This window comes from Luteimonas galliterrae, assembly GCF_023374055.1.
Classification (GTDB): Bacteria; Pseudomonadota; Gammaproteobacteria; order Xanthomonadales; family Xanthomonadaceae; genus Luteimonas_C; species Luteimonas_C galliterrae.
This window is the reverse complement of sequence record NZ_JAMBEP010000001.1, coordinates 1,983,640-2,039,666: the sequence shown is the minus strand read 5'-3', so window position 1 is coordinate 2,039,666 and position 56,027 is coordinate 1,983,640. Positions and strand designations below refer to the sequence as shown.

General features: G+C 66.2%; 53 protein-coding genes (2 of these 53 only partly in view). 27 read left to right on the top strand and 26 right to left on the bottom strand.

The window, feature by feature from the left end; translation table 11 throughout:
- The 3 genes from M2650_RS09460 to M2650_RS09450 form a co-directional block, all read left to right on the top strand.
- Positions 1–607: the 3' portion of a septal ring lytic transglycosylase RlpA family protein gene (locus M2650_RS09460; RefSeq protein ID WP_249473638.1), read on the top strand. 686 nt of this gene lie to the left of the window's left edge; only the last 607 of its 1,293 coding nucleotides appear in the window; the start codon falls outside the window, past its left edge; its stop codon occupies positions 605–607.
- A 343-nt stretch (positions 608–950) separates the two neighbouring features.
- Complete coding sequence (locus tag M2650_RS09455) at positions 951–2,168, top strand: D-alanyl-D-alanine carboxypeptidase family protein (RefSeq protein WP_249473635.1); 1,218 nt, start codon at positions 951–953, stop codon at positions 2,166–2,168.
- Between the two features lie 69 nt (positions 2,169–2,237).
- Complete coding sequence (locus M2650_RS09450; protein WP_249473632.1) at positions 2,238–2,624, top strand: VOC family protein; 387 nt, start codon at positions 2,238–2,240, stop codon at positions 2,622–2,624.
- Positions 2,625–2,704: 80 nt separating this feature from the next.
- Here M2650_RS09450 and M2650_RS09445 read toward each other — a convergent pair whose 3' ends face one another.
- Both M2650_RS09445 and M2650_RS09440 read right to left on the bottom strand, forming a co-directional pair.
- On the bottom strand, positions 2,705–3,337 hold the full coding sequence (locus tag M2650_RS09445; protein WP_249473630.1) for a hypothetical protein: 633 nt from the start codon (positions 3,335–3,337) through the stop codon (positions 2,705–2,707).
- Between the two features lie 254 nt (positions 3,338–3,591).
- Positions 3,592–4,128, bottom strand: coding sequence for a hypothetical protein (locus tag M2650_RS09440; RefSeq protein WP_249473628.1), 537 nt, complete (start codon positions 4,126–4,128; stop codon positions 3,592–3,594).
- A 165-nt stretch (positions 4,129–4,293) separates the two neighbouring features.
- On the opposite strand from M2650_RS09440, the gene M2650_RS09435 reads away from it, so the two are divergent.
- The 5 genes from M2650_RS09435 to M2650_RS09415 all read left to right on the top strand — a co-directional run bounded on the left by M2650_RS09435 (position 4,294) and on the right by M2650_RS09415 (position 9,806).
- Positions 4,294–4,572 (top strand): DUF493 family protein, encoded by a 279-nt coding sequence (locus tag M2650_RS09435; RefSeq protein WP_249473626.1) that lies wholly within the window; start codon positions 4,294–4,296, stop codon positions 4,570–4,572.
- Positions 4,573–4,640: 68 nt separating this feature from the next.
- Entirely contained in the window at positions 4,641–5,285 is a 645-nt protein-coding gene (lipB, locus tag M2650_RS09430; protein WP_249474357.1) for a lipoyl(octanoyl) transferase LipB, read from the top strand.
- 73 nt (positions 5,286–5,358) lie between these two features.
- Positions 5,359–6,363: a lipoyl synthase gene (lipA, locus tag M2650_RS09425; RefSeq protein WP_249473623.1), complete on the top strand. Its 1,005-nt coding sequence runs from the start codon at positions 5,359–5,361 to the stop codon at positions 6,361–6,363.
- A gap of 198 nt (positions 6,364–6,561) precedes the next feature.
- Complete coding sequence (locus tag M2650_RS09420; protein ID WP_249473620.1) at positions 6,562–8,739, top strand: carboxy terminal-processing peptidase; 2,178 nt, start codon at positions 6,562–6,564, stop codon at positions 8,737–8,739.
- A 242-nt stretch (positions 8,740–8,981) separates the two neighbouring features.
- The gene (locus M2650_RS09415; protein ID WP_249473618.1) at positions 8,982–9,806 is read left to right on the top strand and encodes a methylated-DNA--[protein]-cysteine S-methyltransferase; all 825 of its coding nucleotides are present in this window, start codon (positions 8,982–8,984) and stop codon (positions 9,804–9,806) included.
- 129 nt (positions 9,807–9,935) lie between these two features.
- Here M2650_RS09415 and M2650_RS09410 read toward each other — a convergent pair whose 3' ends face one another.
- Positions 9,936–10,430 (bottom strand): Lrp/AsnC family transcriptional regulator, encoded by a 495-nt coding sequence (locus M2650_RS09410; protein WP_249473613.1) that lies wholly within the window; start codon positions 10,428–10,430, stop codon positions 9,936–9,938.
- 114 nt (positions 10,431–10,544) lie between these two features.
- Between M2650_RS09410 and yedA the strand changes: the two genes are divergently transcribed.
- Positions 10,545–11,480: a drug/metabolite exporter YedA gene (yedA, locus tag M2650_RS09405; RefSeq protein ID WP_249473611.1), complete on the top strand. Its 936-nt coding sequence runs from the start codon at positions 10,545–10,547 to the stop codon at positions 11,478–11,480.
- Complete coding sequence (gene rarD, locus M2650_RS09400; protein WP_249473608.1) at positions 11,477–12,388, top strand: EamA family transporter RarD; 912 nt, start codon at positions 11,477–11,479, stop codon at positions 12,386–12,388. The genes yedA and rarD overlap by 4 nt, the downstream gene beginning before the upstream one ends.
- 130 nt (positions 12,389–12,518) lie before the next feature.
- On the opposite strand, the gene M2650_RS09395 is transcribed toward rarD, so the two are convergent.
- The 3 genes from M2650_RS09395 to M2650_RS09385 all read right to left on the bottom strand — a co-directional run bounded on the left by M2650_RS09395 (position 12,519) and on the right by M2650_RS09385 (position 15,924).
- Positions 12,519–13,088 (bottom strand): hypothetical protein, encoded by a 570-nt coding sequence (locus M2650_RS09395; RefSeq protein ID WP_249473606.1) that lies wholly within the window; start codon positions 13,086–13,088, stop codon positions 12,519–12,521.
- A 10-nt stretch (positions 13,089–13,098) separates the two neighbouring features.
- A complete protein-coding gene (locus M2650_RS09390; RefSeq protein WP_249473603.1) occupies positions 13,099–15,279 on the bottom strand; it encodes a xanthine dehydrogenase family protein molybdopterin-binding subunit in 2,181 nt (726 codons plus the stop codon).
- A 189-nt stretch (positions 15,280–15,468) separates the two neighbouring features.
- Positions 15,469–15,924, bottom strand: coding sequence for a (2Fe-2S)-binding protein (locus tag M2650_RS09385; RefSeq protein ID WP_249473600.1), 456 nt, complete (start codon positions 15,922–15,924; stop codon positions 15,469–15,471).
- Positions 15,925–16,024: 100 nt separating this feature from the next.
- Between M2650_RS09385 and M2650_RS09380 the strand changes: the two genes are divergently transcribed.
- Both M2650_RS09380 and M2650_RS09375 read left to right on the top strand, forming a co-directional pair.
- Positions 16,025–17,032, top strand: a complete 1,008-nt coding sequence (locus tag M2650_RS09380) for an XdhC family protein (RefSeq protein ID WP_249473597.1) — start codon at positions 16,025–16,027, stop codon at positions 17,030–17,032.
- Positions 17,029–17,640 (top strand): nucleotidyltransferase family protein, encoded by a 612-nt coding sequence (locus M2650_RS09375; RefSeq protein ID WP_249473593.1) that lies wholly within the window; start codon positions 17,029–17,031, stop codon positions 17,638–17,640. The genes M2650_RS09380 and M2650_RS09375 overlap by 4 nt, the downstream gene beginning before the upstream one ends.
- Positions 17,641–18,422: 782 nt before the next feature.
- Here the strand turns inward: M2650_RS09375 and M2650_RS09370 are convergent.
- From M2650_RS09370 to M2650_RS09350, 5 genes are all read right to left on the bottom strand, one after another.
- Positions 18,423–18,701 carry a hypothetical protein gene (locus M2650_RS09370; RefSeq protein ID WP_249473590.1) on the bottom strand — a complete coding sequence of 93 codons (279 nt, stop codon included), beginning with the start codon at positions 18,699–18,701 and terminating at the stop codon, positions 18,423–18,425.
- Complete coding sequence (locus M2650_RS09365) at positions 18,701–20,017, bottom strand: ABC transporter permease (RefSeq protein ID WP_425602539.1); 1,317 nt, start codon at positions 20,015–20,017, stop codon at positions 18,701–18,703. Before M2650_RS09365 ends, M2650_RS09370 begins: the two co-directional genes overlap by 1 nt.
- Before the next feature lie 19 nt (positions 20,018–20,036).
- Positions 20,037–21,203 carry an ABC transporter permease gene (locus M2650_RS09360; protein ID WP_249473581.1) on the bottom strand — a complete coding sequence of 389 codons (1,167 nt, stop codon included), beginning with the start codon at positions 21,201–21,203 and terminating at the stop codon, positions 20,037–20,039.
- Positions 21,204–21,351: 148 nt separating this feature from the next.
- Entirely contained in the window at positions 21,352–22,044 is a 693-nt protein-coding gene (locus M2650_RS09355) for an ABC transporter ATP-binding protein (RefSeq protein WP_249473578.1), read from the bottom strand.
- A gap of 185 nt (positions 22,045–22,229) precedes the next feature.
- Positions 22,230–23,489, bottom strand: a complete 1,260-nt coding sequence (locus tag M2650_RS09350) for an efflux RND transporter periplasmic adaptor subunit (protein WP_249473574.1) — start codon at positions 23,487–23,489, stop codon at positions 22,230–22,232.
- Positions 23,490–23,737: 248 nt separating this feature from the next.
- On the opposite strand from M2650_RS09350, the gene M2650_RS09345 reads away from it, so the two are divergent.
- The 5 genes from M2650_RS09345 to M2650_RS09325 all read left to right on the top strand — a co-directional run bounded on the left by M2650_RS09345 (position 23,738) and on the right by M2650_RS09325 (position 29,129).
- The gene (locus M2650_RS09345; RefSeq protein WP_249473571.1) at positions 23,738–24,664 is read left to right on the top strand and encodes an ABC transporter ATP-binding protein; all 927 of its coding nucleotides are present in this window, start codon (positions 23,738–23,740) and stop codon (positions 24,662–24,664) included.
- Positions 24,664–25,455 (top strand): ABC transporter permease, encoded by a 792-nt coding sequence (locus M2650_RS09340; protein ID WP_249473568.1) that lies wholly within the window; start codon positions 24,664–24,666, stop codon positions 25,453–25,455. Before M2650_RS09345 ends, M2650_RS09340 begins: the two co-directional genes overlap by 1 nt.
- 53 nt (positions 25,456–25,508) lie before the next feature.
- Positions 25,509–26,711: a sensor histidine kinase gene (locus M2650_RS09335; protein WP_425602538.1), complete on the top strand. Its 1,203-nt coding sequence runs from the start codon at positions 25,509–25,511 to the stop codon at positions 26,709–26,711.
- Entirely contained in the window at positions 26,708–27,310 is a 603-nt protein-coding gene (locus M2650_RS09330) for a response regulator transcription factor (RefSeq protein WP_249473564.1), read from the top strand. Before M2650_RS09335 ends, M2650_RS09330 begins: the two co-directional genes overlap by 4 nt.
- A gap of 139 nt (positions 27,311–27,449) precedes the next feature.
- Entirely contained in the window at positions 27,450–29,129 is a 1,680-nt protein-coding gene (locus M2650_RS09325; RefSeq protein WP_249473562.1) for a sensor domain-containing diguanylate cyclase, read from the top strand.
- A 103-nt stretch (positions 29,130–29,232) separates the two neighbouring features.
- Here M2650_RS09325 and M2650_RS09320 read toward each other — a convergent pair whose 3' ends face one another.
- The 9 genes from M2650_RS09320 to M2650_RS09280 form a co-directional block, all read right to left on the bottom strand.
- Positions 29,233–30,603 (bottom strand): leucyl aminopeptidase family protein, encoded by a 1,371-nt coding sequence (locus tag M2650_RS09320; RefSeq protein ID WP_249473555.1) that lies wholly within the window; start codon positions 30,601–30,603, stop codon positions 29,233–29,235.
- The gene (locus tag M2650_RS09315) at positions 30,600–31,322 is read right to left on the bottom strand and encodes an HAD family hydrolase (protein ID WP_249473553.1); all 723 of its coding nucleotides are present in this window, start codon (positions 31,320–31,322) and stop codon (positions 30,600–30,602) included. The genes M2650_RS09320 and M2650_RS09315 overlap by 4 nt, the downstream gene beginning before the upstream one ends.
- Before the next feature lie 865 nt (positions 31,323–32,187).
- Positions 32,188–33,306 carry an AI-2E family transporter gene (locus tag M2650_RS09310; RefSeq protein ID WP_249473550.1) on the bottom strand — a complete coding sequence of 373 codons (1,119 nt, stop codon included), beginning with the start codon at positions 33,304–33,306 and terminating at the stop codon, positions 32,188–32,190.
- Positions 33,307–33,558: 252 nt separating this feature from the next.
- Entirely contained in the window at positions 33,559–34,002 is a 444-nt protein-coding gene (locus tag M2650_RS09305; RefSeq protein ID WP_249473546.1) for a hypothetical protein, read from the bottom strand.
- A complete protein-coding gene (locus M2650_RS09300) occupies positions 33,999–34,502 on the bottom strand; it encodes a phage holin family protein (RefSeq protein WP_425602516.1) in 504 nt (167 codons plus the stop codon). The genes M2650_RS09305 and M2650_RS09300 overlap by 4 nt, the downstream gene beginning before the upstream one ends.
- Before the next feature lie 9 nt (positions 34,503–34,511).
- Positions 34,512–34,874, bottom strand: coding sequence for a hypothetical protein (locus M2650_RS09295; protein ID WP_249474350.1), 363 nt, complete (start codon positions 34,872–34,874; stop codon positions 34,512–34,514).
- Between the two features lie 85 nt (positions 34,875–34,959).
- Positions 34,960–36,393 (bottom strand): Do family serine endopeptidase, encoded by a 1,434-nt coding sequence (locus M2650_RS09290; protein WP_249473543.1) that lies wholly within the window; start codon positions 36,391–36,393, stop codon positions 34,960–34,962.
- 189 nt (positions 36,394–36,582) lie between these two features.
- The gene (locus tag M2650_RS09285) at positions 36,583–39,192 is read right to left on the bottom strand and encodes a serine/threonine-protein kinase (RefSeq protein ID WP_249473535.1); all 2,610 of its coding nucleotides are present in this window, start codon (positions 39,190–39,192) and stop codon (positions 36,583–36,585) included.
- Positions 39,189–39,755 (bottom strand): ECF-type sigma factor, encoded by a 567-nt coding sequence (locus M2650_RS09280; RefSeq protein WP_249473532.1) that lies wholly within the window; start codon positions 39,753–39,755, stop codon positions 39,189–39,191. Before M2650_RS09280 ends, M2650_RS09285 begins: the two co-directional genes overlap by 4 nt.
- Positions 39,756–40,116: 361 nt before the next feature.
- On the opposite strand from M2650_RS09280, the gene M2650_RS09275 reads away from it, so the two are divergent.
- The 5 genes from M2650_RS09275 to M2650_RS09255 all read left to right on the top strand — a co-directional run bounded on the left by M2650_RS09275 (position 40,117) and on the right by M2650_RS09255 (position 47,462).
- A complete protein-coding gene (locus M2650_RS09275; protein ID WP_249473528.1) occupies positions 40,117–41,883 on the top strand; it encodes a YadA-like family protein in 1,767 nt (588 codons plus the stop codon).
- A gap of 623 nt (positions 41,884–42,506) precedes the next feature.
- On the top strand, positions 42,507–44,660 hold the full coding sequence (locus M2650_RS09270; protein WP_249473525.1) for an adenosylcobalamin-dependent ribonucleoside-diphosphate reductase: 2,154 nt from the start codon (positions 42,507–42,509) through the stop codon (positions 44,658–44,660).
- 175 nt (positions 44,661–44,835) lie between these two features.
- Positions 44,836–45,357, top strand: coding sequence for a hypothetical protein (locus M2650_RS09265; protein WP_249473522.1), 522 nt, complete (start codon positions 44,836–44,838; stop codon positions 45,355–45,357).
- 176 nt (positions 45,358–45,533) lie between these two features.
- Positions 45,534–46,328: a TSCPD domain-containing protein gene (locus M2650_RS09260; protein WP_249473520.1), complete on the top strand. Its 795-nt coding sequence runs from the start codon at positions 45,534–45,536 to the stop codon at positions 46,326–46,328.
- A 654-nt stretch (positions 46,329–46,982) separates the two neighbouring features.
- Positions 46,983–47,462 (top strand): REP-associated tyrosine transposase, encoded by a 480-nt coding sequence (locus tag M2650_RS09255; RefSeq protein WP_249473517.1) that lies wholly within the window; start codon positions 46,983–46,985, stop codon positions 47,460–47,462.
- Between the two features lie 227 nt (positions 47,463–47,689).
- On the opposite strand, the gene M2650_RS09250 is transcribed toward M2650_RS09255, so the two are convergent.
- Positions 47,690–48,445 (bottom strand): hypothetical protein, encoded by a 756-nt coding sequence (locus M2650_RS09250; RefSeq protein ID WP_249473514.1) that lies wholly within the window; start codon positions 48,443–48,445, stop codon positions 47,690–47,692.
- 221 nt (positions 48,446–48,666) lie between these two features.
- Here M2650_RS09250 and M2650_RS09245 point away from each other — a divergent pair, with 221 nt between their 5' ends.
- Both M2650_RS09245 and M2650_RS09240 read left to right on the top strand, forming a co-directional pair.
- Positions 48,667–49,356, top strand: coding sequence for a DUF1579 domain-containing protein (locus tag M2650_RS09245; protein WP_249473511.1), 690 nt, complete (start codon positions 48,667–48,669; stop codon positions 49,354–49,356).
- Positions 49,357–49,549: 193 nt separating this feature from the next.
- Positions 49,550–50,203 carry a glutathione S-transferase family protein gene (locus M2650_RS09240; RefSeq protein ID WP_249473510.1) on the top strand — a complete coding sequence of 218 codons (654 nt, stop codon included), beginning with the start codon at positions 49,550–49,552 and terminating at the stop codon, positions 50,201–50,203.
- Positions 50,204–50,358: 155 nt separating this feature from the next.
- Here the strand turns inward: M2650_RS09240 and M2650_RS09235 are convergent, their stop codons facing one another.
- Positions 50,359–50,763 (bottom strand): hypothetical protein, encoded by a 405-nt coding sequence (locus M2650_RS09235; protein WP_249473507.1) that lies wholly within the window; start codon positions 50,761–50,763, stop codon positions 50,359–50,361.
- A 69-nt stretch (positions 50,764–50,832) separates the two neighbouring features.
- Positions 50,833–51,687 (bottom strand): sigma-70 family RNA polymerase sigma factor, encoded by an 855-nt coding sequence (locus M2650_RS09230; RefSeq protein ID WP_249473505.1) that lies wholly within the window; start codon positions 51,685–51,687, stop codon positions 50,833–50,835.
- 191 nt (positions 51,688–51,878) lie between these two features.
- Here M2650_RS09230 and M2650_RS09225 point away from each other — a divergent pair, with 191 nt between their 5' ends.
- Complete coding sequence (locus tag M2650_RS09225; RefSeq protein WP_249473502.1) at positions 51,879–52,271, top strand: VOC family protein; 393 nt, start codon at positions 51,879–51,881, stop codon at positions 52,269–52,271.
- Positions 52,272–52,485: 214 nt separating this feature from the next.
- Here M2650_RS09225 and M2650_RS09220 read toward each other — a convergent pair whose 3' ends face one another.
- A complete protein-coding gene (locus M2650_RS09220; RefSeq protein WP_249473499.1) occupies positions 52,486–52,692 on the bottom strand; it encodes a helix-turn-helix domain-containing protein in 207 nt (68 codons plus the stop codon).
- A gap of 314 nt (positions 52,693–53,006) precedes the next feature.
- Between M2650_RS09220 and M2650_RS09215 the strand changes: the two genes are divergently transcribed.
- Entirely contained in the window at positions 53,007–53,984 is a 978-nt protein-coding gene (locus M2650_RS09215; protein WP_249473497.1) for an alpha/beta fold hydrolase, read from the top strand.
- Between the two features lie 83 nt (positions 53,985–54,067).
- Here the strand turns inward: M2650_RS09215 and M2650_RS09210 are convergent, their stop codons facing one another.
- Both M2650_RS09210 and M2650_RS09205 read right to left on the bottom strand, forming a co-directional pair.
- Complete coding sequence (locus M2650_RS09210; RefSeq protein ID WP_249473494.1) at positions 54,068–54,862, bottom strand: class I SAM-dependent methyltransferase; 795 nt, start codon at positions 54,860–54,862, stop codon at positions 54,068–54,070.
- Positions 54,863–54,882: 20 nt separating this feature from the next.
- A complete protein-coding gene (locus M2650_RS09205; protein WP_249473491.1) occupies positions 54,883–55,539 on the bottom strand; it encodes a DUF2306 domain-containing protein in 657 nt (218 codons plus the stop codon).
- Between the two features lie 121 nt (positions 55,540–55,660).
- On the opposite strand from M2650_RS09205, the gene M2650_RS09200 reads away from it, so the two are divergent.
- Positions 55,661–56,027, top strand: partial view of an alpha/beta hydrolase family protein gene (locus tag M2650_RS09200; protein WP_249473489.1) — the beginning only. It continues 761 nt past the right edge of the window; only the first 367 of its 1,128 coding nucleotides appear in the window; the start codon lies at positions 55,661–55,663; its stop codon lies off the right edge, out of view.

The window sequence follows — 56,027 nt, the reverse complement described above, 5'->3', positions numbered from 1 at the left end:
CGCCCCGGCCATGCCGGCTGCCGCGCTCGCTTCGGCGCCGGACACCGCCATCGACAAACTGGTCGCCGCGTTGCCGGTTGGCGCCGCGGCCGCGGCCGAACGCAAGCCCGAAGCGTCCGCCACGCCCGCCGCGCCCCTGGCCAATACCGATTACCGCTTCGACATGCGCCAGGACGGCAAGCCGATGACGGTGAAGGAGTTCGACGCCTGGATGAAGGCGCGCCGCGTCAGCGTGGCCACCGGCAAGCCGGGCAAGCTGGCCAAGGTCGATGCCCAGGTCAAGCCGGTGGCGCCCGAACCGGTCGCGCCGAAGGCCGCCGAAGCCAGCGTGGCCAGCAAGGTCGCCGAGCAGGCGCCGACGTCTTCGGGCGGCGGCGAAGAGGTCACACTCCAGGTCGCCAGTTTCGCCAGCCAGCAGAACGCCAGCCGCGCGCTGACCATGCTCAAAGGCGCCGGGATCGGCGACGCGCGGCTGCAAGATGCGCAGGTGAACGGGCAGAAGTTGTGGCGGTTGCGGGTGGGGCCGATGCGCGGAAACGCTGCGACGGAACTCGCCGGGCGGATTGCGGGTCTGGGATTCGGACAGCCGCGGGTGGTGAAGGACTAGTTTTTCGCCTCAGCTGCTGCTTTTTCCTCTCCCCTTGTGGGTGAAGGGGCATCGCTTGCGAAGCACCGCTTCGCATGCCCCTGAACGCCCCTTGCGAATAGCAAGGGCCGGGGCGCGGAGCGGGATGCCCGCAGGGCAGGAGAGGGGGCGGAGCGTAGCGACGCGTGCTTTGTTCTTGTTGTTAGATGGCACGAAAAGCCGAACCCTCTCCCTGGCCCTTCGGGCCTGTCCCTCTCCCGCAGGCGGGAGAGGGGAACGCGGGCTTCGGCCGGCAGGTGCTTTAAAATTCGGAGCTTCGCTTGGGCCGCGGCATTGCGGGCCTGCTTTTAGGAGTACTTGATCGATGAAATTGCGTTCCGCCGGCGGCCGTATCGCCTTCGCAGCCCTGGCCACCGCCGTCTTCGGCCTGGCCATCGCACAGAACAAGCCGCAGCCCGCACCGCCGGCCGCGGTCGCCTCCGGCGAACTGCCCGTGCCTCCGGCGCCGGCGCCCAAAGTAGCCTCGGCCTGGCTGATCATGGATTACGCCACCGGCCAGGTGCTGGCGGGGCAGAACGTCGACGCGCGCGTCGAGCCGGCCAGCATCACCAAGGTGATGACGTCCTACGTGATCGCCGCGGAGATGAAGAATGGCAAGGTGAAGGCCGAAGACCCGGTGATGATGAGCGAGAACGCTTGGCGCAGCGGCGGTGCCGGCACCGACGGAAGCTACAGCGGTTTCGAGGTCAACAAGACCGCGCCGCTGGAGCAGATGGAAAAAGGCATGGTGGTGCAGTCCGGCAACGACGCTGCGATCGCGCTGGCCGAGCACGTCGCCGGTAGCGAGGAAGCGTTCGCGTCGCTGATGAACCAGTACGCGCAGCGGATCGGCATGAAGGGCTCGCACTTCGTCAATCCGCATGGCTTGTCCGCACCCGAGCATTACTCCACCGCGCGCGATTTGGCGCTGCTCGGCCGCGCGCTGATCCACGACTATCCGGTCGCCTACTCGTACAACAAGATCAAGGAATTCACGGTCGGCCCCATCACCCAGCCCAACCGCAATCTGCTGCTGTGGCGCGACCCGAGCGTGGACGGCATCAAGACCGGCCACCATTCCGGCGCCGGCTATTGCCTGATGGCCTCGGCCAAGCGCGGCGACCAGCGCCTGATCACGGTGGTGATGGGCGACAGCAGCGAGAACCAGCGCGCGGTGGATTCGCAGGCGCTGCTCAACTGGGGTTTCCGCTTCTTCGAAACGCACACGCTGTACGCCGCCGGCAAGCAGGTCGCCAAGCAGAAGGTATGGAAAGGCCAAGCCGACGAAGTGCGGCTGGGCGTGGCCGAACCGATGCTGGTCAGCGTCCCGCGCGGCCGTTACGCGCAGCTCAAACCGTCGATGGACGTGCCCAAGACCCTGGTCGCGCCGATCAAGAAGGGCCAGAAGATCGGCACCGCGAAAGTCTCGCTGGACGGCAAGGTGATCGCACAGGCGCCGCTGGTGGCGATCGACGGCGTGGAAGAGGGCGGCTTCTTCAAGCGCCTGTGGGACGAGTTCTGGATGTGGTGGGAATCGACCTGATCGACGGTCCGTTCGCCGTCGACTTCGGCGTTGGCCTGCAGAAGCGCACCCCATGACTTCGGAGGTCCTATGAAGCGAGTCACGGGCATTGGCGGCATCTTCTTCAAAGCCAAAGACGCTCCGGCACTGCACGCCTGGTATAAGCGGCACCTCGGAATCGATGTCCAAGCGTGGGGCGGCACGGCTTTCGCCTGGACCGACGGCGAAGGCAAGCCGGTGGCCGGAACGACCATCTGGTCCATCGGTTCGGCGCAAGGCGACCAGTTCGCGCCCAGTACCGCGGCTTTCATGGTCAATTACCGGGTGGAGGATCTCCACGCTCTGGTCGAAGTCCTGCGTGAAGAAGGCTGCAACGTTCTCGAGAAGATCGACGATTCCGAGTACGGCAAGTTTGCCTGGGTCATCGATCCGGAAGGAAACAAGGTAGAGCTTTGGCAGCCGCCCGCGGGCCAATGATCGGGGCGTAAAAAGGCCGGCGAATGCCGGTTTTTTTCTTGGCCGGCGAACCGGTCGCAGAATGTCGCTTGAGGCCGCGGTCAGCGTGAGTGGCCGCGCATCGCATAGATGAAGTAGTCGACGCCGCCGTCGGTCCGTGCCTGACTCAACACCTGGGTATAAGGCATGCGATCCGCGATCGCCACATTCAGCATCATCCCGGCATCGCTGGCGCTGCCGTTGTCGCCGTAAACCAGATGGATGCGGCACATGCTGCTGCGGCAGTCGATACGCGATGCCGAAGGCGGTTGCGCGCCGATTTCCTTCAGGCCATCCGCGGAGAGCGAACGTTCGATCCGGCGCGTGGATTCCAACGACCAGTTCGCATCGACCGGTTGCGTTTCGAATCGCTTGTCCAGGTCGGCTTTGATCTGCGCTTGCCGCGCTTGGGCTTGCTGCGGTGTCATGTGTTCTGGCGCCGTGGCGTGCGCTCGCGTACCCGCCCTGTTCGACGTCCGCTCGCCGCTCGGCACCGACTGCATGAGATAGGTTAGGCGGTCGACCTTTTCTTCGAGTGCGGCATAGTCCGTCTGCCGATCCCGTTCGAGCGCATTGTTTCGCCCGCTGTTCACGGATGAATCGGCCCCGCCGCGCGCAAGCGTAACAACCCCCAGCCCGGCGAGTACCACCAACAAAACGATAAACAAGGGCATTGCGCTATGGTGGTTCTTCATATCTGTCTTCGTGGTATGCAGGCGCAGCGATGGGCGGCCGGATGCGGCTAGGTGACCCCGGTTACCGTAAGCAAGGCGACGATCGCCAGCAGCGCCAGCAAAGCGTATTCGACGATGGGCTTCGTTGAACGGTTCATGGCGGTGGTTCCGGACTGAAGGAACGCCGACGACGTTCGTCGGCGCTCTTCAAGACGGAAAGTTCTCCGCGGAATGGCCATACCCGGATGACGCGCGCAGCCCGTGATGGCGCTCGTTCAGGGAATGGCTTCTGGACCTGTGCTGTTGTTCTCGGAGATGCGTACGCGGGTCAACTGCGCTTTGGGGGGCAGTCGGCAGGTGACGGTAAGCGTGGCCGAGCCGCTTGAGTAAAGGTCGGCCGTGGCAAAGCTCACGCTCCAAATCCCCGTCCAGTACGGGGTGGAGCGGACAAGCGTGGTCATCGGCGGCATGTAGGCATCGCCTTTGGTCAGCATGCAATCGATGCTGCCCGCCGCAGCGCGGGTGCCGCTGATCTCGATCGACGCCGAACCTTGCGGTCCCATCGCATCTTCCGAATCCCGCGTTAAAGCGCAGACCACCCAACGGTCATGGCCGGCATTGATATTTTGAATGCCGTCGCCGCGAACGGAATAGTCCGCATGCGGCGTATTGCCGTAGGGCACGCAAAGGGCGCCGCCCCAATACTTGCTATCCCAGCCATTGACGGCATGGGCAGAATCCGGTGCGGACAGCAGGATGCCGAACACGAATGTCGAGAAGATCAGCTTAAGGGTGAGCTTTGAGCGATTCATAAAATTCGTTCTTGGTTAAGCGCGGGACGTTCCGCACCCGTTCAAGACGGAGCAAACGGGCTGAAGTGGCCTCACCCCAAAAAATCGGTGCTTGTCGGGTCCGCGAAACGACTTTGCGGTCACCGCTGGCTTGGGTTAGGCCCTGAACGGACCCATAATCGGCCCATGGAAATCAAATCCGACAACCCCGAGCACGGCTTCCAGTTTCCCGGCGAATTCGAGATCACCGCCATGGGGCCGGCCAGCGCCGGCCTGGAGGTCGAGATTCCGCGCCTGCTGGCCGCAGCGGGCATCGTGGTGATGCACGAAACGGTCTCCAGCCGCGAATCCAGCGGCGGCAAGTTCGTATCGGTGAAGCTCAGCTTCCGCGCCGAATCGCGCGAGCAGTACGAAACGGCGCACGAAGCGCTGCGCTCGCATCCGGAAGTGAAGTGGACGCTGTGAACGAAACGGCAAAAGCCGGGCCCCCACCCCAGCCCTCTCCCGCTGAGCGGGAGAGGGGGCAAAGCGGTATCGTCCGCGACTTGGGGCGCCAGCCTTACGAACCGGTGTGGCGCGCGATGCAGCGTTTCACCGATGCGCGCGACGACGCCACGCCCGACGAGGTCTGGCTGGTGGAACACGATCCGGTGTTCACCCTGGGCCAGGCCGGCAAACCCGAACACGTGCTGATGCCCGGCGAGATTCCCGTGCTGCACGTCGACCGCGGCGGCCAGGTGACCTATCACGGGCCGGGCCAGATCGTGGCCTACCCGCTGCTGGACCTGAAGCGGCTGAAGATCGGCGTGCGCGAGTACGTGCACCGCATCGAGCAGGCGCTGATCGACACGATGGCCGAATGGAACCTCCATGCCGAACGCCGCGACGGTGCGCCCGGCGTGTACGTGGCCGGCGCCAAGGTCGCCGCGCTCGGCATCCGCGTGCGCCGCGGCTGCACCTTCCACGGCCTGGCCTTCAACGTGGCCATGGATCTGGAGCCGTTCCGGCGCATCAATCCCTGCGGCTACGAAGGCCTGCAGGTGACCTCGGTGCTAGACTTGGGCGGCCCTTCCCGCCTGGATGCGGTCAAGCCGGTGCTGCTGGAACAGCTCGCTGCGCAGTTCGGCCTGAACCTGGAACGGCGCGAAGCGCTTCCGGACTTGTCGTTGGCGGCATGAAGCGAAGTCCAGAGCCGACCCTCACCCCAGCCCTTTCCCACAAGCGGGGAGAGGGCGCAAAAAGCCCGAAGCCATGACCGATACCGTCGCCAAATCCATTCCGCTGCAAGTCGTCGCTTCGACGCCTGCGCCGCTGGAACCGGGCGCGAAACAGGTCGCCGGCGACAAGATTTCGCGCAGCCCGGTCAAGTTCGACGACGCGCCGGTGCTGCGCAAGCCGTCCTGGATCCGCGTACGCATCCCCAGCAACGGTGCGGTCGCCGCGCTCAAGGCCAAGCTGCGCGAGAACCGCCTGGTCACGGTGTGCGAGGAAGCCAGCTGCCCGAACATCCACGAATGCTTCGGCCACGGCACCGCCACTTTCATGATCCTCGGCGAGGTCTGCACCCGTCGCTGCAGCTTCTGCGATGTGGCCCACGGCCGGCCCAAGCCGCCCGATCCGCTGGAGCCGTTCAACCTGGCCAACACCATCGCCGACATGGGCCTGAAGTACGTGGTGGTGACCAGCGTCGACCGCGACGACCTGCGCGACGGCGGTGCCCAGCACTTCGTCGACTGCATCGCTGCGGTGCGCGCCAAGTCGCCCAACACCAAGATCGAGATCCTCACGCCCGATTTCCGCGGCAAGGGCCGCATGGAACGCGCGCTGGAGATCCTGGCCACGAATCCGCCGGATGTGTTCAACCACAACGTCGAAACCGTGCCGGACTTGTACACCAACGTCCGCCCCGGCGCCGACTACCAGTGGTCGCTGACCCTGTTGCAGAAATTCAAGCAGCAGCATCCGCAGCTGCCGACCAAATCCGGGATCATGCTCGGCCTGGGCGAGACCATGGAGCAGGTGCAGGGCACGCTGCGCGACCTGCGCGCGCACGACGTGGACATGGTCACCATCGGCCAGTACCTGCAGCCGAGCGCGCACCACCATCCGGTGCTGCGTTACTGGACGCCGGACGAGTTCAAGGCGCTCGAGGTCTACGGCATGTCGCTGGGCTTCACCCACGTCGCCTCGGGTCCGCTGGTGCGCTCCTCGTACCATGCCGATCGACAGGCTGCCGAAGCCGGCGTCGCCGCCTGAGGCTGCGCATCCGCCTGTTCAGTTCCACCGCAGGCTGACGAATCATTCACATCGGGCCCGTTCGGCGCGGTTAAAGTGGCTTGGAACGGCTTGCGGCCGCAACTTCCGGCACTATCTCGTTGTCTGAAGCGACTGCAACCTGACTTCCCGAACCGTCCATTGTTCTTCGACCCGGCCAAGACGGCCCCGAGCGTATCGATGAAATTGAGCCACACCCTGCTTGCCGCCCTCGTCCTCACCGCGCCGCTGGCGTTGCTGGCCCGCGCCGATAGCGACGGCCTGCCGGCCGGCCCCACGCCCGACCAGGCGACGACTTCCAAGCTGGTCTACGGCCTGCTGTCCGACAGCCGTTACGCCTATCGCCCGCGCGCGCTGGACGATGCGCTTTCGCAGGACGTGTTCAAGCGTTACCTGGAAGCGATCGACCCCGGCAAGATGTTCCTCACCGCCCAGGACGTGGCCCAGTTCGCGACCCAGAAGACCAAGCTCGACGATGCCATCAAGGCCGGCGAGCTGACTCCCGCCTACGCGATCTTCGCGGTGTACAAGCAGCGCGTCGAACAGCGCGTGGCCTACGCGCGCGGCTTGTTGAAGCAGAACATCTTCGACTTCAGCGGCACCGATCGCTGGGAATACGACCGCGAAGACCTGCCCTGGGCCAAGGACAGCGCCGAGCTCGACGCCGTCTGGAAGCAGTCGGTGCGCAACGACTGGTTGCGCCTGAAGCTGGCCGGCAAGAAGCCCGACGAGATCCGCAAGACGCTGGACAAGCGCTACGCCAACCTCGGCAAGACTTACGCCGAATTCAACGGCGAGGACGCGTTCCAGACCTTCCTCAACGCTTACGCCAGTTCGATCGACCCGCACACCAACTATCTGGATCCGCGCGGCGCCGAACGCTTCAACCAGAGCATGTCGCTGTCGCTGGAAGGCATCGGTGCGGTGCTGCAGAAGCAGGACGACGTGGTCGTGATCCGCGAGATCGTGCCCGGCGGTCCGGCCGACCTCAGCGACAAGCTCAAGCCGGGCGACCGCATCGTCGGCGTCGGCCAGGGCAACAGCGGCGTGATGGAGGACGTGATCGGCTGGCGCATCGACGATGTCGTCGAAAAGATCAAAGGCGCCAAAGGCACCCAGGTGCGCCTGGATATCGTGCCGCCGGAAGCGGGCCTGGACAGCAAGCCCAACCGGCTCGTGCTGACCCGCGACAAGGTGCGCCTGGCGGAAGAAGCCGCCAAGGGCGAAACGCTCAACGTACCGGCCAACGGCAATACGCCGGCCAAGCGGATCGGCGTGATCAAGCTCAAGGGCTTCTATCAGGACTTCGAAGGCCGCCGCAAGAACAACGGCGACTACGCTTCGGCCACGCGCGACGTCGCCAAGCTGTTGGCGCAGTTCCGCGCCGACAAGGTCGACGGCGTGGTGCTCGATCTGCGCGGCAACGGCGGCGGTTCGTTGAACGAAGCGATCGAGCTCACCGGGTTGTTCATCGATAAAGGACCGGTGGTGCAGGTGCGCGAATCCGGCGGCCGCGTCAGCGTCGAGAGCGACCGCAATCCGGGCGTGGCCTGGGACGGTCCGCTGGCGGTGCTGATCAATCGCGGCTCGGCATCGGCGTCCGAGATCTTCGCCGGCGCTATCCAGGATTACGGCCGCGGTCTGGTGATCGGCGAAACCACCTTCGGCAAGGGCACGGTGCAGAACCTGGTCGATCTGGACCGCTGGCCGGCCAACGAGAAGGCGCGCTTCGGCCAGGTCAAGCTGACCATCGCGCAGTTCTTCCGCGTCGCCGGCGGCTCCACCCAGAACAAGGGCGTGGTGCCGGACATCGCCTTCCCGGTCACGGTCGACGCCAGCGATTACGGCGAGAGCACCTACGACAACGCGCTGCCCTGGACCCGCATCGCTTCGGTGCCGCACACCCAGTACGGCAATTTCGCGCCGTTGCTGCCCAAGCTGGAAACCCTGCATTCGGCGCGCATCGCCAAGGACGTGGAATTCCAGTGGCAGGCCGAGGACGTGGCGCGCTTCAAGGCCGAGCGCGACAAGAAATACCTGTCGCTCAACGAGACCGAGCGCCGCGCGGAGAAGAACAAGCTCGACGCGATCCGCAAGAACCGGCAGGAAGAGCGCAAGCGCCTGAACATCGCGCTGGATCCGCTGCTGGAAGACAACGGCGACGACGGCCTGCAGACCAGCGAACGCGACATCGCCAAGGAAGCCGCGCGCGAAAAAGCCGCCGAGAATCTGCCCGATCCGCTGCTGCGCGAATCGGCTTCGATCCTGGCCGATGCGGTATATCTGCTTAACGGCGATCGCGCGCTGGCCGGGCAGGTGTTGCCTGAAGCCAAGACGCCGGGGCATTGGGCGGAATAAGCGTTTGCCCCCTCTCCCGCCTGCGGGAGAGGGCTGGGGGGAGGGTGCGCGAAGCTTCAGATCGCGTCAAACCGATCATTTCCGATGGTTTCGAACTCGAATCCCACTTTCGCCGCGATCTGCCATCGCGCGCGCCCTCTCCCAACCCTCTCCCGCAAGCGGGAGAGGGCTAAAGCGGGCTAAAGCGGGCTAAAGCAAGATCCGGATAGCGGGCGCCCAGGGCGCCCGTTACCCTTTCAGCCATGGACAAATCCGACAAAAAACTAGAACGCGTGCGCGAACTGCTCGACGGCGGCGAACCTTCGCTGGCCGAGCTCGCCGCCGCGGTCGGCATCAGCGCATCGCACCTGCAGCGCCGCTTCAGCGCGCGCTACGGCCTGAGCCCGGCCGAGTATCTGGCGCAACGCAAACTCGGCACGCTGAAATCGGCATTGCGGCGCGGCGGCCACGACGTCAGCGCGGCGCTGTACGACGCCGGCTACGGTTCGCCCTCGCGCGTGTACGAGGCGGGCGCGGCGCGGCTGGGCATGACGCCTGCGCGCTACCGCGCGGGCGGCGCGGGCGAAGACATCCGCTGGAGCCTGATCGATACCGCCCTGGGCCGCGTACTGATCGCCACCACCCAGCGCGGCATCTGCGCGGTGGAATTGGGCGACGACGACGCGGCGCTGGAAGCGCGCCTGCACGAAGAATTCCCCAAGGCGCGGCTGCAACGCGTCGATGCCGGCCGCGACGAATTCCTCGGCCCGCGCGTGCGCGCGGTGGCCGATGTGCTGGCAGGTAAGCGCGTCGAGGTGCCTACCGACCTGCTCGGCACCGCCTTCCAGAAGAAAGTCTGGGATGCGCTGATGAAGATTCCGAAAGGCGAAACGCGCAGCTATGCCGAAGTCGCCGCCTCGCTCGGCGCGCCCAACGCCAGCCGCGCCGTCGCCAGCGCGTGTGCCCACAACCGGCTCGCGATCGTGGTGCCCTGCCACCGCGTGGTGCGCGGCGACGGTTCGCTGGGCGGCTATCGCTGGGGCTTGCCGATGAAGGAGCGTCTGCTGCAGCGCGAGCGCGCGGCCTGAAGCTGTTATCCCCCTTTGAAAAAGGGGGACACAGGGGGATTTGCTTTTGTTTTTGCAGTTACTCTTGAAGCAGGGTCAAGAGCAAATCCCCCTCGATCCCCCTTTTTCAAAGGGGGAGGAACAGCAGCCTCACTTGCGCCGCCGCGACGCCGCCCGCGTCGGCACCTGCAAACCCAGCTTCACCGTTTCGAAAATCAGCCGCGTGTCGTAGCGCCGCACGTAGCCTTCGTCCAGGAACAGGCGCTCGGCCACTTCGCGGTAGTGAGCTACGCTGGTGGTCGCCAGGATCACCAGATAGTCCCAGTCGCCGGCCAGCGCATAGCACTGCTGCACCTCCGGCGCTGAACGCATCCGCGCATAGAACGCAGCGTGCTGTTTCGCGGTTTCGCGCTCCATGGTCACCAGCGCCGCGACCAGGGTGACGTTGCCGAGCAGGGCGGGGTCCAGCACGGCTACCTGGCGCAGCAGGCTCTGCTTGCGGTAGCGCATGATCCGTCGCTGTACGGCGCTGGCCGACAGCCCTACCGCATCGCCGAGCGCGGTCAGGGTGGTGTCCGCGTCGCGCTGCAGCAGCTCAAGCAGGCGATGGTCGAAATCGTCGAGTTGGAGGGGCGTGGCAGCCATGCAAAAATTTTGCGTCTGGACGCAGAAATATTCAACCCGCTCGCATCGCCGTGCGGCTACGCTGTCGTTCGGACCTCCGCTGCGCATACGCCGAAGTCCTTCCTGGAAACGACCATGACCGATACCTCTGCTTCAGCTTCAGGCATGCCGCGCGGCTTGGCCGTCGTGCTGGCGCTGACCGCCGTCTATGTGATCTGGGGTTCGACTTACCTCGGTATCCGCTTCGCCCTGGAAGGCGGCTATCCGCCGCTGCTGATGGCCGGCGGCCGCTTCCTGCTGGCCGGCCTGATGATGCTGGCGGTGCTGCGCTGGCGCGGCATGCCGCTGCCCACGCGCGCGCAGTGGAAGAACCTGGCGGTCATGGGTTTCCTGATGATGGGATTGGGCAACGGCATGGTCACGCTGGCCGAACAGTGGGTCTCGTCCGGGTTGACGGCCGTGGCGGTCGCATCGGCGCCGTTGTGGATGGGCCTGTTCGCCTCGATCCGCGGACAGCATCCCAAGCGCCTGGAATGGATCGGCCTGTGCATCGGTTTCGTCGGCGTGCTCTGGTTGAACGCCGGCAGCAGTTTGTCGGGCGAGCCGAAGGGGTTGATCGCACTGTTGATCGCGCCGATCGCATGGGCCTTCGGTTCGATCTGGAGCCGCGGCCGCGATATGCCGTCGCCGTTCATGAGCGCCGCCGGCCAGATGATCTGCGGCGGTGCGATGATGCTGGCGGCCGGCGCCGTCACCGGCGAAAGTTTCCAGGGCATGCCGACGTTGAAGGGCTCGTTGGCGGTCGTGTACCTGATCACCTTCGGCTCGATCATCGGCTTCACCGCTTATGTCTGGCTGCTCGACCACGTGCGTCCGACGCTGGCTGGCAGCTACGCCTACGTCAATCCGGTGATTGCGGTGATGCTGGGCGCATGGCTGGCCGCGGAAAGCTTCACCGCGCACGATCTCGGCGCGATGCTGGTCATCCTGCTGGGCGTGGTCGCGATCACGCTGGCCAAGGGCCGTGCGCCCAAGCCTGCGCCGCCGCGGACCGCCGACGAAACGCCATGAGCCCGATCCCCGTCCTCGACCGCCGCGGCCTGTGGGTGGCCGCCGCTTCGTTCGCGGTGTGGGGCCTGATGCCGCTGTACTGGCATCTGCTCAAGGCGGTGCCGTCGATGCAGATCGTGTTCCATCGCATCGTGTGGAGCACGGTACTGGTGATCGGCTGGCTGTGCTGGAAGCAAGGCCTGCAGTGGTGGCGGCAAGCCGTGGCCAAGCCGCGCGTGGCTTGGCTGTTGGCGCTCAGCGGCACGTTGATCGCATTCAACTGGGGCTTGTACATCTGGGCCGTGAATGCGGGCCATGTGGTCGAGACGAGTCTGGGCTATTTCATCAATCCCCTGCTCAACGTGGTGTTGGGCGTTCTGCTCCTGCGCGAACGCTTGACCGCCGCGCAGTGGATCGCGGTGTCGATCGCCGCCCTGGGCGTGCTGTGGCTCACCTTCAACTACGGCAGCTTTCCGTGGATCGCATTGGCGCTGGCCGCGTCGTTCGGTTTGTACGGGCTGATCCGCAAAGTGGCCGCGGTCGATTCGATTCCGGGATTGGGCATCGAAAGCGCCTATCTGTTCCTGCCCGCGCTGGCGATGCTGCTATGGGCGGAGACGCACGGGCAAGGCGGCTTCTTCGGCGGCTGGGGTTTGGCCATGGATGCGCTGCTGGTGTTCGGCGGCGCGCTGACGGCGTTGCCGCTGATAGGCTTCGCTTATGCGGTACGGCGCATTCCGTATTCGGTGATCGGACTGATGCAGTACATCGCGCCGACGATGCAGCTGCTGATCGGGGTACTGGTGTTCGGCGAGGCCTTCGACAACGATCGTGCGATCGGTTTTGCGTTCATCTGGGTCGGACTGGCGGTGTTCGCGATCGATGGCTTCCTGCGTTCGCGCAAGCGCGCCGTTCCTGCCGCCGCATAACTCGCCAATCGTCATCCCGGCGAATGCCGGGATCCAGCGCTGTGGGTTTGCTCCTCGTAGGTGCGAATTTATTCGCATGCTCTTGCCCCAAAAAAGCGTGCGAAAATTCGCACCTACGAAAGCGGTCGCATCAAGCGCCCGGGCAGGGCGCGCCGCCGTCCATCCAGGTCTTGAACGCGGCGACGAACTGGTCGTGCGGCACCGGCACCGGCTTGCGCTCGCCGCCAGGATTCCAGCCCCACAACACCAGCTTGTCTTCGCTGACGTGCTTGAACATGGCATCCAGGTCGCGGTCGCCGTTGCGCTTCTTGTCCTTGATCATCGCGCACAGTTCCGCGGCGGGCACGCCGATCCAGGCCATCTTCTGGTCCGGCGGCGGCAGCGCCCAATGCGGCGCGCCGGGCGGCGCGTGCGGGCCGTAGCTGGCCGGCGGGTTCTTCTCGGCATGGCAGGTCGCGCACGGCAATCCCGCGGCGCCTTTGCCTTCGGTGCCGCGCACCACGTTCATCATGTGCGGCGTTTGGTTGTCGAACTGCAGCGGCTGGTCGCCGGGAATGTGGCAGTTGCTGCAGCGCGGATGCTGGAACACTTTTTCGATCGTGGCGAAGGCCGCGACGGCCTGCGTCTTCTGCTCGGGACTCACGCGCGGACCGCAGGCGGCCAAGGCGAGGACGGCGAGGGCGAGTGTGGGGATGCGCATCGTCGTTTCCTCAGGCTTTGGCCGGCGCCAGTTGCAGCGGCAGTTCGCGCAAACGCTGTCCGGTGAGCGCGAACACCGCGTTCGCCACTGCGGGCGCGATCGGCGGCGTGCCCGGCTCGCCGACGCCGCCCATTTTTTCGGTGCTGGGCACGATGAACACCTCGACCGCCGGCATCTCGTTCATCCGCAGCACCCGGTAGTCGTGGTAGTTGGATTCCTGCACGCGGCCGTCCTTGAACGTCAACTTGGAATGCAGCGCCGCGCCCAGGCCGAAGGCGATGCCCGATTCCATCTGCGCGGCGACGGTCTGCGGGTTGACCACCGGACCGCAGTCGATCGCGCAGACCACGCGATGCACCTTGATCGCGCCGTTCTCGACCGACACTTCCGCGGCCTGCGCGACATAACTGCCGAAGGATTCGTGCACCGCGATGCCGCATCCGCGGCCCTGCGCAAGCGGTTTGCTCCAGCCGAATTTTTCCGCCGCCAGGTTCAGCGCGGCGAGATGGCGCGGATGATCTTTTAGCAACGCGCGGCGGTACTCCAGCGGTTCCTTGCCGGCCGCGTGCGCGAGTTCGTCGACCAGGCTTTCCATCACGAAGCCGTTGTAGCTGTGGCCGACCGAGCGCCACCACAGCACCGGAATGCCGGTCTTGGGCGAATGCAGGTCTACGCGATGCGCCGGCGTGCCCAGCACGTAAGGCGAATCGGCGACGCCTTCGACCGAGGTGCCGTCGATGCCGTTTTTGACCGTGAAGGGTTCGAACGGCGTGCCGGCCGTGATCGACTGGCCGACCATCACCTGCTGCCAGGCCACCGGCAGGCCGTCGGCGCCAAGGCCGACTTTGGCGCGTTGCACGTAGGCGGGACGGTAATACCCGCCGCGCACGTCGTCCTCGCGCGACCACACCGTCTTGACCGGCGCCTTCGCGGCCTTGGCCACTTCCACCGCTTCGGACACGAAATCCGAAACCGGCGTCGCGCGCCGGCCGAAGCCCCCGCCGAGGAAGGTGGTGTGGATGAAGATCTGTTCCGGCTTGAGGCCGGTGATTTTCGACGCGACCTGCTGGTCGACGGTCTGGAATTGGGTGCCGGTCCAGATCTCGCACTTGTCGGCGTCGATCTTCACTGTGCAGTTCAACGGCTCCATCGGCGCATGCGCGAGATAGGGCACGGCATACTCGGCCTCGACCGTTTTCGCGGCTTCCGCCATCGCTGCGGCGGCGTCGCCGGCTTGCACGGCGACCGTGCCCGGCATAGTGGCGAGCTTGGCGAATTCGCTGCGCAGCGCGGCGGTGTCGAGCGCTGCGTTCGGGCCCGGGTCCCAGTCGATCTTCAACGCATCGCGGCCCAGCTTGGCGGCCCAGTAGTGGTCGGCGACAACGGCGACGCCGCTGGGGACCTGCACCACGTTGCGCACGCCGGGCACCGCTTTCGCGGCGGCCGCGTCGAAGGATTTCGCTTTGCCGCCGAACACCGGCGCCCGCGCCACCATCGCCGTCAGCAGGCCATCGAACTGCACGTCCATGCCGAATTGCGCACGGCCGGTGATTTTTTCCGGCGTATCCAGACGCAAGGTCGGCTTGCCGATGATCTTCCAGTCCTTGGGATCCTTCAGTGTCAGCGATTTCGGATCCGGTGCGGCGAGCTTGCCTGCTTCGTCGGCCAATGCGCCGTAGCTGAGGCGCTGCTGTCCGGCCACGACTTCGCCTTTCTCCGTGCGAAGCTCGGACAACGGCACATTGAGGCGCGTGGCGGCGGCCTGCATCAGCATCGCGCGCGCGGCGGCGCCGGCTTGGCGGTAGCGGTCGAATTCGGACCACGTGGACGTCGAACCGCCGGTCATCTGCATGCCGAACGCCGAATGCGCGTACGGCTGTCCGGCCGGCGCGTGTTCGACCTTGATCTTGGACCAGTCAGCATCGAGCTCTTCGGCGATCAGCATCGGCAGCGCGGTCCAGATGCCTTGGCCCATTTCCGAATGCGCCAACAGCACGGTCACGCTGTCGTCGCTGCCGATGCGCAGGAAGGCATTCGGCGCGAACGGCGCGGCGGCGGCCGCAGCGGCGGTTTCCTGCGCCATCGCGAAGCGTTTGGCGCCAGGGACGACAAAGGCGACGACCAGGCCGCCGCCGACGATGGCGCCGGTTTTGAGGAAATCGCGGCGGGACGGATTGCGGACAGCGTTCACGGAAACCTCCGTTTTGGTGCTTTTCCTTCTCCCGTCGGGAGAAGGTGCCCGAAGGGCGGATGAGGGTTCGGCGCAGCGGCGATATCGACGAAATCGCGTACGCGTTACATGTTGGCGTTGCGATTTCAAACGCCGTCGCTTCGCCGAACCCTCACCCCAACCCTCTCCCGGGGGAGAGGGGGTCACAAACTAGGCTTTGCTCAATTCCGCCGCGCGATGCACCGCCGCGCGGATGCGCGGATAGGTGCCGCAGCGGCAGATGTTGCCGGTCATGGCTTGATCGATATCGGCATCGCTCGGCGACGGGATCTTGGCCAGCAGCGCTACCGCCGACATGATCTGGCCGGACTGGCAGTAGCCGCATTGGACGACATCCAGTTCCGCCCAGGCTTTCTGCACCGGATGGCTGCCGTCGGCCGACAGGCCTTCGATGGTGGTGATCTTCTTGCCCTCGACCGCGGCGACCGGCGTCACGCAGGAACGCAACGGTGCGCCGTCGACGTGCACGGTGCAGGCCCCGCATTGCGCGATGCCGCAGCCGAACTTGGTGCCGGTCATGCGCATCAGGTCGCGCAGGACCCAGAGCAGCGGCATGTCTGCAGGCGCATCGATGTCGCGCTCGCTGCCGTTGACGTGCAGTTTCATCGCGGTCTCCCTGGCGTCGGCTGGAGCTTCGAACAGCATACTATCGGCAGTGTGAAAAACTCACTTCCGACAGGTCGGCGATGAAGGCGCGATTTGGACCATGAGCGGGACAATGCCATCGGAATATGCAAGCCCGGCCACGGACGGCCTGCGCGCCGTGCTGGAAGCCGCGGCGGACGCCATCGAAACCCGCCAACCGGCGGTGTTGGCCCTGGTGGTCGAAACCGAAGGTTCGACTTATGTCGGGGTCGGTGCGATGGCGCTGTTCGGCGCGCCGGCCGGGCAGGTGGGTTGGCTCAGCGGCGGCTGCCTGGAGCCGGAGATCGAGCGGCGGGCCGGCGAAATCGCGCGGACATCGGCTATCGGTTGGATGGATATCGATACCCGCGACGATGAGGACCTGCTGTCCGGATCCGCCTTGGGTTGCCGCGGCCGCTTGCGCATCGCCTTGTTGCCGCTGCTCGCCATGCCCGGCTTCGAAGCCTTGGTGCGCGCTTGGCTCGTCGACGGCGCGGCGCTGGATTTCGACTTGGACCTTTCCGGTACTTTCGTCGCCGCGGCGGGCGACGCCGCACGCACCTGGCAACTGGCTGCGTCCGCGCCGGATTGGCCGAATGCGCAGGCCCAAAGATGGCGCATGCGCCTGCAACCGCCGCCGAAGGTGATCGTGTTCGGCGCCGGTCCGGAAACGCCGACGCTGTTGCCGTTGCTGCGCGGCATGGGTTGGATGACCACGCTGGCCGAGCGGCGTCCGCGCTGGCTGGCGTACGGCGCGGCCGCCGACCGTCTGATCGAAGCGATGCCGGCGGCCGCTTCGCAACGTGCGCCGTCGGCCGATGCGGCTTTGGTGATGCACCACAACTTCGAATTGGATCGCGAAGCCTTGTCGGTCCTGGCCGACGGCGCGATTCCTTTTGTCGGTCTGCTCGGGCCGGTGCGCAGGCGCGAAGACCTGTTTCGCCTGCTGACACCGGTGCAGCGCGCGGCCTTGTCCGCGCGTTTGCGTTCGCCGATCGGGTTGAAGCTCGGCGGCTCGGGCCCGCAGGCGATCGCGTTGAGCATTGCCGCGCAACTGCAGGCCTATCGCCATGGCGAGGCGCCGCGTTGAGCGGGACGCATGCCGCGGTGGTACTGGCGGCGGGCGGCAGCCGGCGCCTGGGCCGCGCCAAGCAGTTGCTGACGCGCGGCGGCGAAACGCTCGCGCATCGCGCCGCACGCTTGTGCGCAGAAACGTCGCCGCGACGCCTGTTGGTGGTCGTGGGCGCGTATCGCGAGGATGTCGCGCAAGCCGTCGCCGGCATCGGATGCGAACTCGTGGTCAACGACGAGTGGGAGCGCGGCCTCGGCAGCAGCCTGCGGACCGCCGCTGCGGCCTTGGTCGCGCACGAAGGGCCGACGCTGATCGTGGCTTGCGATCAGCCGGCGCTGGAATCCGCGCATCTGCGGCGCCTGCTCGATGGCGCGGCGGCGACCGGGCTGGGTTGCGCGGCGACGCTGCACGACGGCGCGCCGGGCATTCCCGCAGTGCTGCCGCCTTCGTGGCGGGAGCATGCCGGGCAACTGCAGGGCGACCAGGGCATGGGGCGCAAGCTACGCGAATTGCGGGCCGATGCGGTGTGGACGCTGGACGCGCCGGAGCTGGGGTTCGATATCGATAACGACGCCGACCTGCGGGTGGCGATCGAGCGCGGACTGCTGGACGACGTCAGCCTTTGACGTCGCTTGTCTCCTCTTTAAAAAAAGAGGGCCGGGGAGATTTGCTGTTGCTTTGTAGCGCGGAGCTTGTTCCGCTGCCTCTGCTTGTGGGTTTGTGGCGACCTGCCGGCCCTTCGGGCCGGGGTTTCGTCCGCTAAAACCGCGGCCGAGTTACTTTCTTTTTGTGGGGCCCAAAAAGAACAGTAACCAAAGAAAAAGGGCCTTTGGAAGGTGTCCCGGCGATGGGGTTACCTCGTGTTCTTGGCCATTGCTCGCCGGCCCTCGGGATTCCTCCGTCGCTTCGACATTTAGATCCGAGACGATCGACCAGAACGCCTCCTTAGCGCAAATCCGCAAAAGCCACGTCACCCATACGCTGCGAATCAAAATCTAGTACCTGCGTAAGAAGGTCACCTGCGACGAAAGCAGGTCCGCTGGCGTATTTTTAATCGCGACGCATCGCACCGCAGTTCAGGCCCTTTCTTGGGTTACTTTCTTTGGGCCAACAAAGAAAGTGACCCGGGCGCAGCCCGGAAGCCTTTGTCCATGGCGCGAGTCGCAGCGCGACCCGCGAGGACGCGGGCCTGGATCCCGGCATTCGCCGGGATGACGGCTGAAGGGCAAGCACAAGAGCAAGATGGGTCCCAGCGTTCGCTGGGATGACGGCCTAAGAGCGAACGGCCTAAGAGCGAACGGCCTAAGAGCGAACGGCTTAAGAGCGAAGAGCAGCGGAGCAAGCTTTGCTCTACAAGCTGAGGCGAATACGCTGGACCCCGCAATTTGATGACATACGAACGGACGGATTAGCGGATCGCCGACCATGCGATCAACGCGACGATCAGCGCGCCCGCCGCGTACACCACGACCCAAGCGCGTTGTGACGTGCGCCGCGCGCGCCGCACGATTTCGGTGGCGATCGCGTCGGCTTGTTCGATCATCGGCGCGGCCTCGGCCTGCGCCTGCTCGTAAGGCACGCCATCGCGGTCGAAGCAGGCATGCGCGCTACGCTGCAAATCGTCGTAGCGCGCATACAACTCCCGCTTGGGCAAGCGCTGCAATCCCTGCGGCGCGTCGGGCGGCATCAGGCCGCCCGCAAAGCCGTGGTCACCGGCAATCCCGCCGCGCGCAGCGCCGGGAACAGACCGCCGACGAAACCGATCGCCAACGCCCATTTGATGCCGGTCCACAGCACTTCGGGCGAGACGTTGAACTGGAAGGTCAGCTGGCCGACGCCGCCGGCGATAGTGGACGCCGTGTAGCCGTTGAAGATCAGCCAGGCCAGCACACCGCCCAGGATGCCGCCGAGCAGCGCCAGCAGCATCGTTTCCAGCATCACCGCCACTACGACCGGCACACTGCGGAAGCCGATCGCGCGCAAGGTCGCGATCTCGCGGGCGCGCGTGGCCACGGTAGCGAACATGGTGTTGAGCGCGCCGAAGACCGCGCCGATCGCCATGATCGATCCCACCACGATGCCGATGATGCGGATGATATTGGTCATCTGCTCGGACTGCTTGCTGAAATAGTCCAGCGTGGTGCTGATGTCCACATCGACGCGCGGGTCGCTGTCCAACGCGGCCTTGAAGGCCTTGAACGCCTTGGGATCAGACAGCCGCGCGGTCACCGAGGTGCGCGTGCTGCCGCGGCGATAGGTGGTGCCGACCACTTCGGCGTCGCCCCAGACTTCCGAATCCATCGCGTCGCCGGAAGAGAACACGCCGACCACGGTCCAGGTTTCGCTGCCGAGCTTGATCGGCTTGCCGACATCCAGCCCCGCGAACTGCCGCTTCGCACCCTGGCCGACCACGACTTCGCGCCGGCCGGTCTCGAACTTGCGGCCCTCGACAAGCTTGACGTCGGGCCGCACCGCCCACGCCTGCGGGCCGACGCCGCGCAGCTGCACGCTGCCGTCCTCGTCGGGACCGCCGTCCTTCAACGGCAGGTTGGCCGCAACTACCAACTCGGCCGAGGTCAGCGGACGCCCATCGGCGCCGCGCGCCACGCCGGGCGCCTGCTCGACCACGGTGACCGAGGCGCGATCCAGCGTGGACATCACCTCGGCGGCGGATGCGCCGCGCAGCACGATGGCGGTGTCCTCGCTGCCGCTCTTGCGCAGCGTCTCGCGGTAGCCTTCGGCCATCGCCAGCATCGCCACCAGCACGCCGACCACGCCGGCGATGCCGATCACGATCACCGACGACGAACCCAGCCGCTGGCTCAGCGTGCTGACGCCGATCTGCGTCACCGAGCCGGCCTGGCGGCCGCGCCGCGTGAGCAGCATCCACAGCGCGAACAGCACGCCCATGCCCAGCAGGAACGGCCAGGGCAGGAACAGCCACGCAGCGATGCCGATCAGGACCAGCAGGAACAAGCCGAAGCCGCGCAGGAAGGATTTCATTTTGCTCATGGTGGTTCTCCTAGCGGCCGGCCAATGCATCGACGATGTTCAGGCGCATCGCCCGCATCGCGGGCAGCGCGCCGACCAGCAGGCCGATCGCGATCATCAGGCCCAGGCCCAGCATCCAGCTATTCAATCCTACCGGCGGCATGTTGATCATGCCGCCGCTGCCGACGTTGATGATCGGGCCGAGCACCGCGGACAGGCCCAGGCCCAGCACGCCGCCGATCAACACCAGCAATATCGATTCCGCCAGCACCAGGCCGAGCACGCTGCCGTCCTTGAAGCCGATCGTCTTCAGCACCGCCAGTTCGGGGATGCGTTCGCGCACCGCCTGCGCCATCGTGTTGCCGGTCAGCAGCAGCAGGGTGAAGAACACCGCGCCCATGATCGAACCGACGATCAGGCCGATGTTGGCGGTCTGCTTCATCCAGTTGGCGAACGCCGCCTGCTCGGTCATGGTCTTGGTTTCGTAGGCGGAATTGGCCGACAGCGCATCGATCGCCTTGGCCACGCGGTCGGCCTGCGCCGGATCGGACACGCGCACCACGTACCAGCCGGTTTCGCCGCGGTTGTAGGGCGTGGACTCGTCGAAGTACTTCCACTGCATCAGCACCAGGTTGTCGTACCAGCCGCCGCTTTTCTTGTCCTTCGAGCGCATGGTGCCGACGATGTCGAAGCTCCAGTTCTTGCTGCCGTCGCGGTTGGGGAAGATGGTCGATTGCAGCGGGATCTTCTGGCCGACCTTCCAGCCGAAGCGCTTCATCAGCAGCTCGCCGACCAGGATGCCGGTGCGGGTGTTGTCGAAGGCTTCGCGCTGCTTGGGATCGACTTCGATTTCCGGATAAAGGTCCAGGTAGTTCGGCGCCACCGCGAAACTGAAGATCTGGTTGCGCGGATCCTGGTAGGCGCCGCCGAACCAGTTGGCGTAGGTGGCCGTCTGCACGCCGTCGACCTGCTTGATCCGCGCATCCAGGGACAGCGGCAGGGTCTGGATGAAGGACAGCTTGGAACCGGTCTGCAGGCGCGAAGCGCCGGCCGCGCTTTTGCCGGCTTCGGCGAAGCTTTCGCGCACGCCGTTGAGCAGGCCGAACAGCAGGAAGGCCGCCAGGATCGACAACAGCGTCAGGATCGTGCGCGTCTTGCGGCGGAACAGTTCGGCCCAGATCAGTGGAAGATATTTCATCGCCATGGCCTCTTAGCTTTTGCTTTCCCTTCTCCGTCCGGGAGAAGGTGGCGCGAAGCGCCGGATGAGGGTTCGGTGCGGGATGGAAGCCGGCGCTCGCGCCGAACCCTCACCCCAACCCCTCTCCCGGCGGGAGAGGGGCTCAAACTCACGCCGCGTGCTGGACCTGCTCGACCAAAGTGCCCTTGTCGAGATGCAGCGTGTGCGACGCGTACTCGGCGGCCTTGGGATCGTGCGTGACCATCACGATCGTCTTGCCGTGCTCGCGGTTGAGCAGTTGCAGCAGGCCCAGGATCTCCTCGGCCGACTGGCGATCCAGATCGCCGGTGGGCTCGTCGCAGATCAGCAGGGTAGGGTCGGACACGATCGCGCGCGCGATCGCCACGCGCTGCTGCTGGCCGCCGGACAGTTCGTTGGGCTTGTGCGATTTGCGGTCGGCCAGACCGACCAGCGTCAATGCGATCTCGGCGTTGCGCTTGCGCTGCGCGCCGCCCAGGTTGGTCAGCAACAGGGGCAACTCGACATTGCGCTGCGCGGTCAGCATCGGCATCAGGTTGTAGAACTGGAACACGAAGCCGACGTGGTGGCTGCGCCATTCCGACAGCTGGCCCGCGCCCATCCGGTCGATGCGCTCGCCGCCGACTTCGATCTCGCCCGAGGTGGGCGTATCCAGGCCGCCGATCAGATTGAGCAGGGTGCTCTTGCCCGAGCCCGACGGCCCCATCAGGGCGATGAAGTCGCCCGTGGCGATCTCCAGGTCGATGCCGTGCAGCACTTCGATCTTTTCCGGGCCGCGCTGGTAGGTCTTGGTGAGGTTGCGGGTGGAAACCAGGGATGCCATCGCGTAGTCCTCTTCTTTGGTTTTTAGGGCCGTCATTCCCGCGAAGGCGGGAATCCAGCGACTTTCCGCTTCTTTAAGGTCAGGAATCCATCACGCTAAGAGCCAAGTCGCTGGATTCCCGCCTTCGCGGGAATGACGGCTTAAAGGCAGCCACCACCCCGCACTTACCTACGACGAACGAAGTGTCAATTTTTCGACGCCTCGTCCTCCGCTATCCGTACTTTTGCGCCGTCCTGCAGTTCGGCCGGCGGATCCAGCACGACCACGTCCCCGCCGGACAGGCCGGACGTTACTTCGCGGTCGTCGCCCAGCGTGCGACCGAGCTTGAGCGGGCGCTGTTCGACCGCGTCCTTGTCGTCGCCAGCGATCACGAAAGCCACGTCGCCGCCGTCGCGCTTGGCGATGGCCGCCGCCGGCACACGCACGCCGCGCGGCGGCGCCTGGGTCGCGGCGGGCTTGTCCGGCTCCAGGAAGCTGACGTTGACGCCCATGTCCGGCACGATCCGCGGATCCTTGGTCTTGATCGCGATGCGCACCTTGACCGTGGCCTTGCCGCGGTCGGCGGCGGGAATGATCGCGATCACTTCGGCCGGGATCTTCCAATCCGGGTAGGCGTTGAGCGTGGCCTCGACCGGCATCTTCGGCTGCACGCGGCCGATGTAGGCTTCGCCGACGTCCACTTCGACTTCCAGCGAATCCATGTCGACGATGGTGCCGATGCCGGTGCGGGTGAAGCCGCCGCCGGCCGACAGCGGCGACACGATCTCGCCCGGCTGCGCGGCCTTGGCCGTCACCACGCCGGAGAACGGGGCGCGCACGATGGTGTTGTCCACGCCGATATCGGCGATCCGCAGCGAATCGCCCGCGACTTTGGCGTTGCGCTGCGCAGTGAGCAGTTCGGCGCGTAGCGAATCGCGCTGGGCCACGGCCTGGTCGTATTGCGAGCGCGACACGAGCTGGCGCTGCACCATCGACGACAAGCGCTTGGCATTGGCCTCGGCTTCGACCAGCCGCGCCTGCACGCTCTGCGCCTGGCTGCGCGCGGCGCCCAACTGCGCGGAGGCGAGCGAGCGCTGGGCGTCGGCGTCGATCGGATCCAGCGTGGCCATCACCTGGCCTTCCTTCACGGCCTGGCCTTCTTCGATCAGCACTTCGCGCACGCGCCCGGTGATCTTGGCCGAGACCGTCGCCATTCGCCGCGCGACAACATAGCCGCTGGCGTCGAGCACCGACGCCGATGCGCCGCCGGCCGCGATCGGCGTCACGCTAGCGGTGCGCACCTCGATGCCCTTGTCGCGCGCGAAGAACGCCCAGGCCGCGCCGGCCGCCAGCAGCAGCGCGGCGATCACGGCCAGCGCGATCCACAGCGCGCGCCGCGACGTCGGAGGCGGCGGCGCCTTGCGGTCGATGCGGAGTTCCTTCAACAGTTCGGAAGAGGCGTTCATCGCAGACTGGACGAGGGAAAGATGCGAAGTGTGACGGCAGAACGCGCATTTCGCCAACCGCCGCACGCATAGGGCCATGCTGCGCCGCGGCGTGGGCGGTGCGGCCGCCGATTCACGGATCGCAGCCTACGGACGGCCGCCGCCCGCGTCATCTGACGGCTGTCATCCCGAATACCTGATGGGCGCGACTGCCGCGGCGCGCGCGGCGGAGCGAATCTTATCCGCAATCGGAGAGGAGGACGGCCGCAATGACTTCGCAACAAACGGTACTTGCGCGACTGCGCGGTGCGCGCAAGGCGTACGGCAAGGTCCAGGCCTTGGACGGTTTGGACCTGGCGCTGCATGGCGGCGAATTGCTGGCCCTGCTCGGGCCCAACGGCGCCGGCAAGACCACCGCGATCGGCTTGCTGCTGGGCTTGGTCCGCGCCGATGCCGGCACGGTGGAATTGTTCGGACAGGATCCGCAGCGCATCCAGGCGCGACGCGGCATCGGCGTGATGCTGCAGGACGCCGCGCTGCCGGCGACGCTGCGCGTGGGCGAGCTGATCCGCCTGACCGCCAGCTACTACCCGTCGCCGCGCAGCCTGCAGGAAAGCGCGCAGCTGGCCGGCGTCGCCGATCTGCTGCAGCGGCCGTACGGCAAGCTGTCCGGCGGCCAGCAGCGTCGCGTGCAGTTCGCGCTGGCGTTGTGCGGGCGGCCGCGGCTGCTGTTCCTGGACGAGCCCAGCGTCGGCATGGACGTGCAGGCGCGGCAAAAACTATGGGTCGCGATCCGCCATCTGGTCGCCGAAGGCAATTCGGTCGTGCTGACCACGCATTATCTGGAGGAAGCCGAAGCGCTGGCCGACCGCGTCTGCGTAATGGCGCGCGGCAAGGCGATCAGCGAAGGCAGCGTCGACGAACTGCGCGCGCGGGTTTCGCTCAAGCGCGTGCGTTGCTCGACGCGGTTGGACGCCGAAGCCGTGCGCGCATGGCCGGAAGTGGTCGAAGCGCGGATGGACGGCGAGCGCTTGTGGATGTCGAGCGGCCGCGTCGAAGCGCTGTTGCGCCGCCTGCTGGACGCCGATGCGGGCGTATCGGCGCTCGAAGTGCAGGCCGCCGGCCTGGCCGAAGCCTTCACCGAACTCACCCGCGACGCCGATGAGGCCGTCGCCGAACAGCGCGAGGCCGCCTGATGGACGCCATCGACCTTCCCGCCGCCATCGATCGCGCGCCGCGCATGCCCGCCGGCCGCGTCCTGCGCGCCTATCTGCAGGAAGCGCGCAGCGAATGCCTGCGCTATCTGCGAAATCCGGGTTTCGTGTTGCCGACGCTGCTGTTTCCGGCCGTGTTCTATCTGATGTTCGGCGTCGTGCTGGGCCAGAAGAGCGGCGCCGATGCGCCGCGCTTCCTGCTCGCCTCGTACGGCACTTTCGGCGTGATGGCGCCGGGCCTGTTCGGTTTCGGCGTGTCGCTGGCGCTGGAGCGCGACGGCGGCCTGCTGATGCTCAAGCGCGCGCTGCCGATGCCGCCGGCGGCCTACCTGCTGGGCAAGATGGCGATGGCGGTCGCGGTCGCAGGCTTGGTCGTGGCGCTGCTGATGGCGCTGGCGGTCTTCGTCGCCCATGTGAGGCTCGAGCCGGCGCAGCTGCTGCGGCTGTTCGTTGTCGACATGATCGGCGTGATGCCGTTCTGCGCGCTGGGACTGTTGCTCGGCACGTTGGTGAAAGGGCAGGGCGCGCCGGCGCTGATCAACCTGGTCTATCTGCCGATGGCCTTCCTGTCCGGCCTGTGGTTCCCGTTGTCGGTGATGCCCAAGCTGTTGCAGCAACTGGCCCCGGTCTGGCCCAGCTATCACTTGAACATGCTGTCGCTGTCGGCGGTCGGCTTCGACACGGGTCCAGGCTGGCCGCATGCGCTCGTGCTGGCCGGATTCACGGCCGGCTTCCTGCTGCTGGCGGCGCGGCGCCTGCGCCGCTACGGCTGAAGTGGCATGATCGGCGCACGCAACCGTCCACGGATCGCCCGGTGACGTTCAAGATCTTCCCGGCCTGGCTGTCGCCCGCCCCGGACTCGGCCGTGGCGGCGATGGTCCGCCAGGGCAAATCGCCGTGGACCGATGGCGTGCACCTGCTGTGGTCGATCTGGGTGTTCATCACGCCGATCTTTTCGCCCAACGGCTACAGCGCGCGCTGGGCCTTGCTGACGCTGGCGTCCTATCCGCTGTTCGTGCTGCTGTACGCGATGACGCTGCTGGCGCCGCGGCGCATTTCCTACCGCTATGCGCTGGGCATGGTCGCGCTGAGCATGGCGATGCTGCCCGGTTATCCCGCCGGAATCAGCTATTTCATCTTCGGTTGCGTGATGCTGCGCACGGCCGACAAACGCAACGCGCTGGCTTACCTGGCCCAGCTGGCGGTGCTCAACATCGTGTTCGTGGGATGGGCGAAGTGGATCGGCTATCCATGGCAGATGCTGGTCTGGATACCGGCGATGACGATGATCATCGGCGTGATCGTCAACGTCGAGCGCGCCAACCAGGAGAAGGACGCCGCGCTCAAGCTGTCGCACGACGAAGTGCGCCGCCTCGCCGCCACTGCCGAGCGCGAACGCATCGGCCGCGACCTGCACGATCTGCTCGGCCACACGCTGTCGCTGATCACGCTGAAGCTCGAGCTGTCGCGCAAGCTGTTCGACCGCGACAGCGAAGCCTCGCGGCGCGAAGTGGAGGAGGCCGAAAAGATCGCGCGCCATGCGCTGGCCGAGGTGCGCAGCGCGGTCACCGGCATCCGCGCTACCGACCTTGCCGCCGAGTTGGCGTCGGTGCGGCTGCTGCTGGAATCTTCGATGGTCCACTTCGCCTACGATCCGCCGCCGGGCTTGCCGGCGGAGATCGAGCGCGCGCTGTCGCTGGTGCTGCGCGAGGCGGCCACCAACATCGCCCGGCACGCCCAAGCCACGCATGCCCAGGTCGCGTTCGCCTGCGAGGGCGATAGCGTGCGGCTGCGCATCGACGACAACGGCAACGGCGGCATCGTCGCCGACGGCAATGGCTTGTGCGGCATGCGCGAAAGGATCGCAGCGCTGGGCGGAACGCTGAGCATCGAGTCGCCCAAAGGCCAGGGCACGAAGCTGCTGGTGCGGGTGCCGGTCAAACCGCCACGCGCTTTCGCGGACGGCATGCCGTCTCACGCAGACGACGAACCTGCGCCGGCTCCCGGCGCGCGGTTGAACGCCGCATGATCCGGATCCTGCTGGCCGAGGACCAGGCGATGGTGCGCGGCGCGCTGTCGGCGCTGTTGGGCCTGGAGTCGGACATCGAAGTGCTGGGTGCGGCTGCCGACGGCGAAAGCGCCTGGCGCGAAGTGCAGCGGCTCAAGCCCGACGTGCTGATCACCGACATCGAAATGCCGGGGTTGACCGGCCTGGAATTGGCGCAACGCATCCAGCGCCATGAACTGCCGGTCAAGGTGGTCATCGTCACCACGTTCGCGCGCGCCGGCTTCCTGCGCCGTGCGCTCGATGCCGGCGTCGCGGGTTATCTGCTGAAAGATGCGCCGGCCGAGGATCTGGCCGAGGCCTTGCGCAAAGTCCATCGCGGCGGCCGCGCGATCGATCCGCAATTGGCGATCGACGCCTGGACCGAGGCGGACCCGCTCAGCGACCGCGAACGGCAGATCCTGCGGTTGGCCGGAGAGGGGCAGTCGGCGAACGAAATCGCATCGCAGTTGCGCCTGTCGCACGGCACCGTGCGCAACTACCTGTCCGAAGCGATAGGCAAGCTGGGCGTGGGCAACCGCATCGAGGCCTACCGATTGGCGCGTCAGAAAGGCTGGTTGTAAAGCGATTCGTACGGTCGGCCCGATACGGCCGTGCCGTAACAGTGACGAGAGCCACGTTTTTCGCAGGGCCGATCGCGGGCGGGGCGCGCGCCGGCCAGCCGGAGCGCATAATCGGGCCGGTTCCTAGCGAATCTGTTTTATGAAGAACGCCAAGATCCGCACTCAAACCGGATTGCTGATCGCGGCGCTGATCTTCGTGGCCATCGGTTACGCCGTCGTGGTCGGCGCGCAACGCCTGATCGCCGATTCGGAATGGGTCGCGCACACCAACGCCGTGATCGGGCAGTTGGACGAGCTGGAAGCGACCTTGCGCGACGCCGAATCCGCGCAGCGCGGCTACCTGCTGACCGGCGACGCGGATTACCTGGCCGATTACCGCAACGTGCGCGATCGGCTGCCTTCGACCTACGAAAAACTGCGGGCGCTGACGGCCGACAATCCGCAGCAGCAGGCCAGGACCCGCGTGCTGCAGTCGCAGATAGAGTTGCGCGCCGCGCAGATGGCCGCCACTCTACAGAAATACCAACAAGGCGGCCTGCCTGCGGCGCAAGCGGCGGTAGGCGCCGAAGTCAAGGACGTGTCGTCGGCGATCCGCAGGCAGAAGGCGCAGATAGTCGAGATCGAGGAAGCGCTGCTGGTCGAGCGCGACGCTTCCAGCCACGACAGCGCGCAGATGCTGAGGACCATCGCCCTGTTGGGGATTCCGTTGGGCCTGGCCGTGATCGCCGGCGTGTACTGGCTGCTGGTGCAGGAAGTGCGGCGCCGCGGGCAGGCCGAGGCGGCGACGTCCGACGCCAACGCGCAGTTGCACACCGGCCTCGCCCGGCTCAAGCGCAACAGCGCGGACCTGCGCGAACTGAGCCGCTACGGCAGCATGCTGCAGAGCTGCATAGAACCCGCCGAAGCCCTGCAGCTCACTTCGCGCATGCTGTCGACGCTGTTGCCCGGCACCGGCGGCACGGTCTACCGCATGCGCAACTCGCAGGACCATGCCGAAGCGATGGCGCACTGGGGCGAGCATGCCGCGGACAGCGCCGCGATGGTCGCGCCGGAGCAGTGCTGGGCGCTGCGCCGCGGCCAGCCGCAGATCATCGAGAGCGAAGGCATGCGCTGCGCGCATATCGATGCTTCCGGCAAGGCCGTTACCGCCTGCATCCCGCTGTCCGCGCAGGGCGTGCAGTTGGGCTTCATCTATCTCTCCGACGAAAATGCGGCTTTCCTGGCGCGCATGGACATCGTCGAGGCGGCCGCCGAACAGTTGTCGATGGCGTTATCCAATCTTTACCTGCAGGAAAGACTGCGGTTGCAATCGATCCGGGAGCCGCTAACCGGCCTGTTCAACCGGCGCTACCTGGAAGAAGCGATGGCGCGCGAGTTGTCGCGCTGCATGCGGCGCGGCCTGCCGCTGTCGTTGATGATGCTGGACCTGGACCACTTCAAAGCGTTCAACGATGTGCATGGCCATGCCGGCGGCGATGCGCTGCTCGCCGCGTTCGGGCAACTGCTGCAGGACCAGACGCGCGGCGAAGATATCGCCTGCCGTTACGGCGGCGAGGAATTCACCCTGATCCTGCCGGAAGCCGACCTCAATACGGCGATGCAGCGCGCCAACGCGATCCGCGCCGGCGTGGAAGCGCTGCACGTGCAGCACCTGGGCCGCGAACTGCCGAAAGTGACGGTATCGATCGGCCTGGCCGGCTTCCCGGGCGACGGCAACACGACCGATGCGCTGCTGCGCGCCGCCGACGAGGCGCTTTACCGCGCCAAACGCAACGGCCGCAACCGGGTCGAACAAAGCAACACCCCGATCCGCGCCTGATCGTAGCCCGGGTAAGCGCAGCGCACCCGGGACGGACGTGCTTGTACGACGTACTTCGTCGCGGCGGGCATCCCGGGTGCGCTGCGCTTACCCGGGCTACGACTTACGCGAACCGGGATTTGAGCATCGCGTACGCGGCGCGCAGGCCCTGCGCTTCGCCGCCGGCGGGTTTGCCCGGCCGGTCGCTGTCGTTCCAGGCATACACGTCCAGGTGCGCCCACGCCTGCTGCGCGGGCACGAAGCGCTCCAGGTACAGCGCAGCGGTCACGCTGCCGGCCATGCGCGAGCTGCCGGCATTGGCCATGTCGGCGATGCTGCTGGTCAGGTAGCGCCAGTAAGGCCGCCATAACGGCATGCGCCACACCGGGTCGCGCACTTGCGCGCTTGCGCCCAGCCAGGCGTCGGCGACCGCGTCGTCGTTGCTGTAAAGCGCCGGCAGGTCCGGGCCCAGCGCGATGCGCGCCGCACCGGTGAGCGTGGCGAAGTCGATCAACAACTGCGGCGATCGTTCGCCTGCGTAGACCAGCGCATCGCCCAGGATCACGCGGCCTTCGGCATCGGTGTTGTCGATCTCCACGCTCACGCCCGAGCGGGTCGCGATCACTTCGCCGGGGCGGAACGCATCCGGTCCGATCGCGTTTTCCACCGCCGGGATCAGCAGCGTCAGGCGGATCGGCAACTTTTGCGACATGATCAGTTCCGCCAGCGCCAGCGCGTGCGCGGCGCCGCCCATGTCCTTCTTCATGTTGCGCATGCCGTCGGCAGGCTTGATGTCCAGGCCGCCGGTGTCGAAGCACACGCCCTTGCCGACCAGGGCGACGTGCGGATGCGATGCGTCGCCCCAACTCAACTCGATCAGGCGCGGCTCGCGATGCGAGGCGCGGCCGACGGCGTGGATGGCGGGGAAATTCTGCTTCAGAAGTTCGTCGCCGACGATGCTTTCGAACTGCGCGCCATGCGTCTTGGCGATGTCGCGCGCGGCGTCTTCGAGTTCCTGGGGGCCCATGTCCTGGGTCGGCGTGTTGACCAGGTCGCGCACGCGCAGCGACGCGGCCAGCAGCGCCAGCGTTTCCGCATCCGGGGCTTCGGCGGCCAGGCGCGACGGCGCACGCGTGGGTTTCTTGTAACGCGCGAAACGATAGCTGCCCAGGCCCCAGCCCAGCTGCAGCGCTCGTTGCGCATCGGCGGGCAAGTCGTTCGCCAGCGCCCAGTCGCCCGGCGGCAGCGCGAACGGCGCATGCGCATAGGCGAACGGATCGAGCGGATCGCCGATGCCCAACACTGCGCCGGCGATGCCGTTTTCGCCGGGCAACAACAGCAGGCTGCCGGAGGCCGCGTCGAACGTCTGCGCATCGATCCATTGCCCGATGCCCGGGGTTTGCGACTTGCGCCATTCGTCGAAGCCGATGCGCTGCACGCAGTACAGCGGCAACGCCTTGCTTCGGTCCGAAGCGAAACCATTCGGCGGGTTCATGCGGCGGCGGTATCCGGTCGGCGGTGGGAATGCGCGTCCAGCCAATCGGCCAGGGCGGCGAGCGTCTCGAAATGCAGGTCGGGTTGCGGATCGCGATGCGGCCAGGGCCGGCCGTCGCGGTTGATCCAGCAGGTGCGCAGGCCGGCGCGCGCGGCGCCGACCACGTCCATCTCGACATCGTCGCCCACATGCAGCACTTCTGCGGGCGCCACGCCGAGCCGTTCGCAGGCGGCGTGGAAGATGCTGGGCTCGGGTTTGGCTGCGCCGTGTTCGCGCGCGCCGAGCTGGAAGCGGAAGTGCCCGGCCAAGCCGATCAGCTGCAGATCGGCGTTGCCGTTGGTCAGCGCTGCCACCGGCAGGTGCGCGGCGATGCGTGCGAGTGCGTCGATGCTGTCCGGATAGCAGTCCACCTGGTTGCGCGCGGCGTGGAAGGCATCGTAGGCGGCATCGGCCAATGCGGGGTCGCCGCCGCTCTCGCTCAGCGCGCGTTGCAGGGTCATGCGGCGCAGGGTGCTGAGGTCGTGGATCAGTTGCGGGTTTTCGGCGAAGACGCGGTCGCGCAGGGCGCGCATTTCCGGGATCGGGAACATGGCCGCGGTGGCGGGGCTGTGTTCGCGCATCCATTCGTCGAGCACGCGCTCGATGCGCTCGCCGATCGGCGCAAACGGCCACAGCGTGTCGTCGAGATCGAGGGTGATGGCGCGGACGGGGAAGCTCACCCGGGGCATTTTACGGGAAATAGGCCGCAGGCCTCTTTAGACTGTCATCCCCGACGTACCCCGGGAACCAGCGCCTTGGCTTGTCTCCCCTCTTTGAAAAAAAGGGGCCGGGGAGATTTGCTGTTGCTCTGTAGAGCGGGGCTTGCCCCGCTGCCTTTGCTTGAGATTCTCGCGATCTGCCGGCCCTTTGGGCCGGGGTTTCGTCCGCTAAAACCGCGGCCGAGTTACTTTCTTTTTGATGGGCCCAAAAAGAACAGTAACCAAAGAAAAAGGGCCTTTGGAAGGGATCCCGGCGATGGGGCTCCCCCGCGTTCTTGGCCCTTCTCACCGGCTCTCGGGATTCCTCCTTCGCTTCGACATTCAGATCCGAAGCGATCGACCCGAACGCCTCCTTAGCGCAACTCCGCAAAAGCCACGTCACCCATACGCTACGAATCAAAATCTAGTACCTGCGTAAGAAGGTCATCTGCGACGAAAGCCGGGCCGCTGGCGGACTTCAGGTGCGACGCATCGCACCGCAGTTCAGGCCCTTTCTTGGGTTACTTTCTTTGGGCCAACAAAGAAAGTGACCCGCGCGCAGCGCGGAAGCCTTTGTCCATGGCGCGAGTCGCAGCGCAACTGGCCAGGACGCGGGCCTGGATCCCGGCCTCGCCGGGATGACGGCTTAAGGGCAAGGGCAAGAGCAAGATGGGTCCCAGCGTTCGCTGGGATGACGGCTTGAGAGCGAACGGCTTGAGAGCGAACGTCTTAAGAGCGAACGGCTTAAGAGCGAGGAGCAGCGGAACAAGCTCCGCTCTACAGAGCCGGAGCAAGAGCAGCGGGGCGAGCCTTGCTCTACAGAGCCAAAAGGGGTCGGTCGTTGAGGTCACTCGAGCAACTTGGCCCAGCCCTCCAAACCTTCGATCCGCCCCAGCACGATCTTCACGCACACCAGCAGCGGCACCGCCAGCAGCAGGCCGATGATGCCCCACAGCCAACCGAACAGCATCAGCGCCAGGATCAGCACCAGCGGCGACAAGGCCATGCGCCTGCCGAGCACGATCGGCGTGACAATCTGGCCTTCGATCGTATGCAGCGCCAGATAAATCGCCGCCGGCGCCAAAGGCGACCACTCGTAGTCCGGCCACAACCCCTCGAACGTGACGAAGCCCATCAATAGCATCAGGCCCACCCCGATCAACGGCCCGACATAAGGCGCGAAGTTCAACAGCGCCGCCACCGTGCCCCACAACAGCGCTTCCTGCACCTCCAGACCCAGCGCGTAAAGCGAAGCGGCCACCGCCAGGCCCAGCAGCGTGTTGATGAGGCTGATGGTCAGCACGTAACGCGAAATCTCCAGCTCGATCGACTGCAGGATGTCCACGGTCAGCTTCTTGCGCTGGCGCGTGGGCAGCAGCGCGATCGCATTGCGCTGCAGGTTCTCGCCGAAGGTCATGAAGAAGAACGTCAGCAGCACCACCGCCAGCACCGAGGCCAGCATCTTCGGCGTGGCGGTCAGCGACTTCCACGGATCGGGGTCCTGGATGGTGACCACCTGCACCTTGCGCGTGTTCGGCTCGCTGGCCGCGCGCGCGAAAGATTCGGCGGCCTTGTTGGCCTGCTGCATCGGCTGCGTCATCTGCCGCAGCTTGGGCGCCAGCACGCGCAGTTCCTTGGGGATCTGCTGCATCCATTCGCCGGCCGGCACGATCAGCTGGCGGCCGAGCAGCACCGCGCCGGCCAAGCCCAGCGCCAGCACCAGCAGCGCGCCAAGGAAGCGCGGGATGTACATGCGGCGCAGTCCGCGCAGGATGGGGTTGCCGATCAGCGCGAAGAACATCGCCAGCAGCACCGGCAGGATCATCTCCTGCGCGGCCCAAAGCGTATAGCCGACCGCGAGCACGGCCAGCACGACGAGCGCCATGGACGCGCGCGGACGCGGCGGCGGCGCGGGCGGTTCCGGCGAGGCGTCGGGCGCGGATACGGCGTCGGGCGATGCGTTCATGTTCGGAATTCGGCGCGGGTGCGAACGATAAGGCTTTTTCGCGTGTGCGCCGTGTTAGGGACGGGGTTTCGCGAGGTGGAGCATTCACGATGTCCTCTCCCGCTTGCGGGAGAGGATGCCCGCAGGGCAGGAGAGGGAGCGTGAGCGGAGCGAAGCGTGCTTTTTTGTTTTTCCTGTGACATCGCGCGAAAAGCCGGCCCCTCTCCCTGGCCTTCGGCCTGTCCCTCTCCCGCAAAGGGGAGAGGGAAAAGCCTAGCGCTCGGACAGCTCGGTTGCGGCTTCGGCTGGACGCGGGGCGACGACGACCGGTTCGGGCGTCGCAGCCGGGATATCGCCTGCATGTGGCGCCTGGACGGCGGCATCGGCCGCCACGTCGGCCTTGTCCGCAGCATGCTCGGCCTCATCGGCGGCCGAACTGGCTTGAAAGGAAGCGAACAGGCCCGACAGCGCCGTGACCAATTGCAGGACGCGCGTGCCGCTGCCTCCCAACGCGCCCAGCTTGCCCAGCGTCTGCACCGGATCGCTGCGCCCGACCACGAAACCGCTGATCAAGCCCGCCACCACGATCCGCAACGGCGTCCAGCTGTCGCGCCAAGTGGTGCGCAGCGTCTGCCATTGGTCGCGAGTCTGCTGCAGCCGGCCTTCGAGCAACTGCTCGCGGCGCGCGACGCGGTGCTTGAGTTGCTCGAATCTCATGCGCGCGCTTCCGGAGGCGGCGTAGGCGAGGTTTCGTCGCTGTCGTCGGCCTCGTCGCCGATGCCCAGCCGCGCCAACTGGCGCCGCGTCGCATGCAGTCCGGTGTAGTCGAAGAAGCGGCTCACGCGCCAGGCCGCGATGCCGGCGACCGCGGCGCTGAGCAAAGCGCAGAGCGCGATCGAGGCCAGCCACGACCAGCCCGAAGCCTGCAGCAGCGCGATCGCCGCCGCCATGATCAGCAGCCAGGCCGAAGCGCCGAACACGATCGCCACGCCGACCCAGGCCATCGCCCGTCCGAAGGCGCTGCGCGCCAGCGCCAGGTCGGCGATGAGCAGTCGGCGCAGCGCGCGGCCGCTGTCCACCGCCGCTTCGAAGCTGGCTTTGCCGGCCGCACCGACCCGGCGCACGCTCTCATCCAGGTGCGGCGGCTTGTCCGCTGGTGCAGGCCGCTGCGGCGGCGCCCGGCCTTCGTCGTCCGGCGCTGGATTGGGATCGCTCACGCGCCCAGCTTACTTGTTGCCGGAACGCGCCACCTTGGCGATCAGCCAGCCGGCGGCGAACGCGATGCCGAAGGCGGTCAGCGGACGCTCGCGGATCAGTTCGGACGCGCTGTCGAGCACGTCGCGGCTCTTGTCCATCAACACATCCATCTGCTCGCGCGCGGCCTCGCCCAGGTTTTCGGCGGCGGCGATGCCGGCCAGCGCGCTGTCGGCGAGTTCGGACTTCACTTGCGCCTTGCCCAGCCGCAGTTCGTCGCCAGCGACGCTGGAAGCGCCCTTGATCGCTTCGCCCGCGGCCGAGGCCGCCTGCTTGATGTGGTCGCCGGCTTCGCCGAGATTGCTCTTGATGGCGTCGCTGGCGGTGGGTGACATGCTCATTGCGGACTCCTTCGCTAGGGTGTGCCGATGATGGGCGGTGCGGGGTCGGGAGCCCGTGAATCCGCTCAGCGTAATGGATTCAACGCATCAGCACCTGGTATTGGCCGCGGCCGCGCACGATGCGCAGCACCAGTTGCTCCGGCGGCCTGGCGAAACTGGCGCGGAAGCTGGTCAGGTCGCTGAAGTTGCCGCTGCTGGCCGCCAGGATCACATCGCTCTGGCGCAGCCCGCTTTGCGCGGCGCGGCTGCCCTTGGCGACATCGGTGACCAGCACGCCGGACCAGCCCTGCCGGCGCAACGATTCGGGCAGCTCGGCGAAGTTGGCGCCGGTCAGGCGCGGATCGATGCTTTGGCCGTCGCGGCGCGTTTCGCTCAGACCGGTAGTCAGCTTCAGCGGCTTGCCGTCGCGGCGCACGTCCAGCGTCAGCTGGCTGTTGAGCGGTTGCAGGCCTTGGAAATTGCGCCAGGATTCGCTGTCGTCGATGCGCTGGCCGTTGGCGGCGACGATCACGTCGCCCACCTGCAGGCCGGCGGTCGCGGCCGCGGAGCCGGGATAGACGCGCGTCACCGCGGCGCCGCGCGGTTCGTCCAGGCCGAACGCGCGGTATTCGCGTTCGGTCACGTCCTGGGTTTCCACGCCGACGATGCCGCGCCGCACCTGGCCGCTGCTGGCCAATTGCTGCATGACGCTGCTGGCCAGGTTGGTGGGAATGGCGAAACCCAAGCCGATGTTGCCGGCCATGCTGCCCTGCGGATTGAAGCTGGCGGTGTTGATCCCGACCAGTTCGCCTTTCAAATTCACCAGCGCGCCGCCGGAATTGCCGGGGTTGATCGACGCATCGGTCTGGATGAAGTTCTGGAAGCCGATGCCCGGCAGGTTGCTGCGCCCGACCGCCGAGACGATGCCCGACGTCACCGTCTGGCCCACGCCGAACGGATTGCCCACCGCCACCACGAAATCGCCGACCCGCAGCGCATTGCTGTCAGCCAGCGCGATCGCGCTCAGGTTCTGCGGCGGGATCTTCATCAGCGCCACGTCGGTGTCGGCGTCGGAACCGACGAATTCGGCCTTCAGCGTGCGGCCGTCGGCCAGCGTCACCGAGACGTCGTCGGCGCCTTCGATCACGTGGTGGTTGGTGAGCACGTAGCCGCGCTGCGCGTCGACGATCACACCCGAGCCCAGCGATTCGCGCACGCGGTCCTGCGACAGTTCGGGGAACATGCGCCGGAACATCGGATCGTTGCCGAACGGGCTCACCCGCACCCGCTGCTTGCTGTGCACGCTGACCACCGACGGGGTGACCCGCTGCAGCATCGGCGCCAGTGACGGCAGCGCCTGGCCGTCGACCGACGTCGGCAGCGCGGCCACGTTGGGCACGGCGGCTATGATCGGCGGCGCGGCGGCCGGGGCGGCCTGGGCCGGGGTCTCCAAGCCGTCGCGCAGGGCGGTGGCGGCGAAGCCGCCGAATGCGGCGGCGGCGGTGAGGGCGATCAGGGTAGGCAGAGGACGCATCGTGGTTCGGATTGTCCGGTTCAAACGGGGATGAGACGTGAAATCGTAGCCGTTGCGGGCAAATCAAGGCCCGAGGCGCGCTGGCCGAATGGGCGGTCTAGTGTCCGCAATGACCGTTAAATGGCCTATGAAGTTCATTCGCCGCCCGGCCGTCGCGGCCCCAAGCGCCTTGCGCTGGCCAAGCATGAATCAGCCCATGGCGAGCCGACTGCGTGGATGGGAAGGCCCCAAGACCCGGGAGAAAGTAAGTCGGGCGCGCTGCCGCCAACGTTGCGCCTCATCGGCGCGGCCGGAGCCTTCGAGCAATGCCGCCAGGTCGCTGCTGATTTCCGCATAGTCGTCGGTGACGGCGAAATGCGCGGATTGCAGGCGTTGCAGGGCTGCGCGGATTTCTTTCTCGCCGTGGGCGCGATCGCCGGTGCGGAACAAGGCCAGGCCGTAGGCGGATTGCAGCCGGTTGAGCGGCGGATCGTCGGCGACGTGCCGGGTGGGAAATCCGGCGATCGCGGCGGCCAAGAGCGCTTTGGCCTGCTCGTCGCGACCCTGCTTGAGCAGGCATAAGCCCTGTTGCCCCTGCAGGACCGCCACTTGCGCCTGCGGGTCGTCGAGCGCGCGAGCGCGCGCAATGGCGCGGGCGAATGCGGCTTCGGCTTCGGCGTATCGCCCTTCCTGCATGAGCAGATAGGCGCGTACGCCTTGCACGTTGATCGCGATCGGATGCGCCGGCGGCAAGGCCTTGCGCAATACGCGTTCGGCTTCGGCGACGGCCGTTTCGGCCTCGCGCCAGCGGCTGGCCTGGCCGCTGCGCGCCATCGCCAATCCCATCTGCAGCCAGACCATGCGCGGGTGATCCGGGCCGTGCTGTTCGAGCATCAGGTCGGTGGCGCGTTGGAAGGCGGCTTCGGCCTCGGCGTAGCGATCCAGGCGCAGGTTGGCGTTGCCCAGGTTGTTCCAATCCACGGCCAGTTCGGGGCTGGCGTCGCCGAACAGGACGCGGCGGTCTTCCAGCACGGCCTGCTGCAATTCCAATCCTTCGCGGTGGCGGCCGCGATAAGTGAGGCTGGTGGCCAGCGTGTTGCGCAGCTTGCTGCGCCATAGCCGCGCCTGTTCGCCGGTGGCGTGTTCGATCAGGGCCAGGCCTTCGCGGGCATCGCGTTCGGCGCCGGCGTAGTCGGCCGCTATCCGGCGGATGATCGCGCGATCCTGCAGCACCTGCGCCAAGGTCTGGCCCTGCGCGCCGATGCTGCGCAGTTGCGCCAGGCCGCGTTCGACCAGGGCCAGGCCGGCTTCGGTATCGCCGAGGTTGTACAGGCTGAAACCGATCGCCGAACGCAATTCGGCCTGGGTCTCCGGCGCGTGTTCGAGTTCCTTGTCGACGCGCTGCGCAGCGGCCTTGAGCAAATCCACCGCGGTCAACTGCGTGCCGCGCGCGCTGCGCAGCGGGTCGGCTTCGCGAAACAGGCCGACGGCGAAATCGCGCGTACTCAGCGCGCGCGCGGCTTGGGCCTCGGCGCGTTCGGCATTGGCGACGGCGAGCGCCGCCTGTTCGCGCGCCTCGCGTGCCTGCCAGACGGCGGTCGCGGTCGAGCCGCTCAACGTCAGTATCGCCAGCGTGGCCGCGGCGACGCCCCAGCGGTGGCGGGCGACGAACTTGCGCAATCGATAACGCCGGTCGCCGCGCCGCGCGGCGATCGGCCGCCCATCCAGCCACGCGCGCAGATCGGCGGCCAGCGCTTCGGCGGAAGGGTAGCGGCGCGACGGGTCGGATTGCAGGCAGTGATGAACGATCGCCGACAAGTCGCCGCGCAACGCGGCGGCCAGCGCGCGCGGTGCGAGCTGCCGCGCCTGCGCCTGCATGGGCGCGATACGCTCGGCGGCGCGCGCGAGCGGCTCGGGTTCGCGTTCCAGCCGGGCCAATGCGGCCGAACCGGTGGCGCCGAACGGATACGCGTCCGCCAGCAGGCGGTACAGCACCATGCCGAGCGCATACAGATCGGTCGCGGTGGTGATCGCCTGGCCGCGGATCTGTTCGGGTGCGGCGTAGTCGGGCGTGAACGGGCGATCGGCCGTGGTGCCGCCGTCGGTGCCGGCCTCGAGCAACTTGGCGATGCCGAAGTCGAGCAGCTTGGCCTGTCCGTCGTCGGTCACCAGGATGTTGCTGGGCTTGAGGTCGCGGTGCACGGTGAGGTTCTGGTGTGCGTGCTGCACCGCCGCGCACACCTGCAGGAACAAGCGCATGCGCGCGCGCACATCCAGCCCGCCCGCGTCGCACCAGCGGTCGATCGGTGCGCCTTCGATCAGTTCCATCGCGAAGTAGGGCGCGCCGTTGTCGGCCACGCCGCCGTCGAGCAGGGTGGCGATGTTCGGATGCTTGAGCCGCGCCAGGATCTGCCGCTCGCGCAAGAAGCGGCGGCGCAGTTCGGGATGGTCCAAGCCCAGGCGGATCAGCTTGATCGCGGCCTGCTGCTGGAACTCGCCGTCGGCGCGCTCGCCGCGGTAGACCGCACCCATGCCGCCGCGGCCGACGATCCCGGCGATGCGCCAGGGGCCGATGCGCTGGCCGATCAGCGCGTCGTCGTCTTCGTCGGCGAGCGTCGCGTCGGCCAGCAGCGACTCGGGACTGCGGTCGAGCGCGGCGCCGTCGGCGCGGTCCATCGCCAGCATCGCGGCGACTTCGGCGTGCAATGCGGGGTCTTGCTCGCGCAAAACCCGCAGGCGCCGTTCGCGTTCCGCCACGTCCAATTCGACCAGCTCGTCGAACAGCGCAAGCGCACGTTGCGCGAGGCTCGGCGCGGTCATGGCGCCGCCTCGCTGCGGGTCATCTCGTGCAACAGGAAAGCGCGCGCCTTGCGCCAGTCGCGGCGCACGGTGCGGTCGGTGACGCCGAGCATCTGTGCGACTTCCGGTTCGGTGAGTCCGCCGAAATAGCGCCACTCGACGACCTGCGCCAAACGCGGATCGGCTTCGGCCAGACGCGCCATGGCGGCGTCCAGGGCGAGCAGGTCTTCGGCGCCGCGCTCGTCGCCGGCCAGACTGGAATTGAGCGTAACGCGCAAGCACTGGCCGCCGCGTTTTTCCGCCAGGCTGCGCCGCGCCTGGTCGATCACGATCATCCGCATCGCGCGCGCGGCGAGCGCGAGGAAATGCTCGCGGTCGCGCGGATCGACATCGGCATGCGCCAGCTTGAGCCAGGTTTCGTTGACCAGCGCGGTGGTGCACAGCGTGCGGTCGCGGCGATGGCGCAGCTGCCGGCGCGCGGCGCCGCGCAATTGTTCGTACACGAGCGCGTAGGCGCGATCGCCAGCCGCCGCGTCGCCGCCGCGCGCGCGGTTGAGCAGGACCGTCACCGACTCAGCTTCCATCCCCGACCCCCGCGCCACTCCCGCCTGCGAAGCCTCGCGCATGCGCCCGCGGCTGACAAGCGAATGCGTGTCCGCTTCGCGTACCCGAATCCGAGGAGCGCTTGCGAGGCCGTTCATGCGGTCCGGCGCTGTCGTGGGTTCCCCGCCCGCAGAGGCCGTCCCGGAGGGTACCGGGCGGCGTCGCGGCGGCGCCGGGCCGCTTTCTCTTGCGTCGCGGTGTCCGGATCCGGCGCCAGCTTCGGCCTGGAGCTGTAGTGCGATGCGACGCGACGGGGTCATGTCCGGATTCGCCGCCGCGTTGCGAGACCGCTGTCGAGGCCGCCGATCGGGGACGGCCGTCCACAAGATTCGGGAGTACGAAATGAAACGACCCATTCGGCACGCGCTGCTCGGCGCGGCGATCCTGATGCTGCTGTCGGCCGGCGCGGCCGCGGGCGAGGTTTGCGACAACACCGACGCCGGCGAAGCGGGCACCGGTTCGACCGCGTCCGGCGCCGGCGCTTTCGCCTGCGGCGTCGGCAGCGACGCCAGCGGCGACGACAGCGTCGCTTTCGGCGTGGACAGCATCGCCAGCAACCAGTTCGCGGTGGCGGTGGGCAACGAGGTCGTCGCCAGCGGCTACAAGAGCAGCGCTTTCGGCGTGGGAAACGAGGCTCTGGGATTGCAGTCCACCGCGGTCGGCAGCATGAACGCCAGCAGCGGCGGGAGCAGCGTGGCGGTCGGATACGCGAACGACAGCCTCGGCGATTACAGTTCGGCCGTCGGCGTCATCAACAATGCCACCGGACAGGCGAGCAGCGCCTTCGGCGCCAGCAACGATGCCAGCGCCGAACGCAGCAGCGCCTTCGGCTACGGCAACAGAGCCAGCGGCGTCGCCTCGGCGGCGCTGGGAACGCAAACTTTCGCTTCGGGCGTGGGCAGCCTGACTTTCGGGAGCCGCTACGTCATCGGCAGCGCCCAGGACAGTCCCGATACCATCGCCGCCGGCGACTATTCGGCCGCTATCGGCTGGGCCGCGCACGCTGCCGGCAGCGGTAGCGTCGCGTTCGGCCTGCGTACGGCTTCGACGGGGGCGAACAGCATCGCGCTGGGCACTTGGTGGGATCGCGACGGCGATGGTCTGGTCACGCTGGATGTCGATGCGTTGGGTGGTTCGACCCTGGACTCGAGCACCGAAACCGCCGTCGCCACCGGCACCAGCGCCGTGGCCATCGGTGCCGGCGTGGCCGCTACTGCCGACCATGCCAGCGCTTTCGGCGTCGATGCGCAGGCCAGCGCTGCGGGCAGCACCGCATTGGGTTTCGGCGCGCGCGCCGATCGCGAGAACACCGTATCGATCGGCGCCGCCGGCAACGAACATCAACTGGTGAACCTGCTCGCCGGCACGCAGGACACCGATGCGGTGAACGTCGGCCAGTTGCACCCGTTCGCGACCGCGCTCGGCGGCGGCGCCAGCTACGCCGGCGGCGTGTTCGTCGCGCCCAGCTATACGATTCAAGGCAACGCCTACGGCAGCATCGGCGACGCGTTCACCGCGGTGGACGACAGGCTCACCGCGTTGAGCGGGCAAGGCGGCATTCCGGGTCCGCCCGGTCCGCCCGGTCCGCAAGGACCCGCAGGCCAGGGCGGCAATCCCTTGAGCGTGGCCTATCAGGATGCAAGCAAAACCGGCATCCAACTGGAAGGCGCGGGCGGCACCGTGATCGGCAATCTCGCCGCCGGTGCGGCCGCGACCGATGCGGTCAACAAAGGCCAGATGGATGCCGGCGATGCGCAAACGCTGTCCTCGGCCAATGCCTACACCGATCAGCAGATCGCCCAGATCACCGGCTTCGCCGGCGAGATCGGCGCCTTCCGCAACGACGTCAACCAGCGCTTCGCCAACCAGGACAAACGCATCAGCCGGATCGGCGCGATGGGCACCGCCATGGCCCAGATGACCGCCTCGGCCGCCGGCATCCGCCAGCGCAACCGCCTGGCGGTGGGCACCGGCGTCCAGGCCGGCCATGCCGCGCTGGCGGTGGGCTACCAGCGCGCGGTCAACGACCACGCCACCTTCACCCTGGGCGGGGCCTTCAGCGGCAACGGCGAGGACACCGTCGGCATGGGCATGGGCGTGGGCTGGTAATCGCGCCTTTCCAGCGTTGCGGACGCGCCACCACCCCGGGGCGTCCCCGGCACGCCGCGCGGTGCTCCTGCCGCGCGGCGTTTTTACGCCATGTCCCTCGCAGGGGCGTCTTTTGTAGGAGCGGCTTCAGCCGCGAGCTCTTCCTCCACGGCCTCGCGAACTTGGGGAAAGCGCTCGCGGCTGAAGCCGCTCCTACAAAGAGCCGCTTGGCCCCGAATATGGCCGGTTTTGCCTCGGGATCGCGTGCCCACGCCCATTCTGCAAAAGCATGACCGGGATCATAAAACCCGTTGACTTCGGCCCCGCCCAGGGGTAGCTTGGATCCCCGCGCCGCCACAACATCTTGGGGTGTGTGGGGCAGGTGAGGCCCAAGCAGTGGTGATTTTATGATCACCCGGCTTGGTTTCCGGGTCATCGCCTTGGGGGAGGTGAATGATGCGAGCAGGCAGGCCGGCAGGACGAAAACACAGCTGAAACGCGGCGCGCAAAGCGCAGCCGCGGCATCGCCGTCGGCGCGGCTCCGGGCCCCGGGCGCGCGGCGGGACTCACAAGAAAAAGCGGTACCCACAAGAACAATAGGCAGGGCTAGATCCCGCGCCCCGAACGATGGAGATGGAACAGGCATGAGCACAGTGCGCCTTGAGGCGGTCCAGCCCGGCAGCGACGACAGGGAAATCCCGATGCAGCCGGCTTCCCAGGACATCTGGGACAAGAAATACCGGCTTAAGACCAAGCAGGGCGTGGCCCTGGACGCGGATATCGACGGCACCTACCAGCGCGTGGCCAAGGCCCTGGCCGAGGCCGAGCCGACCGCCGAGAAGCGCAAATACTGGGGCGAGCGTTTCGTCTGGGCGCTGCGCCGCGGGGCCATCCCCGCCGGCCGCATCACCAGCAACGCCGGCGCCCTGGAGCACAAGCCGGCCACGTCCACGATCAACTGCACCGTGTCGGGCACCATCGAGGATTCGATGGACGGCATCCTGGACAAGGTCCACGAAGCCGGCCTTACCCTGAAAGCCGGTTGCGGCATCGGCTACGAATTCTCCACGCTGCGCCCGCGCGGCGCGTACGTGTCCGGCGCCGGCGCGTACACGTCCGGCCCGATGTCGTTCATGGATATCTACGACAAGATGTGCTTCACCGTCTCCTCCGCCGGCGGCCGCCGCGGCGCGCAGATGGGCACGTTCGATGTGAGCCACCCCGACGTGCGCGACTTCATCCGCGCCAAGCGCGAAGACGGCCGCCTGCGCCAGTTCAACCTGTCGCTGCTGATCACCGACGGCTTCATGGAAGCGGTGAAGCACGACGGCGACTGGCCGCTGGTGTTCCCGATCAACCACAAGGAAGCCGCCGACCTCGACATCAACGATGCCGAGCAGGTCGTCTGGCGCGAATGGCCCACCAAGGGCGCTTATGTGAGCCGCGACGACGGCCTGGTCGCCTGCCGCATCTACGGCCACCTGAAGGCGCGCCACCTGTGGGACATGATCATGGTCTCGACGTACGACTACGCCGAGCCGGGCTTCATCCTGATCGACCGCGTCAACGAAATGAACAACAACTGGTGGTGCGAAAACATCCGCGCCACCAACCCCTGCGGCGAACAGCCGCTGCCGCCGTACGGCGCCTGCCTGTTGGGCTCGGTCAACCTGACCAAGTTCGTGCGCAACCCGTTCACCGACCAGGCCTCCTTCGATTGGGAGGAATACAAGGAAGTCGTGCGCGTGTTCACCCGCATGCTCGACAACGTGGTCGAAGTGAACGGCCTGCCGTTGCAGCAGCAGCGCGACGAGATCCTGCGCAAGCGCCGCCACGGCATGGGCTTCCTGGGCCTGGGCAGCACCGTGACCATGCTCAAGATGAAGTACGGCTCGAAAGATTCGTGCGAATTCACCGAGCGCATCGCCCGCGAAATGGCCGTGGCCGGCTGGGAAATGGGCCTGGCTTTGGCGCAGGAAAAAGGCCCCGCGCCGATCATGGAAGAGCGTTTTGCCGTGACCGCCGCCATGCTGCGCCAGCGCCCGGAAATGGCCGCCGACGGCTGGAAGATCGGCCAGGAGATTCCCGGCAAGGTGCTGCACGCCCGCTACTCGCGCTACATGCAGCAGGTGGCCACGGTCGCGCCCGAACTGGTCGAGCAGCTGGCCGAAAGCGGCGCGCGCTTCACCCACCACAGCTCGATCGCGCCCACCGGCACCATCAGCCTGTCGCTGGCCAACAACGCCAGCAACGGCATCGAACCCAGCTTCGCGCACCATTACAGCCGCAACGTGATCCGCGAAGGCAAGAAGTCCAAGGAAAAGGTCGACGTCTACAGCTACGAGCTGCTGGCCTACCGCGAACTGGTCAACGCCAAGGCGATGCCGTTCGCCGAGGACGCCGAAGGCAAGCTGCCCGACTACTTCATCTCCGCCGACGACATCACGCCCAAGGAACACGTGGACGTGCAGGCCGCCGCCCAGAAGTGGGTGGACTCCTCGATCAGCAAGACCGCCAACGTCCCCACCGACTACCCGTACGAAGATTTCAAGGACATCTACCGCTACGCCCACGAGCAGGGCCTGAAGGGCTGCACCACGTTCCGCTTCAACCCCGCCGCCTTCCAGGGCGTGCTGGTGAAGGAAGCGGACCTTGAAAACACCCTGTACCGCTTCGAGCTGGAAGACGGCAGCGTCCTGGAAGTGAAGGGCAACGAACAGATCGAATATGACGGCGAAATGCACACCGCCGCCAACCTCTTCGACGCCCTGAAAGAAGGCTACTACGGCAAGTTCTAAGCTCCGCTTCGCCCTCTCCCGCTGCGCGGGAGAGGGACAGGCGCAAAGCGCCAGGGAGAGGGTCCGGCTTTAACCCTTCAGCCACGCAAGCAGAAATCCTTGCACCGCCACCAGATCGCGCTACATTCCGCAAACGGGCACATCGCCCGTCATTAGAAAAGACGAGGACACCCCGATGAGCAATGGAAACGGAGTCACGGCGACGATCTCCAACGCCGCCAGCGCGGTCGCCGAGAAAGCGTCCGAAGTGGGCGGCACGGTCGCCAAGAAAGCGAAAGGCGCGGTCGCATCCGCCAAAAAGACCGCCAAGAAAGCCGGCAAGGCCGTCAGCAAGCGCGTCGCCACCGCCAAGAAAGCGGTCGGCAAGCGCGTGACCAAGGCCAAGAAGACCCTGGCCTCGGCCAGCGCCAGCGCCAAGGCCGAAGTGGCCGCCCTGCGCAAGAAGGGTGCCGGCAAGAAGAAGGCCGCCAAGAAGTCGACCAAGAAAGCCGCCAAGAAGACCGCCAAGCGCACGGCCAAGAAAGCCGCCGCCAAGAAATCGGTCCGCAAGGCCGCCAAGAAGACCGCACGCAAGGCGCCGGCCCGCAAGGCGCCTGCCAAGAAAGCCGCCAAGCGTCCGGCGAAGAAGGCCGCCAAGAAGTCGGCGCGCGCTTCGCTGACCAAGCCGCGCCCGCCGAAGAAAGTCGCCGGCGGTTGATGTCGTAAAAGCCCTCTCCCGCAAGCGGGAGAGGGCTGCAATTTCCCTCTCCCCTTGCGGGAGAGGGTGCCCCGCAGGGGCGGGAGAGGGGTGTGAGGCGAAGCCGAATGCCCTTGCTCTTAACCCGTAAAACCGCCAAATAAAAACCATAAATCCAGCGCACCAGGAACACCGCAATGGCCGTCAAAATCGACAAGAAAATCAAGGGTTACGCCGTCGTCACGCCGGAAGACAAAGCCAAGGAAGCCGCCCAGGCCGCCTCGGTCTCCCGCGCCGCCGCCGAGGCCGACCTGCCCACGGCCGACGTGATCCAGATGCACGAGCGCATCGAGCGCCCCGAAGTGCTGATCGGCAGCACCTACAAGATCAAATCCCCGCTGGTGGAACACGCCATGTACGTGACCATCAACGACATCGTGCTCAACGCCGGCACCGAGCACGAACTGCGCCGCCCGTTCGAGATCTTCGTCAACAGCAAGTCGATGGAACACTTCCAGTGGATCGTCGCGCTGACCCGCATCATGTCCGCGGTCTTCCGCAAGGGCGGCGACGTGACCTTCCTGGTCGACGAAATGAAAGCCGTGTTCGACCCCAAAGGCGGTTACTTCAAAGCCGGCGGCGTCTACATGCCCTCGCTGGTGGCCGAACTGGGCGCGATCGTCGAAGACCACCTGAAGTCGATCGGCATGATCCACGACCCCGAGATGAGCCCCGCCCAGCGCGCCCTCATCGCCGAAAAGCGCCACGCCTACGAGCAGCGCTCAAAAAAAAACAATGAAATAAGCCCCACCGTCGGCGGCACCCTGGCCGACCCGGCCGAGCGCGAAAGCAACGAAGACATCGCAGTGACCGGCGACGGCGCGTCCTTCCCGCCGTCGGCGACGCTTTGCCATAAGTGCAGCGCGAAGGCGCTGGTGATTATGGATGGGTGTGCTACTTGTTTGAATTGTGGTTATTCAAAGTGCGGATAAAGCACTAGGGGGAGAGATGGATTCGCAAGACTCGCACTCCAGGGCGAATGCGGATTCGCCTTCTAGCTTGAAAACGAGTGCTACTGTAGCCGGCGTTATCCAAGATCAAAAACCACTCAGTCACTATGAGTTCGTTTTTGATCTTGTTACGGCCGTTGGCACAATAGTTGTTGCTGCGCTAGCAGTGTTTGGGGACAGATTCCGCAATTGGCTAGCCAAGCCAAAAATTAGCATTGAGCTTGAATCGAAGTCTCCATATGTGGGAGACGTTGAAAGTATCCCTGCTACGGCGGCAAGCGGCGCGGCAGAAGCTTTCCAAAGAATCATACGTCTTCGTCTAACGAATAACGGAAAACTGCCAGCCAGCGTAGCCCGGGTAAGCGAAGCGCACCCGGGGCTCTTCGATCCGACGTGACGTAATCCCGGGTGAGGCCTGCGGCCTTACCCGGGCTACGGGTTTTTCTTGCATGGCGGCGCGGATTCTTCCGATAGCCAGCGTAGCCCGGGTAAGCGAAGCGCACCCGGGGCTCTTCTATCCGACGTGACGTAATCCCGGGTGCGGCCTGCGGCCTTACTCGGGCTACGGGTTTTTCTTGCATGGCGGTGCGGATTCTTCCGATAGCCGTGATCGGTTGAGGCCGTCACGCTCGGGGCATGGTGCGATATCGGCGCAACCGCGAGTGCAACGGGACTTACTTCTTTACGGTGACGCTGCGCGACCGGCGGAGCAGTCTGCTGGTGGAGCGCTTCTGCGACCTGCAAGAGGCTTGGAAAGCCGCTGGTCGACGGATTCCGCACGATGTCGTTGCCGCCGTCGTGCTTCCCGACCATCTGCACGCCGTCATCGCCATGCGCGACGGGCGAGACGACTACTCCCGCCTATGGCAGGACATCAAGAAGGGCTTCACTCTGCGCACCAGGGCACGGCGCACTACGCAATCGCCCTGGCAATCGCGGTTCTGGGAACATACGATCCGCGACGAAACCGATCTGCGCGCGCATGTGGATTACGTGCATTTCAATCCGGTCAAGCATGGCCATGTCGAATGGGCGTCCGATTGGCCGCTATCTTCGTTTCATCGTTATGTGAGGGATGGTTTGCTTCCGCGGGATTGGGGCGACGCGGGACCTTGAAGGGGCGCGTCCCGGGTGCGCTGCGCTTACCCGGGCTACGACGACCGCCGCCGCGGGTTCATGTATAGGGCCGTAGGCTGGGTTGGCTCCATCAACCCAGCCTACGGTACTGGCCTCGAACTCAGCCCGCGCAGGGCGGAACCCGCGAAGCGGATTCCGCCGACAAACGCGCCCCGAAGCCGGGCGAAACACCTTCGGCGTTCCGCCCTAGGATCGGGTAATACGGCTCACGGCATCAAGTGATCTGCTGTAATTTTCTTGCCGTCGATCGATACCGACGCGTAGCCGCCTTGCCTTAAATCGTTGGATGCCAAACGGCCTGCCACATCGAGCCGTAGCGTATGGGTATTGCTGAAGGCGCCAGGGGCGGACAGTCGGACCCCCGACCATGCGTAGCGGCTGAAAACACCGCTCAGTCTGCTTTTTTGGGCTTCCATGACCGAGGTCAGGGCCGCGGCGTCGACCTTCGACAGCGGGATGACGTAGTCCTCTAGTTTGAAATCCGCCGCATTGCCCCCGGTGACCGTAATTTCGACCGGGTTCGGCGGTCCAAACTCCCCGCTTTCAAGGTCCAGGTCCGACCTTAGAAGCTTCCGCGAATCGTTAGGGTCCTGGTATTGGACGGTGCAGGTCGTCATCTCGCCTGCAGGCTCAATATGGCTGGGCTCGATCTCCTTGCCCGCGCTGAAGAATGAAGTGATCTCCGAGACCTTCGCGTCGGCCCCCAAGTGCTTGGCGATAGCGCGAAAGCACACGTCCGGGCCATCGGCCAAGTTGAAGGCTGCTGCGGCTCCGGTATCTTTTTGGGTCTTGGCTTCATCCATAGCCGGCGCCTGGGCCGACTGGGCTGTCGAGGACGGCTGGGCCGCTTTAGCCGCCGTGGAAGACGGCTCACCTGGGACTTCGTCGCTTCCTCCGCAGGCCGAGAGTCCGAGGGAAAGTACGATGTAGAAACACAGTGCGGCGGGTTGCGGCTTCAACATGGCGTTAGGCTCCTAAGACAGGATGGCGAATGGGGGAACCCATAAGACGGAATAAAGAAGGCATGACGGACAACCGCGCCGGTTGCCCGCAAAAACCGACCGTGTGCTGCCATCGACAACACCGCACGTAAGCCGCAGGGGCCGTAGCCCAATACCGCGATCCTCATTCGGCGGTTTGAAACCCGTCGTTCCATGCGCATGTCCAGCGTGGGCAGCTATCCGTGGACTGGGGCGGCAGCCTGGTGCGGATTCGCCGCATGCCGCATTCGGCGGCGGCGTATTTGGGCCAGCGGAAATGTGGCCCGAACCAAAAAGGCTTCGGCCCGGAACGCGGGTTCCGCTTGCGCGCTTGCAGGGATAGACTGCCGCCACGTCCGTCAAAAGGACAGCACATGAATGCGTTCTCTCTTTCGCCTGACGGGAAGCTTGCGATAACGGCCAGCGAGACTTCGTCAAAAAACGATTTCGATTATCTGGTGGGCAACTGGAACATCAGAAATCGTACGTTGAAAGAACCACTGGCCGGCAGCGACGAGTGGGACGAATTCGACGCGACCCAGGAGTTCCGCCTGATCTTGCTGGGCCTGGGCAATTTCGACATTTTCCATGCGGAGTTCGACGGAAAGCCATTCGAAGGCCTCACGGTGCGTTTGTTCGACCCGCAGACGCGCCTGTGGACGATCTATTGGGCCGACAGCGACGCAGTGAAGCTCGACGATGGAAAGGTAGGTTCGTTCGATGGCGATATAGGCGAATTCTTCGGCCGTGAGGTTGTCGCCGGCAAGGACGCCATCGTGAAATTCCACTGGGATAAGCGCAACCCGAAAGCTCCGATTTATAGCCGTGCGTTTTCCGCCGATGAAGGCCGAACGTGGGAATGGAATTGGTACTCGAAATTTTCGCCACGGTGATGGACTGAGTCGGCTCAAACGAGGGCCGCTCTTTCGGGGCGGCGCGGCGCCTTGCGTTCGGCGGGTCGGGACCCGCCCTACGCGTCGAAAAAATTTGCGGGCGGCGTCGATTTCGGAACCTTTCGTTCGTCGGTTCCCTGAGAGGCCGACTTGGCCACCGTGACATACGATTGATTCGTGACTGGAGCCCGCCATGACCCCCACCATCACCGCCTTCGAAAGTTCGCCGGACCGCGGCAAAGGCCTCGCGCGCGACATGCGCGTTCGCTGGGCGCTCGAAGAAGCGGGCCAGCCTTACGACGTGCGCTTGGTTTCGTTCGAGGCGATGAAAAAGCCCGCGCATCTGGCGCTTCAGCCGTTCGGACAGATTCCGACGTACGAAGAGGGCGACCTGGTCCTGTTCGAAACGGGCGCGATCGTGCTCCACATCGCCGAAAGCCATGCGAGCTTGCTGCCGGAAGATGCGAACGGACGCGCGCGCGCGATCGCGTGGATGTTCGCCGCGCTGAACACGATCGAGCCGCCGATCGTCGAACACACGACCGCCATGCTGTTCGAGAAGAAGGAGGCGTGGTACGAGCAGCGCCGGCCGATGCTCGAGGACCGCATCCGCAAGCGGTTCGCCGCGCTTTCGGATCGCCTGGGCGATGCCGATTGGCTCGAAGGCGGCTTCAGCGCCGGCGATCTCATGATGGTGGGGGTGATGACCAGGGCGAAGAGCTCGGGATTAGTGGACGAATATCCGAACCTCGCCGCCTACGTCGCCCGCGGCGAAGCCCGGCCCGCGTACCGGCGCGCTTTCGCGGCGCAGCTGGCGGTGTTTACCGGGGCTACGCAAGCCGGGTAGGGCCATCAACGAATTAATTGGTTGAAGACCGCTCCAGGCGGCCTAAGTCAGGCACAACTAATAAATGAGTTAGCGCTATGGCCCGACCTTGGCGTTAAGCGCGCGCCAAGCCGCATGACGGCCTGCTCGAAAGAGGACGGACCGCCGCCGCGAGCTCATGCATAGCGCGCCGCCGCCATACAGATCACGGTGATCGCCAACAGACCGGCGGCCAGGCGGGCGACCAGGGCCATGCGCGTCTGCGCGGCTGCTTCCGGCAACGTTCCTCGGGCGAGTTGCCAGCGAGTGCCCGCGCCGGCGCCGACCTGCACGATGAAGGCCAGCAACGCGCAGGCGATGCCGATAGCGAGAACCTTTTCAGGCCTTCCGAAAGCCTCGCCGTGCACGGCGCGCCAGAGATAGCCGCCGGTGAGGATGGTCACGATCGCCGCCCCCAACATCGGCGCACGCAAGCGCGGACCGCCGATGCCGCCCAGGCGCGCGAGAACGAAGGTGCCGCCGGCCCAGAACACCGCGGCGAGAACGTGCAAGGACAAGGCAATGATCAAGATCGTCTGCATCGGCTGCTCCTGATAGCGGGAATTAAGTTGCGAAATTAGGTATTGATGCCGTCGCGGCACGCGACCGCGCTAACCGTCGAGGGCGGTCAGATCGAGTTGGCTGAGCCGCTTCGGGTCGCGCACGATGTCGATCTCGGTGATCTTCCCGCCACTGACCGTAAAGGCCATGACCGAGAACAGTTTTCCTTCGAGCATGCAGACAAGCCCCGCGGCGCCATTGACGAGCACCGGGCGCCTGAGCAGGCCGAGGCGCGAGAAAGTCTGCGCTTGGCTAGCCACCTGCTCCGCACCGCGGACCTCGATGGAGGCCACGTCGGCTCGAAGGAGCACCTCGGGGTCGAGGATAGCGACTAGCCTGCGGAAGTCGCCGTCTTGCGCAGCTGCGACAAAGGCGTCGACAAGGCTTCGTTGAACCTGCATGTCGGCATCAGGAGGAGGGTTCCGCGCCTGAAGGCGGCGGCGTGCGCGGCTGGCGAGTTGGCGAGCCGCAGCGGGGGTGCGCTCGACGATGGGGGCGATCTCCTCGAAGGGCACGCCGAAGATGTCGTGCAGCACGAACGCGACGCGTTCGGCCGGCGCAAGCGTCTCGAGCACCACGAGCAATGCGAGGCCGATCCCGTCCGCCAGCAGCACGCCGTGTTCCGGGCTCGTTCCATCGGCGCGGTCGATGATCAGATCGGGCAGGCGAGTCTCGCCCCGTATTTTGCGTGAACGGAGCATGTTCAGCGAGATGCGCGCGACGACGGTCGTCAACCACGCGCCAAGGTCGTCGACCTCTTCGTAGGTTGCTCCGCTAAGCCGGAGCCAAGCTTCCTGAACAGCATCTTCGGCCTCGCTCAGCGAGCCAAGCATGCGATACGCGACGGCCTGCAGACGGGGCCGCTGCTCCTCGAACCGTTCCCCCAGCCATTTGCGCTCATCCATCGGTCGCATTCCTCCGCAGCGCGGTGTCTTGCATGTAAGACCCGCGACGCACGGCGGATGTGACGGGATGGCTTCGCTGAACTCGGCCCGTCACATCCCAATTCCGTCGCGTGTCTTATGGGTGCCACGCCACTGGCGGCTCGGCGCGAGCATACCCAAGCCAATACCACCACGAACGAAGAGAAAGAACCATGCTGGAAAAAATCGTATACGCCACCGTGTTCGTCAGCGACCAGGACAGAGCCCTGGACTTCTACACGAACGTCCTCGGCTTCAAGAAGCGCGCGGAAAACCCGACAGCAGACAGTTCGACACCCGACAGCCCGCGGTTCCTGGCTGTCGGCGTGAAGGATCAGGACTTCCTGCTGGTGCTCTGGCCAGGAACGCCCGGACAGGGCCATCCGGTACAAGGCCGCATTCCGGCGGCGTACACCATCGAGACGCCGGATTGCCGGGACGCGTTCGAGGCGCTGAAGTCGCGCGGCGTGAAGTTCGAGACGGGAGTGCTCGAGTATCCATGGGGCTACGTTGCGGTATTCCAGGATCCCGACGGCAATCGGCTGCAACTGCGGCAAGGCCGCTAACTAGGCAGAGGGCCGCAGCCAGCGTAGCCCGGGTAAGCGAAGCGCACCCGGGGCTCTTCCTCTCCCGCCGCCGCGAACCCGGGTGCGGCCTGCGGCCTTACCCGGGCTACGGGTTTTCTCGCATGGCGGTGCGGGCGTTCAGTGGCCTCTGATCCCGTTCTAGCCGAGCCAACGCGGCCTGCGGCACTTCGATCCGAAGCAAGGCGGTTGCGGTTCAAGCATCGGCGTCCTTCAGCACTTCCCACATAGGCGCCGACAAGCCGTCGCACACGCGTTGCAGCGTATCGAGCTGCAAATTCTTTTCGCCGCGTTCGATGGCGCTGTAGTAGGTCCGGTGCATGCCGATCGCATCGGCGAAGCCTTCTTGGCTGTAGCCGGCGGCTTCCCGGCGCGCCCTGAGGACCTTTCCCAGGCGCTGCATGACAGGGCCGTAGGCTGGGTCGACTTCATGGACCCAGCACCCGCGAATCCGCGGCGCAACGCGAAAGCCGGGTGGGCGTAGCCAACCCAGCCTGCGCTGATCCATCTGTTCGTGCACGAGTAGCGGATATGACATCTTTGTGGATAGCGTCTGCTGCTTCAGCCGTATTCGAGCACGTTGGAATCTCTTGGCGTGAGATCGCAAAACGGAGTCGGAGCCTGTGTAGGCGAACCCGAATAGTGACTTCTTGCCGATTGCGTTCGCTTCGGCCTCCGGTTAACGTCGCGCGCACACCTAGCGGCGCCGCTAGCGGCGTGGGGGCCGAGATGAAGCGTAGGGATTTCCTGTGGACGTGCGCCACGGCCGCCGGTGCGGCGACACTCGCGGCCTGCCATTCGATGCGCGGCGGACGGGAGGAACCGGCGAGGCTGGATGCCGCGGCCTTTCATGCGTCGCGGCGATTCGTTCCGACGCGGTTCGGGCGTATCGCGTACGTGGAGCGCGGGAGCGGCCAGGCCGCGCTCTTCCTGCACGGCTTTCCGCTGAACGGATTCCAATGGCGGGGCGCGCTCGAACGGCTGTCGCCTTACCGGCGGTGCCTCGCGCCGGATTTCATCGGGCTGGGCTACACCGACGCGCCCGACCAGCAGGACTTCTCCCCGCAGGCGCAGACCGACATGCTCGTCGCGCTGCTCGACGCGCTCTCGATTCCCTCCGTCGAGCTCATCGCCAACGACAGCGGCGGGACGATCGCGCAGCTCTTCGTCGCGCAGCACCCGGCCCGGGTCCGCACGCTGCTGCTCACCAACTGCGACGTGCACGAGAACAGCCCGCCCGCGCAGATGCGCAACTCGATAGCGACGGCGCGGTCCGGGCAGTACGATCAGAAAATGGCGCGCCATCTGGAGGATCGCGTGTACGCGCGTTCGCCCAAAGGCATCGGCGGATCGGCCTACGTCGATCCGGCCAATTTCACCGACGAGGCGATCGAGGTCTACTTCACTCCGCTGGTGTCGTCGCCGCTGCGAAGGATGCAGCTGAATCGCCATTTGGCGGCCTACGAGCCGAATCCGCTCCTGGCCATCGAGCCGGCGCTGCGCCGTTGCGCCGCGCCGACCCGCATGGTGTGGGGTACCGCCGACCCGCTCTTCCCGGTGGTGTGGGCCGAATGGCTCCATCGGACGCTTCCCGAATCCCGCGGCGTGCGTCTCGTCGAAGGGGGAAAGCTGTTCTGGCCGGAGGAGAGGCCCGACCTGCTCGCCGACGAGGCGCGGGCGCTCTGGGGCGTTTAGCGGCGCAGCCCGGATAAACGAATCACATCCATTTCCCGATCCGACGCGATGCGGCAGCGGGTATGGCTTTACCCGGGCTGCGTTCACCGGCAACGGGCGCTGATGATCCAGGCCCGCGAATCGAACCACACGCCATCATCGCGATGGTGTTGCGCGACGGCTTCGCGCAGCCGCGTCCGCTCGCGCTCGACGGCTGCGGCATCCAGCGATCGCAAGGCCTCCCGCGTGGCCTGGAATTGCCCGATCCACGCCAATGCGGCCTCGACGCTGTCGCCGTAATACACCGGCTCGTGCACGTCCTGGAACGTCGCATCCGCGAAGCCGGCCGCGTCGAGGATCTTTTTTGCAAGGGAAGGATCGGCAAGCGAGAACGCGGCCGAAGACTGCGGGCGATCTCCCTGAATCGCCAGCGACCATTCGTTCGCCTCGAGCGCTTGCCAAACCATCATGATCAGACGGCCGTCGTCCGCGAGCGCGCCGCGGATGTTGCGGAACGCGGCGATGGGATCGGCGAAGAACATGGTGCCGAACCGACTGATCGCGACGTCGAAACCTTGCGGCGGGAACGAATGCGTTTGTGCGTCGCCAAGCTCGAAGCGGACGTTTCGCACATCTTCGGCTGCCGCGAGCTCGCGCGCGCGAGCGATCATCGACGATGAGGTGTCGATCCCCATCGCGCTGCCCGCCGACGCGGCGCGTGCGGCGTCGCGGGTGGTCTGTCCGGCCCCGCACCCGATGTCCAGCACGCGCTCGCGGGCAAGAATGGCGCACGCATGACGGAACGCGCGGTTGTGCAATCGGAGCTCCGCGTCGTAATCCACGGGACGGGCGCCGGTATTCGGCCGCTCGTCAGGCAAAGCCGTTTCGGGAACCTTCATGACTCCTCCTGAGATCGGACTTAAGCGGATCCTGCGTCGGTGCGCGGCGAGATGGGCGTCGCCACGCTTGCTCGCTGCGCGGTCGCCGCACGCACCAGATCGACGATGCGATAGCCCCCTTCATAGACGAGCAGCGGAAGCAGCCAGCTCAGCCAGAGCAACGTGGCGACCATCGCCGGCGACGGCGCCAGCCCCATCGCGATCTGGGCTTGAAGGAGTATCCGGAAGGTGATCGGGGAAAGTGTCACGAGATAGTTGCGGATCATCCAGCGCCGGTGCGGCCGCACTCGGCCGCGACGTATCGCGATCAGCGCGATCAAGGCCGTCGTCAACCACGCCAGCGCGGTGGCGGCGAACGCCGAGCGGATTTCGAAGGGAGCCGGGGACGTGGCGATCAGTCCGGTCGCGCCCGTGCAGGCGATCAGCATGCCGACCATGTAGATCCTGCCCGTCCAGCGATGCAGGCGCGGATAGGCCCGCGGCCAACGGGTCAGGAATTGAAGCGGCCCCAGGACTACGGTCAGCGCACCGCCGGCAAGGTGGGTCCACAGCCAGCCGCGTCGCGTCCAGAACATGGTGTACGCGTCCGGATCCGGATGGCCGTACTTGCCGTAAACGGTCAGCAGGAAGTGGATGCTGACCATCCCGAGGGCGAGCCACACGATGGCCCAGGCCATGCGCCGGACAAGGCGAACGCGGGCGGGCGAAGCGGCATCCTGGCTCGCATAATCCATAGGCACCCTACCTGAAACGGTTCATTGGCTATCATGCCATCGCATCCATGAGTGGGTCGCGCATATGGCACGATTTCGCACCCGTCTTCGCAAGGTTTGCGCTGTTGCGGCCTTGTCGGCTTCGGGCTTCGTTTCGCCGCAAGCCTTTGCGGCCGCGGATTCGCCGCGTTGCGTCGTTCCGGCGGGCACGGTGCCGTTCGAATTCGCCAGCGACGGCAACCGCCTGAGGGGTTTCATCGATCTGCCGGCGACTGCCGGCAGGCATCCGGCCATCGTCATCGTCCATGGTTCTGGCACGACCGACGTCGCCAAAGGCGAGGGAACGTACAACGGCTCGTATCGGGAAATGCGCGCGGCTTTCCGGTCGGCGGGAATCGCAACCGTCGTTTGGGACAAGGCGGGCAACGGTTGCAGCGACGGCCGCTATATGC

Excerpts from the sequence above, each read along its gene's own strand:
- M2650_RS09455 (WP_249473635.1), top strand. The coding sequence starts at position 951 with ATGAAATTGCGTTCCGCCGGCGGCCGTATCGCCTTCGCAGCCCTGGCC.
- M2650_RS09450 (WP_249473632.1), top strand. The coding sequence starts at position 2,238 with ATGAAGCGAGTCACGGGCATTGGCGGCATCTTCTTCAAAGCCAAAGAC.
- M2650_RS09445 (WP_249473630.1), bottom strand. The coding sequence starts at position 3,337 with ATGAAGAACCACCATAGCGCAATGCCCTTGTTTATCGTTTTGTTGGTG.
- M2650_RS09440 (WP_249473628.1), bottom strand. The coding sequence starts at position 4,128 with ATGAATCGCTCAAAGCTCACCCTTAAGCTGATCTTCTCGACATTCGTG.
- M2650_RS09435 (WP_249473626.1), top strand. The coding sequence starts at position 4,294 with ATGGAAATCAAATCCGACAACCCCGAGCACGGCTTCCAGTTTCCCGGC.
- lipA (WP_249473623.1), top strand. The coding sequence starts at position 5,359 with ATGACCGATACCGTCGCCAAATCCATTCCGCTGCAAGTCGTCGCTTCG.
- M2650_RS09420 (WP_249473620.1), top strand. The coding sequence starts at position 6,562 with ATGAAATTGAGCCACACCCTGCTTGCCGCCCTCGTCCTCACCGCGCCG.
- M2650_RS09415 (WP_249473618.1), top strand. The coding sequence starts at position 8,982 with ATGGACAAATCCGACAAAAAACTAGAACGCGTGCGCGAACTGCTCGAC.
- M2650_RS09410 (WP_249473613.1), bottom strand. The coding sequence starts at position 10,430 with ATGGCTGCCACGCCCCTCCAACTCGACGATTTCGACCATCGCCTGCTT.
- yedA (WP_249473611.1), top strand. The coding sequence starts at position 10,545 with ATGACCGATACCTCTGCTTCAGCTTCAGGCATGCCGCGCGGCTTGGCC.
- rarD (WP_249473608.1), top strand. The coding sequence starts at position 11,477 with ATGAGCCCGATCCCCGTCCTCGACCGCCGCGGCCTGTGGGTGGCCGCC.
- M2650_RS09395 (WP_249473606.1), bottom strand. The coding sequence starts at position 13,088 with ATGCGCATCCCCACACTCGCCCTCGCCGTCCTCGCCTTGGCCGCCTGC.
- M2650_RS09385 (WP_249473600.1), bottom strand. The coding sequence starts at position 15,924 with ATGAAACTGCACGTCAACGGCAGCGAGCGCGACATCGATGCGCCTGCA.
- M2650_RS09380 (WP_249473597.1), top strand. The coding sequence starts at position 16,025 with ATGAGCGGGACAATGCCATCGGAATATGCAAGCCCGGCCACGGACGGC.
- M2650_RS09370 (WP_249473590.1), bottom strand. The coding sequence starts at position 18,701 with ATGCCGCCCGACGCGCCGCAGGGATTGCAGCGCTTGCCCAAGCGGGAG.
- M2650_RS09365 (WP_425602539.1), bottom strand. The coding sequence starts at position 20,017 with ATGAAATCCTTCCTGCGCGGCTTCGGCTTGTTCCTGCTGGTCCTGATC.
- M2650_RS09360 (WP_249473581.1), bottom strand. The coding sequence starts at position 21,203 with ATGAAATATCTTCCACTGATCTGGGCCGAACTGTTCCGCCGCAAGACG.
- M2650_RS09355 (WP_249473578.1), bottom strand. The coding sequence starts at position 22,044 with ATGGCATCCCTGGTTTCCACCCGCAACCTCACCAAGACCTACCAGCGC.
- M2650_RS09350 (WP_249473574.1), bottom strand. The coding sequence starts at position 23,489 with ATGAACGCCTCTTCCGAACTGTTGAAGGAACTCCGCATCGACCGCAAG.
- M2650_RS09345 (WP_249473571.1), top strand. The coding sequence starts at position 23,738 with ATGACTTCGCAACAAACGGTACTTGCGCGACTGCGCGGTGCGCGCAAG.
- M2650_RS09340 (WP_249473568.1), top strand. The coding sequence starts at position 24,664 with ATGGACGCCATCGACCTTCCCGCCGCCATCGATCGCGCGCCGCGCATG.
- M2650_RS09330 (WP_249473564.1), top strand. The coding sequence starts at position 26,708 with ATGATCCGGATCCTGCTGGCCGAGGACCAGGCGATGGTGCGCGGCGCG.
- M2650_RS09325 (WP_249473562.1), top strand. The coding sequence starts at position 27,450 with ATGAAGAACGCCAAGATCCGCACTCAAACCGGATTGCTGATCGCGGCG.
- M2650_RS09320 (WP_249473555.1), bottom strand. The coding sequence starts at position 30,603 with ATGAACCCGCCGAATGGTTTCGCTTCGGACCGAAGCAAGGCGTTGCCG.
- M2650_RS09310 (WP_249473550.1), bottom strand. The coding sequence starts at position 33,306 with ATGAACGCATCGCCCGACGCCGTATCCGCGCCCGACGCCTCGCCGGAA.
- M2650_RS09305 (WP_249473546.1), bottom strand. The coding sequence starts at position 34,002 with ATGAGATTCGAGCAACTCAAGCACCGCGTCGCGCGCCGCGAGCAGTTG.
- M2650_RS09295 (WP_249474350.1), bottom strand. The coding sequence starts at position 34,874 with ATGTCACCCACCGCCAGCGACGCCATCAAGAGCAATCTCGGCGAAGCC.
- M2650_RS09290 (WP_249473543.1), bottom strand. The coding sequence starts at position 36,393 with ATGCGTCCTCTGCCTACCCTGATCGCCCTCACCGCCGCCGCCGCATTC.
- M2650_RS09285 (WP_249473535.1), bottom strand. The coding sequence starts at position 39,192 with ATGACCGCGCCGAGCCTCGCGCAACGTGCGCTTGCGCTGTTCGACGAG.
- M2650_RS09280 (WP_249473532.1), bottom strand. The coding sequence starts at position 39,755 with ATGGAAGCTGAGTCGGTGACGGTCCTGCTCAACCGCGCGCGCGGCGGC.
- M2650_RS09275 (WP_249473528.1), top strand. The coding sequence starts at position 40,117 with ATGAAACGACCCATTCGGCACGCGCTGCTCGGCGCGGCGATCCTGATG.
- M2650_RS09270 (WP_249473525.1), top strand. The coding sequence starts at position 42,507 with ATGAGCACAGTGCGCCTTGAGGCGGTCCAGCCCGGCAGCGACGACAGG.
- M2650_RS09265 (WP_249473522.1), top strand. The coding sequence starts at position 44,836 with ATGAGCAATGGAAACGGAGTCACGGCGACGATCTCCAACGCCGCCAGC.
- M2650_RS09260 (WP_249473520.1), top strand. The coding sequence starts at position 45,534 with ATGGCCGTCAAAATCGACAAGAAAATCAAGGGTTACGCCGTCGTCACG.
- M2650_RS09255 (WP_249473517.1), top strand. The coding sequence starts at position 46,983 with ATGGTGCGATATCGGCGCAACCGCGAGTGCAACGGGACTTACTTCTTT.
- M2650_RS09250 (WP_249473514.1), bottom strand. The coding sequence starts at position 48,445 with ATGTTGAAGCCGCAACCCGCCGCACTGTGTTTCTACATCGTACTTTCC.
- M2650_RS09240 (WP_249473510.1), top strand. The coding sequence starts at position 49,550 with ATGACCCCCACCATCACCGCCTTCGAAAGTTCGCCGGACCGCGGCAAA.
- M2650_RS09235 (WP_249473507.1), bottom strand. The coding sequence starts at position 50,763 with ATGCAGACGATCTTGATCATTGCCTTGTCCTTGCACGTTCTCGCCGCG.
- M2650_RS09230 (WP_249473505.1), bottom strand. The coding sequence starts at position 51,687 with ATGGATGAGCGCAAATGGCTGGGGGAACGGTTCGAGGAGCAGCGGCCC.
- M2650_RS09225 (WP_249473502.1), top strand. The coding sequence starts at position 51,879 with ATGCTGGAAAAAATCGTATACGCCACCGTGTTCGTCAGCGACCAGGAC.
- M2650_RS09220 (WP_249473499.1), bottom strand. The coding sequence starts at position 52,692 with ATGCAGCGCCTGGGAAAGGTCCTCAGGGCGCGCCGGGAAGCCGCCGGC.
- M2650_RS09210 (WP_249473494.1), bottom strand. The coding sequence starts at position 54,862 with ATGAAGGTTCCCGAAACGGCTTTGCCTGACGAGCGGCCGAATACCGGC.
- M2650_RS09205 (WP_249473491.1), bottom strand. The coding sequence starts at position 55,539 with ATGGCCTGGGCCATCGTGTGGCTCGCCCTCGGGATGGTCAGCATCCAC.